Consider the following 57,671-nt stretch of genomic DNA (forward strand, 5'->3'; position numbering starts at 1 on the left):
CCCGCCGCATTCCTGTCAGTACTGTGCAGCATGCGCCCGCGCTACGCTGCACATCTATTTCACACGCCACCCGCACACTACCCACGCTTTCAAACCGCACCCTCAAGGAGAACCATGAGCGCCCCCATCTTCTACATCAGCACGGAAGAATACGACGCACTCACCCCCGGCGCCACCTGCGCGCTCGGCGGTTCCGAAGGCAAGCACGCCCTCGTCAAGCGCCTTGAGCTCGGCGAACGCATCGACCTGGGTGACGGCACCGGCCGCCGCGCACTCGGTACGGTCGCCTCCATCAATGCGGACGGCGTGAGCGTGCAAGTGCAGGAGCTGCGCGAGGAACGCAGCGTGCCCTCCATCTACCTGGTGCAGGCGCTCGCGAAGGACGGTCGTGACCTGCTCGCCATCGAAACCGCGACTGAGCTGGGCGTGTACGGTGTGCTTCCGTGGAGCGCGGACCGCTCCATCGTGCGCTGGAAGGGGGAGCGCGCCTCCAAGGCACACACCAAGTGGCAGAATACCGTCACCGCCGCGGCAAAGCAGTCGCGCCGCGCGCTCATTCCCGAAGTGTACGACCTGTACAGCACCGCCGACCTGGTGGAACTCATTGAAGAAGTTGCCGGGGAGAGTTCTGAGCAGTCCGCCGCCGTGTTCATCCTGCATGAGCAGGCGACCGAACGCCTCAGCGCCCTGGCACGCACGCTTGTGGAGGCGGAGAACCTGCCCGAAGAAATCTACCTGCTCGTCGGCCCCGAAGGCGGCATCAGCGACCGCGAAGTGCAGCTCTTCACCGATGCCGGTGCGCAGCTGGCACTACTCGGTGACGAGGTGTTGCGTTCCTCCACCGCCGGTTCTGCCGCCATGTGCACCCTGAACGTGGTGCTGGGCCGCTGGTAGAGCGTCGCTGATAGAACCCAGCCCGAGCGTGACACATCACACCCATCTATACTTGTAAATACATCACTAGCCAAGGAGCCCATATGACTACCTCCCGACCTCTCTCGACCGCGCGCACCGTATCCTTCAAGAGCGCCGCAGAAATGATCGCCGTGCTCGGCCCGCAGGACGCGCACTTGGCGATTATCGAGGACTACTTCGAGCAGATTAGCCTGCGCCCCAAGGACCTGGACGTGCTCATCACCGGCCCCTCCGAGGCCGTCAACACCGCTGCAAAGCTGCTGAACGAACTGCGCGTGCTCTCCAGCCACGACACGCAGATTACCGTGCAGGTCATTCACCGCCTCATGGGCATGCTCGGCGACGAACTGAGCAACCCGGCGCACTCGCTGTCCACCAGCATCCTCTCCACCCGCGGCACCACGATTCGCCCCAAGACCATTAACCAGAAGAAGTATGTGGACGCTATCGACGCGAACACCGTCATCTTCGGTATCGGCCCGGCGGGTACCGGTAAGACCTACCTCGCCATGGCGAAGGCTGTGCAGGCGCTGCAGACCCACGAAGTGAACCGCATTATCCTCACCCGCCCCGCCGTGGAGGCTGGCGAGCGTCTGGGCTTCCTGCCCGGCACCCTCAACGAGAAGATCGACCCGTACCTGCGCCCGCTCTACGACGCACTGCACGACATGCTCGAACCCGAAACCATCCCCAAGCTCATGGAGGCGGGCACCATTGAGGTCGCACCGCTGGCGTACATGCGCGGCCGCACCCTCAACGACGCATTCATCATCCTTGACGAGGCGCAGAACACCACCGCCGAGCAGATGAAGATGTTCCTGACCCGCCTGGGCTTCGGCTCGAAGATGGTCATTACCGGTGACATCACCCAGATTGACCTGCCCGGTGGCGCCGCCTCCGGCCTGAAGCAAGTGCGCAACATTCTGCAGGGTGTGGAGGATATTCACTTCAGCATCCTGGAATCCTCCGACGTGGTTCGCCACACCCTGGTCTCGAATATCGTCTCCGCCTACGACCAGTGGGGCGAAGACCAGAAGGCGATGGAACGCAAGCGCAACCGCAAGGTCAAGCGCGCTACCATCGAGGCCGCAGCCGAGAAGCTGCTGGACCGCGCAGGCATTAACGGCGGCTCCGAAAAGAACGCCGAGCAGAACCCCGCTAACGCACAGACCACCCCGGAAGGACGCTAAACGGTGGCAGAGATCGAATTCGACTGTGAAGAACCCGCAACCGGTGCCGACCCGGCAACCGACGCCTTCATCCGCGAATCTTTCGAAGCGGTAGACACCGAGGTGCTCACCCGCCTCGTCGAGCACGCCTTCAAACGCATGCACCTTGCCGATGACACCTACCTGTCCATCGCCATCGTGAACGAAGACGAAATGGAACGCGTGCACATCGAATGGATGGACCTGCCCGGCGCAACCGACGTGATGAGCTTCCCCATGGACGAACTGGAACCGGGAACCCCCGAAAACCCCTCCAGCGGCATGCTCGGCGACATCATCCTCTGCCCGCCCGTCGCCGCACGTCAGGGCGCAGATGCGGGCCACAGCACCCTTGACGAGCTGTGCCTGCTCACCACCCACGGCATTCTGCACTGCCTGGGCTACGACCACGGCACCGCCGAAGAGGAAGCTGAAATGTTCGGCATTCAGCGCTCCATCCTCGAAGAGTTCCTGGGCCGCCCGGCACCGGTCGAAACCCGACACTAGGGGAGCGGCGTGGACATTCTACTCACAGCCCTCCTCGCCGTTCTCGCGCTCTGCCTGACCGTGGTCGCGGCAATCGCCGAAACCGCATTCACCTACCTGCCGCACAACGAGGCTGAGGAAGCAGTGGAGGCACACCCGGACACCCTCGGTGCCCGCGTCCTGCAGCGCACCCTCGACGGTGACTCCGAGGCGTACACGCACCCGCTGCGCCTGACCCGCCTCATTGCGGCAGCCGCCGCGGTGCTCGCCACCATGACCTGCCTGCTGAACCTGGTCGAGGTGCACGCGCTCGCCGTCGTGTTGACCCTCGTGATCGTTGCGCTGGTGGGCTACCCGATTCTGCATGTGCTGGCGCGTGCTCTGGGTCGTAACCGCCCGGTCGCGTCGATTCGTGTGCTGGCTCGCCCGGTGCACTACCTGTCGGTTCTGCTGAGCCCGGCGACCGGTCTGCTCGATAAGCTCAGTGTGCGCCTGGCGCCGGAACGTTCGGCTGAGGCCCCGGTGGGCGTGTTCGATGAGGAGGAGCTGCGCGAGTTCCTGGACCGCGCCTCCGACGCTGAAACCATTGAGGATGACGAGGCGCAAATGGTGCAGTCCGTCTTTGAGATGGACGATACCCGCATCCGTTCGCTCATGGTTCCGCGTACCGACATGCTCACCGTCAGCCGTGACACCACTCTGCGTGAGGCGCTGAGCCTGTTCCTGCGTTCGGGTTATTCGCGTATGCCGGTGATTGGTGATTCGAGCGATGAGATTCTGGGCGTGCTCTACCTGAAGGACGCGATGCGCGCCTTCATCCTGCACGGTGAGGCGCCGGAGGGTACCGCCCTGCCGACCGTGGTTGAGCTGATGCGCCCGGCTCGTTTTGAGCCCGAGTCGAAGCGCGCCATGGACCTGCTGCGTGAGATGCAGCGTGAGTCCACGCACGTGGCGATCATTGTTGATGAGTACGGTGGCACCGCCGGTCTGATCACGCTTGAGGACCTGATTGAGGAGCTGGTCGGCGATATCTCTGATGAGTACGACCGTGAGAGCCCCGAGTACACGCTGAACGACGACGGTACGTTCCGTCTCTCTGCCCGTCTGGGTATTGATGAGCTGGGCGAGATTTTCGGTCGTGAACTCGAGGATGAAGATGTTGATACGGTGGGCGGTCTGCTCGCTAAGCATCTGGGCATGGTGCCGATTGTTGGTTCTGAGATTGAGATTGACGGCATTCATATTCGTGCGATTGGTTCGTCGGGCCGCCGCCACCAGGTGGATATGCTGCAGGCGTGGTATGAGCCGCCTCGTGACGAGCAGCAGGGTGCTGAAGGTTCCCCGGCCTCTTCCTCGGAGCCTAATTCCGCGGAGGTTGCTGACCTTCTCACCGTGGATACGGAGCCGCCCGCTGTGGCTGAGCCGCATGCGCATCCGGATCTTCCGGGAGATATTGCAGAGGCTGAACCTGCCACCGATCAGCACGGCAACCGCTAGATATCGAACATAGACGCCGCATTTTCCCTAACACACTTTGAGTCGGCCGCCCCGCCTCGGAAGGCGCAGGCAGATGAGGCTGGCACCCCATACACCCCGCCCGGGGTTTGACCCCGGGATTTAACAAGGAGAAACACATGGACCAGGAGTACACCCCGCTCGATTTGAGCATGCTGGACTTGAGCACCCCGCTGCCGACCTACCCGGCAGATTTCCGTTCGGGCTTCGCGTCGCTGGTGGGCCGCCCGAATGCGGGTAAGTCTACTCTGACGAACGCTATGGTCGGTCAGAAGGTGGCTATCACCTCGAACCGTCCGCAGACGACCCGCCACACGATCCGCGGTATTGTGCACAAGGACGAGTACCAGCTGATTCTGGTGGACACCCCGGGTATTCACCGCCCCCGCACTCTGCTGGGTGAGCGTCTGAACGACCTGGTGGCAAGCACCCTTTCGCAGGTGGATGTGCTGGGCTTCTGCATTCCGGCGAATGAAAAGATTGGCCCGGGTGACCGCTATATTGCCTCGCAGCTGGTGGCGTCGAGCAATAAGCCGGTGGTTGCTATTGTGACGAAGGCTGACACAGTGAGCTCTGAGGAGCTGCGTGAGCAGCTGCTGGCTGTTGAGGCGCTCGGCGAGGAGGTCATGAGCGCTGAGCGTGCGGCTCGTGCTAAGCGTGCCGCGCATCGTGCGAAGCAGAAGGGTAAGGGCCCCAAGGGTAAGGGCGGCAAGAATGATGCTGTGCCTTTCGCGAAGGGTTCGGGTCCTGCGGCTAAGCGCCATGCCGGTGAGGTTGCTGAGCCGATGCCGGTTGACGGTAAGGGCGGCTGGGCTGCGATTATCCCGGTGTCTGCTGTGAAGCATTTCCAGGTGGATGCGGTTGCTGACCTGCTGGCGCAGTACACTCCGCTGTCGCCGCCGCTGTACCCGGACGGTGAGCTGACCGATGAGCCAGAAGCAACCCTCATCGCGGAACTCGTGCGTGAAGCGGCACTGGAGGGTGCGCGTGAGGAGCTACCCCACTCGATTGCTGTGACGGTTGAGGAGATGGAGTTCCGTGAGGGCCGCCCGGCGGATAACCCGCTGCTGGATGTGCACGTGAACCTGTATGTGGAGCGTGAGTCGCAGAAGTACATCATTATCGGTAAGGGCGGCTCGAATCTGCGCAAGATTGGTACGAAGGCTCGTGAGCAGATTGAGGCGATGCTCGGTACCCGTATTTATTTGAATATTCATGTGAAGGTTGCGAAGGAGTGGCAGTCTGACGCGCGTGCGTTGAACCGCTTGGGATTCTAGTAGCTTTCCTGAGCGCATCGCCCAGAGAATTTGCGCTGCGAGGTCACCCCTGCGAGGTCACCCCGAAAGGTGGCCCTGAGAGGTTGTCTTCGGGGTGGGCGCGCATCCATAGTTTTCACCCGGTGACTTGCAGAAATATGTGCATGCCTCCGGGTGAAACTTTTCACTCTCATTCGGCGCTCATAGGGAAGAGTGTTACTCTGAGAAAGCACTTGCTCACCGGCAGAAAGAGAAAAGGTATGCCCCAGGCACCTCGTTTACGAAGCACCGGTCGTCATATGCGCACGACGGTGATGACTTCAAACCGCAATAAGTGGATTGCTCTGCTTACTGCTTGCATGCTCGTCATTGTTGTTGGCTTTGGTGGCGTGTTGGCTCTGCGTATGCGCAATAATCTGCATACTCAGGAGCTGAACATCAGCAATTACAAGGACGGCCTGGAAAACGGCGCCTTGGACATTCTCGTGATTGGCTCCGATACCCGTAAGGGTAATAACGGTGCGTACGGTGATGAGGATGACCGCAATTCTGAGGCTCGCGCGGACGTGATGATGCTGCTGCAGATCAGCAAGGACCGTAAGAATGTGAGCGTGCTGTCGTTCCCGCGTGACTTGATGGTTGATGTGCCGCAGTGTACTGATCCTGAGAGCGGTACCGTGTACCCGGCCGAGGAGAACGTTCAGATTAACGAGTCTCTGTCTCGCGGTGGCCCCGGTTGTACTGTGGCGACCATTAGCAAGCTGACCGGTGTGAATATTGACCACTTCATGTTGGTGGACTTTAACGCTGTGAAGGAGCTGTCGAAGGTTGTTGGCGGCGTTCAGGTGTGTGTGGACGCTCCGATTGATGACGAGTACAGTGGCTTGAAGCTTCCTGCCGGTACTTCTTCGGTTGAGGGTGAGCAGGCTCTTGCGTTCTTGCGTAGCCGCCACGGCTTCTCGGATGGTTCCGATATTGGTCGTATTCAGGCTCAGCAGGGCTTCTTGTCTTCGCTGCTGCGTAAGGTGAAGAGCGAGGGTACTCTGTCGAATCCGGGCCGTCTGATTAACATTGCTGAGGCGATTACTCAGAACGTGACGGTGGATAAGAACCTGGGTAATATCAGCACTCTGGTGGGTGTTGGTGCGGCTCTTGGTGGCGTGGACCTGGCGAATGTTGTGTTTGCGACGGTGCCGACTGAGCCGTGGAGCCAGGATGAGAACCGCCTGCAGATTTCTGCGGATGCTGCGAACGTGTTCCAGCGTCTGCGTGACGATAAGTCGCTGAAGGAGGAGAAGGCTCCGGAGGCGCCGGCTACTGCTGCCGCTCCGGTTCAGCTGGACCGTACGGTTCCGGTGAACGTGTACAACGCGACCGGTCTGGATGGCCGTTCGGCTACGATCGCTTCGGTGATTGAGGGCCTGGGCTACTCGAATGTTACTCCGGGTACCTCGGCTAACCCGACGAACTTCACCACGGTGTTCTACTCGACCGGTTACGAGGCGGAGGCGAAGGAAATCGCCGCAAAGCTGAACGTGACCCGAGTGGTGGCGACCGAAGAGGTTCAGGGCGTGTCGGTGACTATCGGTACTGACTTCCCGTCCGGTGAGGCGATGGAGAAGCAGGAGGCTGCGATTGCGGGTAACGCAACCGGTCAGACTGCTGATCAGAACAAGTGCCAGACTGCTTTCGCCTACTAGGTTCTAGCTAGGGCATAGCGCAGATGCGTGAATTTTGAGTGAGGGGCGTAGCGCCAGAAATGGTGGCTACGCCCCTTTACCGTTAATTCTTTCCAGATGATGGACGGCGCCCCGTGTGCTGTGCCACCGCCTCCGAGCGCTGTGATAGCGTGGAGGCATGACTATTGACGGTGAGAGCATGCGCGGGGTTACCCGCCAGGCAGTGAACCTGCTGCTTATTCGCCGGAACGGGGCACACTAGAATCTGCCGCGACCGTTCCGGCTTTTTGACGCGGCATCTCACCTTCGCATCCTTTCTGATGCACCGCCTTGACCACGGCTGCCGGGGACCGATACCCGGCACGGTACGAGCCCCACAAGTGGGGTAGAGCGAGACGGACCAACCAACAGGAATTCATCATGAAAAACCACCAGAAGCCCAGCCCCATGCCGGTACACAAGTACCGCCCTTTCCACGAGCAGATTGTTGTTGACCTGCCGGACCGCACTTGGCCGGATAAGGTCATTGAGAAGGCTCCGCGCTGGTGCGCAGTGGATCTGCGTGACGGCAACCAGGCGCTGATTGACCCCATGGACACCGACCGTAAGCTTGCGATGTTCAAGCTGCTGGTGAAGATGGGTTACAAGGAAATTGAGGTTGGTTTCCCCTCGGCGTCGCAGACTGACTTTGATTTTGTGCGCACTCTCGTTGAGGATGGCCACATTCCTTCGGACGTGACCATTCAGGTTCTGGTGCAGGCGCGTGAGCACCTGATTGCCCGCACTTTTGAGGCGATTGAGGGCGCGCCGCAGGCGATTGTACACTTCTACAACTCGACCTCCGTGCTGCAGCGTCGCGTGGTGTTCAACCAGGATCAGGAGGGCGTGCTGGATATCGCCCTGCAGGGTGCGCGTCTGTGCCGCAAGTACGAAGAGCAGATGGTCTCTGATACTAAGGTCATCTACGAGTACTCGCCCGAGTCCTTCACCGGCACTGAGCTGGAGTACGCGGCTCGCGTGGTGAACGCTGTGGCTGAGGAGCTGGAGATTGGTCAGAACGGCCGTGAGCTGATTGTGAACTTGCCCGCTACCGTTGAGATGGCTACCCCGAACGTGTACGCCGACTCGGTTGAGTGGATGCACCGCAACCTGAACCACCGTGAGCACATTGTGCTGTCGCTGCACCCGCATAATGACCGCGGTACCGGCGTGGCTGCTGCTGAGCTGGGTTACCTGGCGGGCGCTGACCGTATTGAGGGTTGCCTCTTCGGTAATGGCGAGCGCACCGGTAACGTTGACCTGGTGACGTTGGGTCTGAACATGTACACCCAGGGTATTGATCCGCAGATTGATTTCTCTGATATTGACGGTATCCGTAAGACTGTTGAGTACTGCAACCAGTTGAAGGTGCACGAGCGTTCGCCGTATGGTGGCGACCTGGTGTTCACTGCGTTCTCTGGTTCTCACCAGGACGCTATTAAGAAGGGCTTTGAGGCTCTGGAGCGTACCGCTGCTGAGGCGGGTAAGACCGTGGATGAGGTGTACTGGGAGGTTCCGTACCTGCCGATTGATCCTCGCGATTTGGGTCGTACCTATGAGGCGATTATTCGTGTGAACTCGCAGTCCGGTAAGGGCGGTATGGCGTACCTGCTGAAGCAGGATCACGGTCTGGATCTGCCGCGTCGTGCTCAGGTTGAGTTCTCGAAGATTGTTCAGGCTCGTACTGACGCTGAGGGCGGCGAGATGACCAGCGAGAAGCTGTGGAACATCTTTGCGGATGAGTACCTGCCTGCTGCTGATCCGCAGAACCGTTGGGGTAAGTACCGTATTGAGTCGATTAATATTGATTCGGCTGATACTGGTGCGACTACTCTGCGTGTTGGTCTGAACATTGATGGTCACACGTACACCCGTACTGCTTCGGGTACCGGTCCGGTGGATGCTCTGCAGAACATCCTGTCGGGCGAGGGCGTGGATATTCGCGTGATGGATTATTCGGAGCACACCATGTCGTCTTCGTCGACTGCTAACGCGGCTTGCTATGTTGAGGCTGCTGTTGGTTCTCGCGTGCTGTGGGGTATTGGCGTGGATAACTCGACGACTCGTGCGGCGTTGAAGGCGATGATTTCGGCTGTGAACCGTGCGCTGCGTGATGAGCGTCAGGCGTAGGCGATGACCGTATATGCTTTGTGCGGGGTTTGCGGGTGACCGTTAACCGCGCATGAAGCGGGGGCGGGATGCATACTGGGAGTATGTATCCCGCCCCTTAGTCGTTTAATGTGCGCAGGTATTGTGTGTACCGGCGGTTTGTGGGGCGAATAATCTGCGGAGAGGAACTCTCATGAAAAGCTACGCGATGGTGTTTAGCCCCGTTGATGCGGCGGGCACCGATTCTTCTGTTCGTGCCTGGAATTATGAGCTGCGCGGTGGTGATGATACTGCTCTGCCTGCAGGTTCCACCGAGGTGTGGGAGGCTGGCTGGGTGGGTTCGACTGGTCCCGGTATTGAGCAGGATCAGTGGCCGCGCAGTACGTTTACTGGTTTGCCAATGCAGCATATTTTTACGGTGAGGTTGCCGGGGGAGTACCTGCCGGATGCGCAGAAGTATCCGGGCGTTGTGGCGTTCTCTTTCTTCGCTGGTGATGGCCAGTTCGCTGAGGATGAGGCGACTGAGGGTGTTGCTAATGCTGCTAGTGATGACCCGTTTGAGGTGCAGTATGCGCAGGCGCGGGTGCATCCGTACCAGTTGTTGTTGCGCGATATTTTGGATGCCGAGTTTGCGGTGCTGTACCTGAGTGAGGAGGAGTTCTCATCCCGTACGGAGCCGCCGCAGGATGTGCGCCGGCCCGGTGAGCATCGTGGTGAGGAGGAGAGCTTCAGCGCCTGGGCTTTGGCGGATCGTCAGCAGCCGCTGGCTCGTAAGCCTGCTCTGGTGGGGTGGGTTCCGACGGATGACCCGAATGCCGGTAAGGTCCCCAGCGATGTGTTTGAGAATGTGGACCCGCAGACTGGTTATCTGAGTCCTTTCGATTGGGATGCTGAGGATTCGGCGTGGTTTGAGTGGGCGAAGCCGCTGATTGCGGTGGGTACTCACCTGGGTGGCACTCATTTTTATGCGCAGGCTCTGCCGGAGGGTCTGACGGCTCGTTATATTGAGTTCGATGAGTTTGATGTGCTGAATTTTGGGTGCGGTAGCGCTGTTTTTGATTTTGAGACTGGTGTTTTCGACTGGTCGTGCGGCTAGTACGCTTGCGCCGGAGAACGCGCCGCTGACGCACCTTCGACGCGCCGGAGAGCGCGCCTTTGAGGTGTTTGCGCGGCCTCCTTGAGCCGTAGATGAGCCGTGGATAAGCCCCGGATGCACCGCGGTGTACCGCCGGAACCGGCACCCTGAGCGTTTCACAGTGTGGACGGGGCGGTTTGCGGAAGTTCCACATCACCTTCGGCGAACCGCCCCGGGTGGGTGCGCCTCCTGTATCCTTGAATGCGTGGAATGGATTCAAGCAATTATTTTGGGCTTCGTTCAGGGCCTTACCGAATTTCTGCCGATTTCATCATCGGCGCATCTGAACATTGTTGGTCAGATCCTGCCGGAGAGGGCTGACCCGGGCGCCGCGTTTACCGCAATCACCCAGCTGGGTACTGAGACTGCGGTTCTGATTTTCTTCTGGCGCGATCTTGTTCGCATCCTGAAGTCCTGGTTCGGATCCTTGACCGGCCGCGTACCGCGCAACGACCCGGATGCCCGCATGGGTTGGCTGATTATTCTCGGCTCCCTGCCCATCGGCGTTCTGGGTCTGCTGCTGGAAGACTACATTGACACCCAGTTCCGTAGCCTGTGGATTGTGGCAACCATGCTGATTGTCTTCGCAGTGTTCCTGGGTCTTGCGGACCGTTTCGGCCGCGAGCAGCGTGAGCTGAAGGACCTGACTTTCCGTCACGGTCTGCTGTATGGTTGCGCGCAGGCGCTGGCGCTGATTCCGGGTGTTTCTCGTTCGGGCGGTACCATTACCGCGGGTCTGTTCATGGGTTACACCCGTGAGGCTGCGGCGCGTTACTCGTTCCTTCTGGCGATGCCCGCCGTGTTCATGTCTGGTCTGTACAAGACCTTTAAGGTGGTCACCGGCGAGGAGGCGACCGGCTACTACGGTATCCCGTCGACTATCGTGGCGACCATCGTCGCGTTCGTGGTGGGCTACCTGATGATTGGCTGGTTCCTGAAGTACGTGTCTTCGAAGTCCTACGGCATTTTCATCTGGTACCGCATTGCGCTCGGTATCCTGATTTTCGTTGGTCTGGGCACTGGCGTTCTGAACGCTACTTCTTCGGCGTTCTAAGGCTTTAGCCCTCAGCGTGATATGACATACCCGTCCGTGAGTTTCTCACGGGCGGGTATTCTTATTAGAGTAGATTTTTTGGCACCCGCATGCTCTGAGGTTGGGCGGCGGGTGTGGCGCGTCCACCGGTTGTGGGCGTTTTTACGGAAAGGAAACCCATGCGAGCTTGGGATGCCCCCGCCTCTGTGACTCTGCCCGGTCAGGCTGCGCTGCCGCGTATTTTTGATACCGCGGCTGGTGAGATTGTTCAGGTTCAGGAGGATAAAGCGGCGAGCCTGTACGTTTGCGGTATCACCCCGTACGACGCGACGCATATGGGTCACGCCTCCACCTATGTTGCTTTTGACTTGCTGCACCGCGCCTGGCTGGATGCGGGCGTGCCGGTCACCTACGTGCAGAACGTGACCGATGTGGACGACCCGCTGCTGGAGCGTGCGACCGCGACGAATGTTGATTGGCGTGAGCTGGCTGAGGATCAGACTGAGCTGTTCCGCACCGACATGAAGGCGCTGAACGTGATTCCGCCGGCGCACTATGTGGGTGTGGTGGAGTCCATTGAGTGGCTGTTCCCGCTGATTGAGGATTTGCTGCGCCGCGGCCTGGCGTACCGCGTGCCCGGTTTCACGGACGAGCAGGGTGTGGTGCATCCTGACGGTGACGTGTACCTGGATCTGAAGGCTGTGCGTGAGCTGCCCGCGAACGCTGAGGGCTACTCGTGGGCGCCGGGCGAGGTCTGCCACTTGAGCCGTGATGAGATGCTGGAGATTTTCGCTGAGCGCGGCGGCGACCCGAACCGTGCCGGTAAGCGTGACGCACTGGATCCGCTGCTGTGGCGTATTGAGCGTGAGGGCGAGCCGAGCTGGGATGCCGGCGAGCTGGGCGCGGGCCGCCCGGGCTGGCACATCGAGTGCACGATGATTGCCCGCCGTTTTGTGGATGGTTCGCTGACCGTTCAGGCTGGCGGTAACGACTTGACGTTCCCGCACCATGATTTGGGCGCGGGCCATTCGTGGGCTGTGTCTGCACGCCCGCACGCTAAGCATTACGCGCACACCGGCATGGTCGGTTTGGATGGCCACAAGATGAGCAAGTCCCGCGGTAACCTGGTGCTGGTTTCGCGTCTGCGTGCGGCCGGTGAGGATGCGAACGCGGTGCGTCTGGCGATTATGGGTCAGCATTACCGTTCGGATTGGTTCTGGACTGATGAGCTCCTGGAGCACGCGAAGGCTCGCCTGGATACGTACCGTCATGCGGTGTCGGTGGCTGAGGGCCGTGAGGGTTCCGAAGGTGTCACCGATGAGGCGGCTGTTGAGCTGCTGGCCGCTGTGCGTGAGGCGCTCGGTGAGGACCTGAACGCTCCGGCGGCGTTGGCGGCTGTGGATGCGTGGGCTGTGAAGGCTCTGGCGGACACTACCGTCGGCGGTGGCGCGCTGGTGCGTGACATCCTGGCGGCACGCCTGGGCGTGGTCCTCTAAGATGGCTGCGTCTGTCATTGAGGAGCTGTATGCTCTTCGCCCGTACGACCGTGAGGCGGTCGATGCGCTCGCCGCAGAGATGTTAGCTGAGGTTCGCACGTACGAGGCGCAGAAGGAAGCGTAGGGCTTCTGAGAGCAATATAAGCCCAACAAGGGGGTGGGTGATCCTGGAATACTCCAGGGTCACCCACCCCCTTGCGTTTAACCGGTTGTAGAACCCAATAACTGGTGTTACTCTTCAGCAACTAGTCCTGAGCGGCTAGTCTTCGGTGTCTACAAATTCCTCACGGAAAATCTGTTCACCGGCAAGAACCTCATCAAGGAGCTTCTCCTGAGCAGGTTCCAGATGCACCAGGTGCGTAAGAGTGTAGAGCAGACGCTCATACTCTTCGCTCCAGGCAAGCGGCCATTCTCGCTGAACAATGTCGTTGAGCGAGGAACTCCACTTTGTTTCCGGATCCTTGAGGCGGTACTTAGCCCACATACCTAGTACCCGATTACCACCGACGGTGTAATCAAAGACGCGCTTTTCCACGTTCTCGCAGCGAGCCTCACCGAAGGAGACGGTGCCCATTACGGGGTTGTTCTCTTCCTCAGAGAGGCTATTGACCGGGTCGGGGGAGAAGCTGGGCTTCTTCTCCGGCATCGTCCTACCCATGTCTACCGTCGGGGTAGGCAGGGTGTAGTCTGCACCTTCGGGAAGCTGGTGCAGGTATTTCATACCCGGTAGCGGCTCACCGCGCTCACCGTAGGTGTGTAGCCACACAACCTGCTTACCGAGCTGAACGGCACGTTCCCAGAGCTCCGGGTCCGCAGTGAGGGGCACGCGAATACCCGCATGCTGGAGCGGCTTGTCAAAGGTGCGCACGTAGCCGGGGTGTCCGGTGAGTGCCGCTAGGTAGTAGACGAGGTCGCCGGGGGCATTAGCTCCGAAGCGTTCGCTCAGAATCTGAGCAGCAGCTTCAGTAAGGTTTGGCGCGCCAGCCTCGGTCAACGTGGGGTGGACACGGCCTCCTTGGCTGCCCTTGAACCCATGCATATCTGGGATTAAGTAGTGAAAGTACAGTCCCGGCCCCATACCCACGTATTCATTGTGAAGCTCAGCGATAAATATCTGCTTAGCAGTACGATAACCCCACAACGCTGGTCTAGGAGTATCAGCAAGCCGAGAATCAGCAAAGACATACTGCCGGTCAAAAGCTCGGTATCCCACCGGTACAATATTCGGTGCGTCCGGAATGACTTCGCGAGCAATCTGATCGTTCAGGCTTTCACGGCTCCCCTGGAACGTATCGGTACCCGGAAGTGGCTTCTTAGCCTTTGTAGTCTTTGCATCACGTGTTTCTTTGAACCGCTCAGCACGTACTTCCAAATCGTTACCTTCGATGAGTTCCGCCCAACGTTCCTGTAGCACACTTTCAGAGGGTGCGTAAACCCAAGTTCTATTGGGCTTTACACCAGGAGAACAACTAGCGTAGAAATCCGGTAGCTCAGGGTAACTATCCCAATCATCATCCGCCTCAGGAGCGAACTTATCGCCCCAGCCGGAGCGTACCGGTTCAAACTCTGAGCTCCCCAAATCGAGAGTGGCAAGAGCCTGCATTTTCTCCGCAAAGGTACCGTGCAGGGCAACGTAGCGAATATCCGCGGGGGTTTCCTCATCGGTATCTTCTTCACGCAGGAACATCGCGATAGATACAGGGGTCTCGATAGCGAAAATAGCATTCTTCGCTGGAGGTTGCATACCTTCAGGGGTCACATTAATAATCCATCCACGGCTGGACGAACGACGAATATACTCACGCATCCCCGCGAATCCCGGACCCTTCAGATATCCAGATGCGGTAATAAAACAGACAACACCTGCACGTTTGGAGCTATCTGACTGGCTCTCAAAAGCACGGAAAGAATCTTCGAAGACCTTCCAGAAAGCCCAACGCCAAAAGTAGACGTACAGGTTCTTCAGCACATACTCATATCCACCCATACCAGGAGCATGGAAGTCTTCCATAATGGAGGAGGAGTCGTCTTTGGAACGAGGTCCTGAATTGACCCAACCGCCCATTTTCTCCGCTTTAACTTTATACGGCGGATTACCAATGCATACCTGAATAGGCACCTCACGCTTTACCCTAGTTGCCTTATTCGACAACTGAGAAAGCAGACGCAGAGTATTACCGTTCACCGGCTTCTGCTTAGCGTAGGGGTCGCTCAGAGTATCCGCCACATAGAGATTCAGACCGTCCTCCGGAACGTCAGCACCCAGCTCCTTAAGGGTCTGGTTCAGGCGAAGCTCAGCCACGGAGAAAGGACCCGACTGCAGCTCAAAGCCGTACAGGTTCTTTGCCAGACGATTCAGAGCACGAGTGCGCGCAGCAGGAGAGAGGCTTTCCGCACTTGCCACTTTATGCATAACCGACAGCGGATAGGTGCCGGTACCCATCGCCGGGTCAATCACGGACACACCCTCACTCGCCAGACCGTGCTCCTTGCCCAGGTAGGTGCGCAGAGCGTCATCCACCAGGCGCACCATCTGATTCACCACTTCAACCGGGGTGTAGTAACTACCAGTCTTCTTACGCTGCGCCGGGTTATAGACCTTCAGGAAGTGCTCGTAGAGGTGCAGATACACATCCGACTTGCCGCCAGAAATATCAGCCCAGGAAGCGGCACCCATGACACGCACAATCACGGCGAGAGCGTTATACAGGGAGCTCTTCTCATCCAGGTGCTCGGTCAGCAGACCCAGCGCATTACCCAGCAGACCGTGTTGGGAACGCAAACGACTCGCCATGGTCGAGAATGTCTCAAGACTTAGGTCGTGACCCTCTGAGAGGGCAACCACCAGCGAAAACACAACCGTCTGTGCAAAGCTATCGGCAAACTCTTCATTACTGGTACTCGGGGCGAGAGTATCGCGCCAATCCTTACGCAGACCCACCAGCGGGGGAGGAATCACAAAATCCTCTTCACCCTTCTTCTTAGCTTTCGCTTGATCCGCTTTATAGGTCTTTTCCTGCGCAGCAAGGCCCAAAAGCATCTCTTCACGTAGCAAAGCAGCAAGGGGAGCGAGAGTTTCCACCAACTGTCCAGCACTCTTAATCGGAGCGGGAACCCAACGCAAAAAGTTCAGGAAAAACGTCGCGAGAGCATCCGGTGCGCTCAGCGTGCCATGGCCGCTGAAAGAACCATGCATATGCACTGCGTCGTACCCGGTGCTCGTCAGCACCGGTTCGCCATAACGGTATAGACGCCACTCGGTGCCATTGGTGTACAAAAGGTTTGGAAGGTTCCGCAGACGCTGCCACTGCCTATACTCGTGGCTCTTCTTACTAAAAGAAGCGGGGTCAATGTTCTTACCCGGAGCCTTCAGCTCCACGTAACCGGTTAAAACACCATCGACCGTGATGGCGTAATCAGGGCGCACCAGGCCCTCAGAAATTAGCCCCCCCCCGCTGTTTTCAGCGAGGTTTCACGGACGGTCACAACCTTCATCGAATGCAAAGCGCCAAAGTCCTGCAAAAGGGTAGCAACCGGGTTCGTCAGCTGAGCCTCCGGTTCGCCTTCCCCAACGCGCAGATTCTCCCGCACCTGCCTGCCGAACTCGGCAATCAGTGAGTTGAAATCAGTCACAATACTCTTTCCTTTGCCCATAATTCGTGGGCACTAAGGTGTTTCTGCCCGCAGAGGATTTCTGCGAGCTCCCCTCAAGTCTAACCAAAAATAAGTAGCCCTCATTGCTCAACGGTCATCGCTCCATCGGTGCCCCGCATTATCACGCCCGCGGGGTAATGCGCCACAGCCGATTTGCAGACTCCGCTAAAATAGAAAAGGACTTTTTCCGTCCGCAGTTCGCCGCAAAGCGCGAACAGCACAGACTGACCCAAACCCGAGGAGAATCACCCCGTGAGCAGCGGCACCCCCACCCCCACCGGCGCAATCAACCGCCGCGGCCCCTTCCGCCCCGGCGAGCGCGTCCAAATCACTGACGAACGCGGCCGCATCACCACCATCACCCTCGCCGAAGGCGGCGAATACCACTCCCACAAGGGCTTCCTCAAGCATGACGACCTCATCGGCGCACCCGAAGGCACCGTCATCCCCAACACTCACGGCATCCTCTACCAGGCGCTGCGCCCCCTCTACAAGGACTTCGTGCTCTCCATGCCGCGCGGTGCAGCCGTCGTCTACCCCAAGGACGCCGCCCAGATCATCGTCAAGGCAGACATCTTCCCCGGCGCACGCGTCGTCGAGGCCGGCGTTGGCTCCGGTGCACTGTCCATCGCGCTGCTGCGTGCAGTCGGCGACTACGGTTGCGTGCACTCCTTCGAACGTCGTGAAGAGTTCGCAGACGTCGCCCGCGGCAACATTGAAACCATGTTCGGTGGCCCGCACCCGGCGTGGAAGCTGAGCATCGGCGACCTGCAGGACACCCTGCCGCAGGTCGAAGAGCCCGGCAGCGTCGACCGCGTCGTACTCGACATGCTCGCACCCTGGGAATGCCTGGACGCTGTAGCGGAGGCGCTCGCACCCGGCGGCGTGCTCATCTGCTACGTTGCGACCGTGACCCAGATGTCCCGCCTGGTTGAGGGCATGCGCTTGGATGGCCGCTTCACCGAACCCGAATGCGACGAAACCATTGTGCGCGGCTGGCATGTGGAGGGCCTGGCGGTCCGCCCCGACCACCGCATGGTGGCGCACACCGCGTTCCTGGTCGTGGCTCGTCGCCTCGCTGACGGTGCGGTACGCCTGGCGCCGAAGCGTCGCGCATCCAAGACTGACTTCTCTGAAGAGGATATGAACGCGTGGATTCCCATGAACGTGGGTGAGCGTGAGGTGACCGACAAAAAGATTCGCCGCGCAGCCCGCGATGCGAAGAACCTTGCCGCTCACGCCGCACGCGCGAACGAGATTGCGCTGGAACAGAACGGTACCGCGCAAAACGCCATGGAGTCTGAGCAGAACAACGGCGCAGCAGCTGAGGCGACTGAGTCTGCTGAATAATTTGAACCATCTTTGACCTGCGGGGGCACGGGCGTTGCCTGGAGCCCCCGCAGTGCACTCACCAGGCTACTCACTGTGCCCGATACCCACCCAGTACCCGCACCGAGTAGCCGCCGATTAGGACGAACAGCTAAAGGAGCTACCGTGTCCACCCACGAATCTGCAGATCAGGCAGGAACCCCCCAGTACGGCACCGCCCACAGTGCAGCCAGCGCGGCACCGCACTACTCGGCTGCTTTCGGGTCGACCTCCCTGCCCGGCAGTCAGCCCGTCAGCGCGCAGGAGTATGACGCCGTGCTGCGTCGACTCTCCGCGGCGGAGGCAACCCGCGACAATATGAGCCGACAGATTCGTGGTGCGGGGGAGAAGAACCGCAAGCTCGTTGAGGCAATCACCAGCATGCGCTACCAGGTGGAGCGTCTGCGCGCGTCCCTGTCGCAGAACGTTATGCCGCCGCTGAATTCCGCGATTGTGCTGGCGGTGCATGAGGGTCAGACCATGACCTACGAGCAGGTCGCGGACGATAAGACTCCCGCCGAGATTGACACCTACCTTGATGTTCAGATGAGCGGCCGTATGATGCGTATTCCCGTGTCCCCGCTCATTGACCTGTCCACACTGACCCCCGGCATGACCGTGCTGCTCAACGACAAGACGGAGGCGGTGCTCGCCCTAGACACCGAACCCTTCGGTGACGTGGTGACCGTGCGTGAGGTGCTGGATGAGCAGCGCGTGCTGGTTGATACGTCCTCGGGTGCTCAGCAGGTGGCGCGTGTGGCTGGTTCCCTCGACATTGAGCAGCTACGCACCGGTGACGCGGTCACGCTCGACACGCGCACCCGCATGCTGACCTCGCAGGTGCCCGCCTCCCGTTCGCAGGAGCTGGTTCTGGAAGAGATCCCGGATGTCACCTACGAGCAGATTGGTGGCCTGGGCGCGCAGATTGAGCAGATCCGCGACGCGGTGGAGCTGCCGTACCTGCACCCCGAGATTTTTGAGCGCTACCACCTGGCGCCGCCCAAGGGCATTCTGCTGTACGGTCCTCCCGGTAACGGTAAGACCATGATTGCTAAGGCTGTGGCGAACTCCCTGGCGGCTCGTGCGGCTGCGCTGAACCCGGGTTCGGCTACTCGCGGCTACTTCTTGAACATTAAGGGCCCCGAGCTACTCGATAAGTTCGTTGGTGAGACGGAGCGTCAGATTCGCGATATTTTCGTTGCCGCCCGTGAGAAGGCGGAGGCGGGGCACCCGGTCGTCGTGTTCTTTGACGAGATGGAGTCGCTGTTCCGTATGCGCGGTTCGGGTCGTTCCTCCGATATTGAGACGACCATCGTGCCGCAGCTGCTTGCCGAAATTGACGGTGTGGAGTCGCTGCAGAACGTCATCGTTATTGGCGCGACCAACCGTGAAGACCTCATTGATGCCGCGGTGATGCGCCCGGGCCGACTCGACCTGAAGATTCGCATTAACCGCCCGGACGCCCCCGGTGCGGCAGAGATTTTCGGTCTGTACCTGACCGAGGACCTGCCCCTGGACGCGGCGGAGGTGGCAGCCGCCGGTTCGACCCGCGCCGCCCTGACCGCGATGATTGCGGCGGCGGCAGGTCAGCTGTACGCGCGCACCCCCTCCACGGCGTACGCTGTGGCGACCGTGGATTCTTCCATGGTTGTTGGTTCTGGTGCGAGCGCGAATCTGTCCACGCACACGCTGTATCGTGGCGATTTCGCTTCGGGTGCGGTGATTCGCAATATTGTGGACCGCGCGAAGAAGGCCGCGATTAAGGAGCAGCTGCAGGCGCTGACCGCCGGTGCGGACGCTTCGAGCGTTGGTATTGGTACCCGCCACCTGCTGGAGGCGGTGCGCGCCGAGTTTGAGGATCAGGTGGACTTGCCGCCGCTGCCCGATATTGAGGATGCGCTCACCGTTGCCGGTGTGCGTGGCCGCCTGGTGTCGGTGGAGCCGCCGCGCTAAGCCGCGCGCCCAGCCCACACCTCGCGCTTATCCCGCATCAACCCAGCATTACCGCAGGTCCAAAGCCTTTAGATGGTATAGAACTTTTCAGGAGAACCCCATGAACTCCACCCCCAGCTACGGCGTGCACCGCATTATGGGTGCCGAAACCGAGTACGGCGTCATCGCCCCCTCCGCGCCGGGCACCAACCCGACCGTGCTGTCGGCACTGGTGGTCAACACCTACGCCAAGCTCGCCTTCCGCCGCGGCGCCGCCTTCCGCGAGGAGTTGCAGCGCCGCGCCCTGGCGGATGAGCTGACCGCCGAGCAGGCACGCCAGGCAGAGAACTACTCGACCGCCACCCCCGAGGGTCAGTGGCTGGGTGAGTCTGAGTCGCCGCTGCGTGACGCGTTCGGTCAGGTGCAGGACGCCTCCACCGCCCACTCGAGCCAGATGACGCACACCCGCACCGAGCTGACCAGCGAAGATATCGCCCTGGAGATTATGCGTGAGGCGGGTGTGCAGGCACTGGGTGAGCCCGCCGAGCCGCGTAGCGCCCTGGATGCGCTCGCCGGTGTGCACGGCCGCGGTGGTTTCCCGGAGCGTCTGGACTGGGACCGCGTGACCATGAACGCGATTCTGCCCAATGGCGCGCGCCTGTATGTGGATCATGCGCATCCGGAGTATTCGTCGCCGGAGGTTCTGACCCCCGCCGACGCGGTGCTCTATGACGCTGCCGGTGACGCGCTGGCGTACGAGTCGCTGGTGGAGCTGGGCAATCACGCGCAGGATTTGCCGCAGGTGAAGCTGTACAAGAACAACACCGACTCGAAGGGCCAGTCATACGGCGCCCACGAAAACTACCTGATCAGCCGTGATGTTCCGTTCGAGCAGGTTGCGGATGCGCTCCTGCCGTTCTTTGCGACCCGCGCGATTTTTACGGGTGCGGGCCGTGTGGGTATTGGTACGCACGGTGAGGTTCCGGGTTTTCAGATTAGTTCGCGTGCTGATTTCTTTGAGCGCACGATTGGTCTGGAGACCACGATTCGCCGTCCGATTGTGAATACGCGCGATGAGCCGCATGCGGACGAGTCGAAGTACCGCCGCCTGCACGTGATTCCGGCGGATGCGAACCTGTCGCACTATTCGAACCTGTTGAAGTTTGGTACGGCGGCGCTGGTGATGAACCTGATTGAGTCGCACAGCGAGCAGGCTCCGGTATTGCCGGGTGTGCGCCTGTCCGATCCGGTGGCGGCGATGCACGCGGTCAGCCACGATTTGTCGCTGTCGGTTCAGCTGCCGCTGGCGCCGTCTTCGGCGACTCTGCCGAACCCGGTGTCCACGAGTGGTTCGGCGAGTGCCCTGCAGATTCAGCGCGCCTACTATGAGGCCTCCCGTGCGCATGAGGAGTCGAACCCGGCGGGTGTGGATGCTGCGACCGCGCAGATTCTTGACCTGTGGGGCGAGGTTCTGGACGCCCTGGAAACCAACCCGCTCTCGCTGGCGGATCGTCTGGATTGGGTGGCGAAGTATGCGCTGGTGCGCGGTTATGTCGCTCAGGGCGTAGATTATGCGAATCCGAAGTTGAAGGCTTTGGATTTGCAGTACGCTGATATTGACCCGTCGAAGAGCCTGTATCACCGTCTGGTGTCTCGTGGCCGCATGCGCACGCTGTTCTCTGCTCAGCAGATTGAGCGTGCGACGACTGAGCCGCCGCGTGAGACGCGCGCGTTTTTGCGTGGCACGTTGATGGCGCGTTGGCCGGAGGAGATTCTGGGTATTAACTGGGATACGGTGTCCTGCCGTGGCAGGTATTCGAAGGATCTGACTCGTTTTACGATGATGGAGCCGACCCGGTACGGTGCCGCCCAGGTGGAGCCGCTACTGGACGAGGTGAACCATTCGGATGAGTTGCTGAACCGCCTGCGCTAGGGCGCGGGGCAGTGTCGGGGTTTGGGCCCGCCGCGGGGGGTTTCAGCCCCAAACCCACACGAACTCACATTCTTCTCCGGGGCGAATACCCCCATTCGGAAGAGTAAAAACCACATAACCCACAGGTAGGGTGCAGGAGAATCTGGGTACCAAAACCCTTACACCCCGCACCCGACCCCACTAAAAACTTATTTGTCCACAACCGAAAACCCTTTGAGGAGAGAACCATGAGCCGCGAACGCATCAGCGCACAACAGACCGAAACCACCGCAGCCGAGCAGGAGCAGGAACTGACCCTCGCCGCCTCCCACGTTGTCTCTGACGTGAGCGAGGTCGACGACCTGCTCGACGAAATTGACGGCCTGCTCGCTGAGAACGCTGAAGACTTCGTCACCGGCTTCGTCCAGAAGGGCGGCGAGTAACCGGCGCACCTGCGTGCCGGGTCAGCATCATGGAACACCGTATTTTCGGCATTGAAAGCGAATTCGGGCTCAGCTACGTCCCGCATGGGCTCGGTCGGCTGAGTATCGAAGAGTCCGCCGCCGCCCTTTTCAAGCCCGTCCTGGATCAGTGGCGTTCAACGAACGTCTTCCTGCCCAACGGCGGTAGGCTCTACCTTGACGTGGGTTCGCACCCCGAGTATGCCTCCGCCGAATGCGGCAGCATTGACGAACTACTCGCGCAGGAACGCGCCGGTGAGCTGCTGTTCGCTGATCTGGCGCGTACCGCCCGCAAGCGCCTGCTCGCAGGTTCGGAGGGCCGCCCCCTCGACGGTGAACTGTACCTGTTCAAGAACAACGTGGATTCGGCGGGCAACTCCTACGGCAGCCACGAGAACTACCTGATCAGCCGCAAACTGCAGTTCAACGACCTGATTGCCCAGCTCGTGCCGTTCCTGGTGACTCGCCAGATTCTGGTTGGTGCCGGTAAGACCCACCCGAATGGCGGTCCGGTGCCCGGTTCGACCGACCCGGCGTCCAGCACGGGTGTTCCGTCGTATTCGTTCTCGCAGCGTGCCGACCATATTTGGGAGGCGGCATCCACCTCAACCTCGCGCGCTCGCCCGCTCATTAACACCCGCGACGAGCCGCACGCGGACGCTTCGAAGTTCCGCCGCATGCACGTCATTAATGGTGATTCGAACATGGCGGAGCCGACGACCCTGCTGAAGATTGCCAGCACCGACCTGGTGCTGCGCATGCTGGAGGACCGCTTCCCGGTCACGAGCCTGGATATTGTGTCTGTTCCGGCAGCTCTGCGCGCTATCAGCCACGATCTGACCGGCACCGCAACCTTCGAAACCACGGACGGTAAGCACTACACGGCGTTGAGCGTTCAGCGCCACTACCTGGATGCGGCACGCCAGTACGTGCAGCAGTACGGCGCGCACCACCGTCACGTGGAATACGCCCTGGACCTGTGGCAACGCACCCTGGACGCTATCGAGTCCGGCGACTACAGCAGCATTGACACGGAGATTGACTGGGCGATTAAGAAGAAGCTTCTGGATGCGTATATTGCCCGCGCCCGCGCGGCTGGTCAGCCTGCCGATTATGCGGGCGCCCGCATCCGTCAGCTGGATTTGGCGTACCACGACATCGACCCGGAGCGTAGTGTCTTCCATGCGCTGGTTCGTCGCGGTGCTGTCAAGCGCATCTTGCCCGAGGGTGCTGCGGAGGCGGCGAAGACTCAGCCGCCGAACACTCGCGCTCTGCAGCGTTCGCGTTTCATTAATGCGGCGGTTGCGGCGGGGGAGCAGTTCACCGTGGATTGGGTGCATTTGAAGCTCAACGCCTACCCGCAGCACACGCTGGTGTGTAAGGACCCGTTTGCTACCGGTAGCGAGGAGCTGGAGGAGGTGCTGACCCTGCTGGAGGGCAAGGCGCGTCAGCATCAGGAGGCGGCATTCCCGCCGCCCTGCTAAATAGCACCCCGCTAAAAGGCTCTGATGAGGGGAAACCCGCCGGCGGTCGGGGTTGTGGGCCTTCGGGAACACCCCGGTCGCGACACAGCCTGAACACAGCTACGTGCCGTAGCATAAAACAGCTAAACCTATACCTGTAAACTGTTCTGTGGCACACGGGCACTCACACGCCCCACTCTCACAGAAAACCCCAGAGGATAACACTATGACCAAACGCTCTAAGCTCACTATTTTCGGTGCCAGCGCGGCTGCTCTCGCGCTCGCCCTGTCCGCATGTGGCGCGCAGTCCAGCGGCGGCGACCTGTCTAAGGTGCAGTACACCCTGAAGAACGCGACCGCTGAGCCTGAGGCGTCCTTCGCGACTCCCTTCGCCGCTTCTAGCCCCTCCGCGTACGTGATTGAGGAAGGCAACGGCGACTCCATCAATGATGGTGACTACGTGCTCGTTGAGGCTGCCGTGTTCAACGGCACCGACGGCAAGCTTAACGGTTCCACTTACTCCAGCGAGCCGATTCTGCTGCCGATTAACGATCAGCTGAAGCAGGCTGCACCGCAGGTGTACGAAACCCTGAAGAAGATTAAGGTTGGCGGTTCTTTCTCGTACACCACCAACGTTCTGCAGCAGCGCAGCACTGCGGGTGTGACCACCACGACCGCTTCGCCCGGCGCCGCAACCAACGTTGAGGTGTACACCGTGAAGACGAAGCTGCCCAAGTACGCAACCGGTAAGGCTGTTGAGGCTGACCCGTCGCTGCCGTCCTTCACTCTGGATGAGTCCACCGGCAAGGCTGAAATCAAGCTGCCCGATAACAAGCCGGAGGTCACCGAGCTGACCGCTAAGACCCTCATTGAGGGCGAGGGCGCCGAGGTCAAGGAAACCGATACCGTGTACGTGCGTTACATTGGCGTGCAGTACTCCGACGGTAAGGTCGTCGACGGCAACTATGACGCCGCCACCCCGATGGGCATCTCCCTGCAGGGCGTTATCAAGGGCTGGACTCAGGGTCTGAAGGGCAAGAAGGTCGGCTCTCGTGTTGAGCTGGTCATCCCGGCGGACCTGGCGTACGGTAACGACACCGGCGGTTCCAAGCCTTCCGGCTCCCTCGTGTTCGTGGTTGATATTCTGGGTGCGGAGGAGAACCCGCAGACCCTGCAGCGTGCCCAGGCGGCTTCTAGCGCAGCTGCTGCGGAGGCGTCCGCTTCGGCAACCGCAGACGCTTCTGCGACCCCGGCAGCGTCTGCTTCGGCTACCGCACAGTAGCCCGGCGCCCACATTTTTATATAGTGTTTTATACAGCGCTCGCCGCTTATCCTGTATGGGCGGCGAGCGCACCCACTATTTCGATTCATTTCGAACCAATCAAAGGAGACACCCATGTCTTTCGGTCAGCGTAACCTCGACCGCGAAAAGCCCGAAATCGATTTCCCCGAGGGCGACGCCCCCACCGAGCTGGTCATCACCGACCTGATTGAGGGCGCAGGCGCTGAGGTTGTTCCCGGCTCCCGCGTGCTCACCCACTACGTTGGTGTTGCATTCTCCACCGGTGAAGAGTTTGACGCTTCTTGGAACCGCGGCGAGCCGCTGCCGTTCCAGGTGGGCGTTGGCCAGGTTATCCGCGGCTGGGATGAGGGTCTGCTCGGCATGAAGGTCGGCGGCCGTCGTCGCCTGGAGATTCCCGCCGACATGGCGTATGGTGACCGCGGCGCTGGTTCGGTCATTAAGCCCGGCGAGTCCCTGATTTTCGTGGTGGACCTGCTGGACGTCCGCTAAGGACTAGCCAGGTTCTCGCGTTTTTCGCGCTTCTCACGTAAGACGCGCAGAGACGCGTAGCCCGGTGCTTTCTCCCGATTGTGGGAGGGGCGCCGGGCTTTTGCGTACCCGTACGCTGAGTAAGTGCCGCGGAACACACACGGTATGATGGAATCATGTCCACCGCAGCTCAGCTTTACATGACTCTTCACCGCCTCTCCACCGCCGCCGAGGCACCCGACGCCGCAACCCGAACCCAGGGCATCAGCCGCAACGAGCTACTGACCCTGCTCGGTATTAGCACTCGCGCTAACGGCTCCCTCAGCGAGGCCCAGGAACGCGCCTTTGAACGAGCCAAGCAGACCCTGCGTGATGCCGGCGCGCGCATCACCCACGTGACCACAGATCTGGGGGAGCGCTACCGCCTCGAAACCAGCAACGCCGCACAGCTACCCGCCTGGAACCCCACCGCCGAGGAGTTCCGCCTCATCAACACCATCCTGCGCGGCTGGGAAGGCACCGAACTGCAGGATGACGCCTACCGCATCCTGCGTAAGATTGCGCTCACCAGCGAGAACCTCACCGACGAGGCGCTCACCGCCGCGAAGATCCTGGACCCGAAGACCGGCAAGCGTCAGCGCGCGAAGAACCTGCACACCTACCGCGAGCCTCTTCAGCGCATTTACTTTAGCGACAACCCGCACCTGAATGAGCTGTTCACTGCCTATGCGGAGCGTAAGACGGTCACGTTCACCTATCAGACGGCTGCCGGGGCGACCCGCACGCAGGAGAAGGTCAGCGTTGCCGGTATTGGGTACCGTTACGGCACCTGGTATTTTGTCGGCTACTACACTGAGAGCTCGGAGCGTAAGGAGTACACGTTCCGTGCCAGCCGTATTCAGAAGCTCACGATGCTCTCACGTATCGATTCGACCCCCATCAACGCGACGTTCAACGCCAAGAACTGGCTTGAAGACATTAAGGGCTACGAAGAGAGCCTAATCGTTGCCGAGGTCAACGCCGATTCCACAGTCTCGGAGCCCTTCACCGTGCCCTCGTACGGCACGATTGATAGCGCCGTGGCGGCGACCAGCTACAGTTGCGTGATCGAGCCGCCCGAGGAATCGGAGGATGCCTCTACCCGTCAGCGTGACAGCTACGCCGCCCAGCAGCAGCTGTTGCGCACCCTCACCGACCTGCACAGTGGCGCGGTCGAAGACCCCGGCACCTGGGCAGATATCAACCAGCGCAACCGTAACAACTCCCTCGACGACCTTGTGGACCTGCTCCTGGGTCTGCACCGTGCCGACCGCTGGGCGAGCGCCCACGATGAGGCGCCCATGCCGTTGAACCAGCTCAACGCCCTCTACAGCGTGGACACCGAGAAGAACCGTGCCCTCGGCAAAACCATTGCCGAGATTTTCGCACAGGTAGACACCGTGCCCTTCGAGTCTGACCCCAAGGACCCGGACGCGCTCAAGCCCACCTACATTAACCTGCTACCGGACTTTGACGGCGCCACCCCGAACACGCTGCTGAACTACGCGCGCCTTACTGACACTGAGCTCGCCATTCTCGTCTTTACCCTCTCTGCCGCAGATATTCTGCACCCGGCGGATGCGCGTCTGGGCAGTATCCGTGCGGCGCTCGCCGCCGCGTACCCGAACGCGCCCGTTTATGCGCAGCACCTGTGCTTCGCCCCGGAGGAGCCTCTGCTGCAGGAGGCGACTGCCGCCTTGAGTAGCGGCAACGCCGTGACCATTGGGTACGGTACCTCTGAGCGTGCCGCTGATCGCCTGGTGGACCCGTATGCTTTGGTGTTGCACCGCGACCACATGTACCTGCATGCGTGGTGCCGTACCGCTGAGGAACGTTACTATGCCGCGCGCGGTGAGGAAGTCCCCGAGTATGTACCCGAGGCTTTTGCTCACGCAGCCACCAGCGAGACTGCCGACAGCCAGGCGGGGGAGAAGGAACCCAACTTCTGGCGTAACTTCCGCCTCACCCGCATCAACCACATTCACGAGGCGGGCGCGGGACGTACCCACCCGGTCACCGGTGACACCGTCCCGCATTGGCACGCGCAGCAGCACAGCACTCAGACCAACCCGTTCGCTGAGTTGCGGATTCACCCGACCGAGCACATTCCCAGCGGTGAACCGCTCGATACTCTCACCGCAACGTACATGCGCCGCAGCACCCACCACGTGAAGAAGGCTTCACGCACCCAGTACGTGCGCATCCACTACTACAACAACGCCCACGGTGCTGGCGATAAGAACATCCTCGACACCGTCATTGCGCACCGAGGTGCCCTCGAGCTCGTCGGTCCTGCGCACCTGCGCGCGGCGCTGCTTGAGCAGTTGCAGACCCTCAACGCGAGCAGCCGCAGGGGTGCGCCCGCAGGTGTGCCCGCAGAAAAATAGAACTTCACCCACAAGCAAAAACGCCCTAAAAACCCTTCCAAGGCGCCAAAACATTAACCTAAAACTTGTATAATGGTGCTCATGTCTTGGTGGTTCTGGATTTTGCTATGGGGCGCGCTCATCATCTGCTCGCTCCTCTATTTGGCATGGTTCACCTACAAAGCACTCACTCGCGGTTTCACACTCCTTGACGAAACCGTAACCTGGGTCGAGTCAATCGAGGGACAATTCGACGCAGCGCAAGCGAACGCGAGCCGAAAACTCCCGCGAGACACCACCCTCGGGGTATTCACACCCATCACTGAGGCATACAATAACTACGAACAAGGTAAGCAGACACGCAGGTCTGAGCGGATCAAGCGACGGGTCTCCCGACGAGATCGACTCGGCCAACCTCAAAACATCGGAGACCTGCTCTAACAGAAAGGCACACCACCATGGGCCAGATTTTCAGCCACCCCGCGACCATCATCGTCGTTATCCTCCTCATCGTCCTGCTCTTCGGCGCACCCAAGCTGCCCGGCATGGCACGCAGCCTCGGCCAGTCCATGCGCATCTTCAAGACCGAAGTTGAGGGCCTGAAGAACGACTCCAAGAAGGACCCCCGCGAGAAGGACGGCGAAGAGGTCGTCACCGCTGAGGTCGTAGACAACGGCAAGGACGGCAAGACCGAAACCAAGTAACGGTCCCGCCCCAACGCACCAAACCCGTGCCAGCCCACCGGCCGGCACGGGTTTTGCGGCACCACCCCATAAACACCCCACCAGACCCCCTCAGCCGAATCACACACGGCACCGACACCCAGAGGACACCACGTGGCAACACCCGACCAGGACGTGCGCAACCGCAAAATCAATCCTGAAGCACGCATGGAACTCAAGGAACACCTGCGCGAATTCCGCGACCGCCTCATCAAAGCGGCTATCGCAACCATCATCGCAGCCATCATCGGTACGGTCTTCCTCTACCAGCCTTTCATCGAAATGATCTCTGCGCCCCTGCAGCAGATCAACGCAGAAACCGGCCGCAACGCAAACCTGAACTACGGTAGCGTCGCATCTCCTTTCGACCAGCTGCTGAAGGTCGGTATGTACATCGGCTTGGTGATCGCCTCTCCCGTCTGGCTCTACCAGGCACTGCGATTCCTGCTGCCGGCACTGCACACCAAGGAGAAGAAGTATCTCTTCGGCTTCCTCACCGCATCTATTTTCGCGTTTGCCTGCGGTGTCGCCATTTCGTACTTCACCCTCCCCGGCGTGGTCTACGCGCTGCTGAAGTTCACCCCCGTCAACGAAAGTAACTACATTGACGCTGGCGTGTACATCTCCTTCATCCTGAAGTTCGTCGTTACGTTCTCCTGCGCCTTCATCATCCCCGTGATTCTGGTCGGCATTAACATGCTGGGCCTGATTCGCGGTAAGACCATCCTGAAGTCTTGGCGTTGGGTTGTTGTGCTCGTTGCGGTTATCGCAGCGCTGACTGCACCCGGTAGCGACATCATGATGATGTTCGTGCTCATGGCGCCGCTGCTGATTTTCTTCTTCGCAGCAATCCTCATCTGCATGATCAATGACAAGCGCCGCGACCGCAAGCTTGCCAAGCTGGCGCAGGGTTCGGATGAAGCAAGCCTGAACACCGCAACCAGCAGTGAAGACCTGGCGAAGATGGGTTACTTCGAGGAAGAGAAGACTTCCTAAATTGAATAGCTCGCTTTGAGCAACCTAGCCGAAAGGGGCGGGGTACAGAGAACCTGTACCTCGCCCCTTTCGCATGTTCCGCAAAAGCGTCTCGAGGCGCACAGACGAAGAGGCGCACGGACGAATTTTTACAACGCCTGCCGGTACATCCCGGCAGAAACTGAGCATAAATTGCGCCGAAACCGCGCAGCCGATGCGCTCGCTGTTCGCCCATACCGGATTAGTGCCCGTGCAGGATGCTTTCTGAAGGCTCGCGGCGGGTGAACCGTTACACTGGACATACTATGAGCAAGCACCACGCACAGCACACATCCGACGCACACACTTCTAACGCTTCTAACGCACAGACCCCGGCGGAGCAGACCGGCACCGACTATGCTGCCGCCTACGCCGCATCCCGAGAGCGCGCCGCATACGCGAAGACTGCCCTCGGGGCTTTTGAGGCGTCCCTTGATTTTCCGCTGGATGATTTTCAGCGTCAGGCGTGTGCCGCCGTGGAGGCGGACCGCTCCGTCCTCGTTGCCGCGCCTACGGGTGCCGGTAAGACCATTGTGGGTGAGTTCGGTATCTACCTGGCGTTGCGCCGCGGCATGAAGGCGTTCTACACGACCCCCATTAAGGCGCTGAGCAACCAGAAGTACCACGACTTTGTGCGCGCGTACGGTGAGGATTACGTGGGTCTGCTGACCGGCGATACGAGCATTAACACGGAAGCACCCGTGGTCGTGATGACCACCGAGGTGCTGCGCAACATGCTCTACGCCAACTCGACCACGCTGACCGGCCTGGGCTATGTGGTCATGGATGAGGTGCACTACCTGGCGGACCGTTTCCGTGGCGCGGTGTGGGAAGAGGCGATTATTCACCTTCCCGAGCACGTGAACGTCATTTCCCTGTCGGCTACGGTGTCAAACGTTGAGGAGTTCGGCGCGTGGCTGGATACGGTGCGCGGCGGCACGGACATTATCGTTTCCGAGCACCGCCCGGTACCCCTGTGGCAGCACATGATGGTCGGTCACCGCGTGGTGGACCTGTTCGTACCCGAAGACAACTCCGCACAGGGCAAAAACCACACCCAGGGCAAGAACCAGGAGCCGGAGGAGAAGCTCTCCCGCAAGCAGGCGAAGAAGGCACAGAAAGCTAAGCAGCGCGGCGCAACCGTAGAGGCGGGCGCCAACCCTCTGCTTGCCGGTCTGCGCCTGAACCCGCAGCTGAAGGCGCTACGCCCCGGCTTCCGTTCGAGCCCGGGCCGCGGACGCTACGGCGGCAAGCGTGAACGTTTCCGTCACCGCCGTGAAGGCTGGCTCAATGAGACGTTCAGCAGCGGCGAGCGCGGCCGCTCGGACCGTCGTGACCGTTTCAGCAATGATCGTTTCAGCAACGACCGGGACTTTGATGCGCGCGGTGAGCAGAAGCCTCTGCGTCCGCAGCGTATCACCCGCCCGGAGATGGTGCGCGCCCTCGACAAGCAGGGCCTGCTGCCCGCTATCTGCTTTATCTTCTCCCGTGCCGGTTGCGACGGCGCGGTCAGCCACTGCGTATCCGCCGATATTACGCTGACCACCCCCGAACAGCAGCAGACAATCCGCGCCTACATTGCGGAAGCAACCGCTCACCTGGACACCCGCGACCTGAACACCCTCGGCTACTACGAATGGCGTGACGGCCTGATTCGCGGTATCGCCGCGCACCACGCCGGCCTGCTACCCCTGTTCAAGGAGGTTGTAGAAACCCTCTTCGCCCAGGGCCTGATTAAGCTGGTCTTCGCCACCGAAACCCTCGCACTGGGCATCAACATGCCCGCCCGCACCGTCATCCTGGAAAAGCTGACCAAGTACAACGGCGAATCCCACGTGGACATCACCCCCGGCGAGTACACCCAGCTGACCGGACGCGCAGGCCGCCGCGGCATCGACATCGAAGGCCACGCCGTCGTCATGTGGCGCCCCGGCATGTCCCCAGAACACGTAGCAACCCTCGCCTCAACCCGCACCTACCCGCTAAACTCCTCATTCCGCCCCACCTACAACATGGCGGCAAACCTCATCGCCTCCTACGGCGCCGAACGCACCCGCAAAATCCTGGAATCCTCCTTCGCACAGTTCCAGGCAGACAAATCGGTCGTCGGCGTCGCCTCCCGCGTACGCAAAAACGAAAGCGCCCTAGAAGGCTACCGCGAAGCCATGGCATGCCACCTCGGCGACTTTACCGAATACGTACAGCTCAGCCGCCAAATCGCCGAGCTGGAAAAGAAGGCATCCAAGAGCAACGAACGCCACGCCCGCGCGCAGGCACACCACAGCATCCAACAGCTACTACCCGGCGACATCATCTACATTCCGCACGGCCGCTCCCGCGGCTACGCAGTCGTCATCACCCGCTCCGATTCGCACGCCGACCCGCGCATCGGCATCGTCACCGAGGACGCACACCAGCGCACCGCCTCAACCCGCGATTTCGAAGGCGCCGTCGAACCGGTCTCACGCATCAAAATCCCCAAGCGCCTAAGCCTCAAAACCGCCAAGGAACGCCGCGACACCGCAAGCCGCATGCGCCAGGCACTCTACGACGGCCGCGCCCCGCGTGCGCTCGCACAGCAGAACATCCCGGCTCGTCAGAACAGCATTGACGCGCAGCTGGAGGCTCTGCAGGCTCAGCTGCGTAACCACCCGTGCCACGGCTGCTCCGACCGCGCAAACCACATGCGTTGGGCTGAACGCTGGCAGAAGCTCAACTCTGAAACGGAAGGGTTGCGCCGTCAGATTGCCCGCCGCACCAACACGATCGCGCAGGTCTTCAACCGCATTGCGCGCCTGCTGGAAAGCTACGGCTACGTCGAGCGAGCCGAAGACGGCGAATTGTCGCTAACCACCGGCGGCCAGGCGCTACGCCGCATCTACGGCGAGCGCGACCTGCTGACCGCCCTGTGCCTCGACGCGCACTTCCTCGACGGACTGGAGCCCGCCGCCATCGCGGCAACCGTCGCCGCACTAACCTACCAGGGCAAGCGCGACGCCGTGGAATACCTGGCTCACTACCCGCACCCGTCCCTGCGCGCACCCATCGCGACGATTACGCAGCGCCTCGCCGACCTGAACGCAGCCGAGGAACAGTTCAAAGTCAACCCGACCCCCACATGCGACTTCGGTCTGGTCGAACCCATGTACGCCTGGGCGAACGGTGCGCACCTCGCAAAGGCAATCGAGGACACCGGCCTTGCCGCTGGCGACTTCGTACGCTGGGCTAAGCAGGTACTGGACGCACTGGACCAGATCGCCCATATCCGATCCCTGGACCCGGTCATCCGTGCCCGCTGTGAAGAAGCCATCGAGGCGGTACGCCGCGGCGTAGTCGCACTCGACGTCTAACCCGCGCCTAGCGCCACATCCCGCCCGACCAGCTCGGGCCACCACCCCCGCAACTGTGCATTATTCTGCATCATCTAAGTTCCGCCTCATCTAAGGACGAACGAACTACCACAGGCAGCGGGGGTGCTTCTATACTCAAATGAGACGCTCAGCTAAGCTACACGAGCACAATTGAAGTGCCCGCCCTCGTATGCGCCTCGGCGCGCCTCAAAGGTGAAAGGAATCTAATGTCTACCCGTATTTTCGTAGATGGTAGCGTGTACAGCCCGGTCGACCCGTACGCAACCGCAATGCTCGTCGAAGACGGCTTCGTCCGCTGGGTTGGTTCCGACTCCGGGGCGCGTTCAATTGCCGACGAATCAGCCACCATCACCGAACTCGACGGCGCCCTGCTAACCCCCGCCTTTGCGCGCGCACTAGCACCGGTAGCAGGCAAAGAAGCACCCGAAATCCTCGACTACCTGCAGGCATACCGCGCAGCCGGCTACCACACCCACACCCTACTCGCCAGCATGGAAGACGTACCCGACCTCGTCTCCGCACTCAGCTACTACAGCGCCGAACACGGTACACCCGACATCCGCCTCATCCTTAACGCCACCGGCGTAGAAACCGACGAACTCATCAGCGCCATCAAGGCACTACGCCCCCTCACCGAAGGCGAACGCGCCATCAAGGGCCTGCAGCTAGTCGGCATCTTTGTCACACCCACCGAAGCCCCCGAAGCAGCACAGGTAGCCGAAGACGCCGCCCTCCTGCTCTCCATCGACGCATCCACCAGCTTTGCCAACGCCGCCGACGCCGCGCTCGCCGTACGCGAGAGCCGCCCCTGGCTCTCCACCCGCCTCGACGCAGCAATCAGCACCCCGCAAGACCCCATCACCGACGAACACCTCACCCAGCTGGCAGAAGCACGCATCAACCTCGGCCTGAGCGTCTGCGAACCCGAAGAAGACGAAGCCGCCAACGACACCGTCCAAGCACTCCTAGCACACGCCGGGGGAGAAGCACGTGAGTCCGTCGCCTCAGTCGCACGCCGCGCAAACGCAGCCGGCACCTCCATCGCGCTGGGCTCTGATGCTCAGCTGTACGCACCCGGCGCCTGGTCCCTCATCCGCGAACTCGTCAACGACGAATACGGCATCTCCGCACGCAGCGCCTTCGCCGCCCTCACCCGCGGCGTATACCGCCTAGCCCACGAAGAAAACCCCTTCACCGGCCAGTTCGCACCCGACACCCCCGCATTCGTAGCACAGTGGCGCGTAGAAGCCCTCATGGTCCAGGCACCCGACTCCCGCGTAGCATCGTGGAGTACCGACCCTCGTGCTCGCATTCCGCTGCTTCCGGTGTTGGATGAAGATTCGCCTCTGCCCATCCTGGAATCTATTTACACTGAAAGTAACTAATTTTTAGCTTGTCAGAGGCTTTTTAAGGGGTTTCAACCCCTCAATAATTCATTGATTTGAATGTTTACCCGGTATACTGGACATCTACCGGTCAGTTTTATATACACCTGTGAGGGAGTAATATGCGCGTTCTAACTGTCATCCCGACGTATAACGAGAAGGAGAACCTACCCATCGTGGTAGAGCGTCTTCGTAAGGCAGCTCCCGAGGTGGACATTCTCGTGGTGGATGATAACAGCCCCGACGGCACCGGCCAGATTGCTGATGAGCTGTCGGCTAAGGATTCCCAGATTCACGTTCTGCACCGCACCGTTAAGGACGGCCTGGGTGGCGCGTACCTCGCTGGCTTCGATTGGGGCCTTGAGGCAGGCTACGACATTCTGATTGAGATGGATGCTGACTGCTCGCACCAGCCTGAGCAGCTTCCTTCTCTGGTTCGTGCCGTGGAGGCAGGCGCTGACCTGGCTATTGGTTCGCGTTATGTTCCCGGTGGCAAGACCAAGAACTGGCCGGCGCACCGTCAGATTCTCTCTCGCGGCGCTAACCTGTACACCCGCCTGATTCTGGGTACCTCCGTTAAGGACATTACCGCTGGTTTCCGCGCGTACCGTCGTGAGGCTCTGCAGCGTCTGAACCTGGACGGTATTGACTCTAAGGGCTACGTATTCCAGGTGGATTTGGCATGGCGTTCTGAGCAGGCCGGTCTGAATATTGTCGAGGTTCCGATTACTTTCGTTGAGCGTGAGATTGGCGCTTCGAAGATGGACGGCAACATTATCTTTGACTCCATGTCTAAGGTGACTCGCTGGGGCATGACTAACCGCATTCAGAAGCTGAAGAAGGCTCTGGGCAAGTAAGACTTCTTGCTCAGACGCTTCTCGCACCTGAGATTTATACGAAAGGACCGGGGGCGGATACATAATGTATCCGCCCCCGGTCCTTTCACTTTCTGTAGCGCTCTATCCTGGCTCACGTGCCAACGGGAAGCCCCTACCAAAACAAGAAGCCCGCCTCAGAGCACGGGTGGCTCTTAGCGGGCTTCTACAGCGTTTCTACGGCATGTCTACGGTGCTTTTAGAGCGCGTAGTGCTTGCGGTAGTATTCCAGGCGGTCTTCCAGGGTCTTTTCCAGCTCTTCGATGCTACGGCGTTCCATGAGCATGTCCCAGTGGGTACGTGCGGGCTTCTCTTCTTCGGCGTCTGCGGTAGAGTCGCCGTTGACGAGGTATGCTTCCTTGCCGGACTTTGCGGTCCATACCGAGGGGATTTCTGCCTCTGCCGCGAAGGTCACGAAAACGCGGTCACCGTCAGCGGTACGGTATTCGACGCGCTGGCGGGGCGCGGGCTGTACGTTCGATTCGGTTTCCATCGACTGGGAACCCAGGCGCATACCGCGCAGGCTACGATCGCTCATTTTTCCTCCAGTGTCGTCGGGTGCGCCTTGTGGCGCTTTAGGCATAACGTTGGGCGGGGGAGAGCTATTCCCTCGAACGTTTACAAAACATCCATTATATCGGTAATAGTCTCCACCCGCCCAGCGTGGTGGTGTTTATTCGGCGTGATTTTTGGTGATTCACGCCTTTTTATGCGTTAGATTTCGCGTTTAGCCGTTGATGCCGTAGCTTCCGGGTGCCTGCGGTGCGCTCTTGGGTGCCTCCGCTGCGGGCTTCTTCGGAGCATCTGCCAGGTTGGATGCGGGCAGGGTGCCGAATGCGTTGCCCAGGCCGCGCAGTGCATCGCCGAGTTCGGTCGGGATGAACCAGAGTTTGTTGGCGTCGCCTTCGGCGAGCTTGGGCAGGGTCTGCAGGTACTGGTAGGTGAGCAGCTGCTGGCTGGGGTTGGATTCGTGGATTGCTGCGAAGACCTTCTGCACGGCTTCTGCTTCACCGTTTGCGCGCAGGATTGCGGACTGTGCGTCACCTTCTGCACGAAGGATCTGTGCCTGCTTTTCACCCTCTGCACGCAGGATGGCTGCGCGGGATTCACCTTCTGCGGTCAGAATGTCGGACTGCTTCTGGCCTTCTGCGGTGAGGATTGCGGCACGGCGGTCACGCTCTGCACGCATCTGCTTCTCCATGGAGTCTTGGATGGATACCGGGGGCTGGATTTCCTTGATGTCCACGCGGGAGACGCGCAGGCCCCAGCGGCCGGTGGTGGAGTCGAGTACGCCTCGCAGTTCAGCGTTGATCTGGTCGCGGGAGGTGAGGGTCTGCTCCAGGTTCAGGCCACCGACGACGTTACGCAGGGTTGCGCTGGTCAGCTCGTCCACGGCGCGAATGTAGTTGGTGATTTCGTAGGTTGCCGAGCGCGGGTCGGTGACCTGGAAGTACACGACGGTGTCGATACCGACCACGAGGTTATCTTCGGTGATCACGGACTGCGAGGGGAAGGAAACGACCTGTTCACGCAGGTCAATCAGGGGCAGCACGCGGTCAACCACGGGGATGACGATGTGCAGGCCGGGGTTGAGAACGGCGTGGAACTTACCCAGTCGTTCAACGATGCCGGCTCGTCCCTGCGGGATGACGCGCACGGTCTTTGCGAGCATCGTCAGCACGAAGAGGATGAGTAGGACCGTCAAAATAAGGCTGATAGGCATTGTTTCTCCTTATCGGTGAGTTATATGGTGTGTTCTAGGGCTTGGCATTTGGAGCCGGTATTCAGATGGGTCTTAGTTTGTTGGTCTTAGTCGTGGGGGAGAGGCTCTACGATTGCGGTAGCACCCTCAATGGCTCGTACCCTCGCGTGTGATCCTGCTACGAGCGTTCCGGAGGCGGTGCGCGCCGTCCAGGTGTCACCAGCTAGCACCACCAAACCGGTTTCACTAGTCACATCTTGAGTGACGCGCACCTCAGTACCAACGAGTGCTTCAGCATTAGTGACAGCTCCGGTGGCTGATTTATTGAGCTTTTTCAGCAGCGGCGGGCGCAGACCAAGAACCAGAATCAGGCAGATCACCACGAAAATAACGGTTCGAATCAGCATGTTATCCACAAAGGGCGATATTGCTGCGGTGATGCCTGCGCTAATCGCCAGCATGAGAAAGAACAGGTCGAGGCTGAGCATTTCTATGACGGCGAAAACGAGGGCGAGTGCAACCCAGAGTGTCCAGGGTGTCTCAAAGAGCCAATCCACGAGTTTTCTCCTTTGGTGTACATCAACCGGCGTGGTTGACGTTGAATCTGCACACGAGGCGACAGCACCTTCGTGATGCGGGGTATATCCATTATTTCAGGTGGATTGAGTGCTGGCGACAGTTCTGGCGACCGGGTGAGGTTAATACATGAACTGTTAAGACTTTATTTAGATACGGGGAATCTTGGGTTCACTCCAGACCTCCCTAAAAAGCCGATAATATACATTATGTAAAGTAGACCTATTTTTCACTACCCCACCGACGGTTCACCGGTGCTTTCGATACTCTGGCTGGCACGGGTCGGTCGAGCCTGCGCTCCTCGTGGTGCGACTACGCTGTCCTCGTCCGCTGTTCTACGTTCCGGGCACCTCGGCTTTCTCGACGCTCAGCTACACGCTCGAACTCTCTACGCCGCTCACATCTCCTCGTCGTTCCGTTAAGCGACAGGCACCCGAGACCCCGCACCCTTCGGTGCACTCTGTTCGTCTCGGGTGCCTGCTATCTATCGATTTCTAGAGGATTTCTAGAGCTTTCGACCCCCAGAGCTCCTAGCCCTTCTCAGCTCGGCTTCTGAAATCAGCCCCGAGGCTCTCGCCTCTGGCTACTGATTCCCTAGCCCTCCGCGTGCTTTTCGCTGAACTCTACCCAGGCGTTGAGCACTCGCTCCGCTGCACCGGATGCAATGGACTCGCGCGCATCGGCCAGGGCCTGAGTGAAGCGCGTCTCAAAGCTCTCACCGTTGGTCGGGCGGTAGGCCACCAGGCCTGCGGCCGCGTTGATGAGCACGGCGTCGTGAATAGCGCGCAGCGGGCTCTTCGGGGACTCCCCCTCCCCCGCCAAAATGGCGCGGAACACACCCGCGTTGTACTCGGCGTCGCCGCCTCGCAGCTGCTCCAGCGGTGCGTTCTGCAGGCCGTACTCGGTCGGGTCAAAACGGTACTCGGTCAGTTTGCCGTCTACAGCCTCCCACAGGCGGCTCGTGGTGGCGATGGTCAGCTCGTCCAGGCCGTCGTCTCCGCGGAAAATCAGGGCGTGATCGCCGCGCTCGGCGAAGACGTGAGCCATCTTCTCAGCCATGACCGGGTTTGCCACGCCAATTGCCGAGGACTTCACGCGGGCCGGGTTGGTCATGGGGCCCAGGTAGTTGAACGCGGTCGGAATACCCAGCAGGCGGCGGGTCGGGCCCACGTGGCGCATGGCCGGGTGGAAGGTCATGGCAAACAGGAACGTGATGCCGGTCTCGCGAGCGCACTCGGCGACGGCGGGAATGGGCATGTCGAGGCGGATTCCGAGGGCTTCGAGGACGTCTGCGGAGCCGGATTTGGAGGTGGAGGCGCGGTTGCCGTGCTTGACGACGGTTGCACCGGCTCCTGCGATGACGAGGGCGGCCATGGTGGAGATGTTGACGGTGTTTTGCTGGTCGCCGCCGGTGCCGACGATGTCTACGGCGTGGGGGTCGATGTCGACGGTCTCGGCTTTGGCGATCATGCCGGCTGCGAGCGCGCCGAGTTCTTCGGGGGTTTCGCCCTTGGAGTGGAGGGCGGTGAGGAAGGATGCGAGGATTGGCTGTTCGGTTTGGCCGGTCATGATTTGGTCCATGGCCCAGGCGACTTCGGTGTCGCTGAGGTTCTGGTGCTTAATCAGTTGGTTGAGGATGTATTTCCAGGTGATTTCGTGCGTAGTCATGTTTTAAGTGTAAAACCCCCGTCGCGTATCTGCACGGTTGGGTGCAGTATGCGAGACGGGGGTTTACTAGGCGTGATGTACCTTGGTGGTGCTTAGCGCCGGGGTGTCTTCGGTTTAGTGGAAGGAGTCACCGCATGCGCAGGAGCCTGCTGCGTTGGGGTTGTCGATGGAGAAGCCCTGCTTTTCGATGGTGTCTTCGAAGTCGATGGTGGAGCCGTCGAGGTAGGGTGCGCTCATCTTGTCGACAATGACTTCTACGCCGTCGAAGTCGCGGACTGCGTCGCCGTCGAGGACGCGCTCGTCGAAGTAGAGCTGGTAGATGAGGCCGGAGCAGCCGCCGGGCTGGACGGCGATGCGCAGGCGCAGGTCGGTGCGGCCTTCCTGTTCGAGGAGGGTGCGGACCTTGGTCTGTGCTACTTCGGTGAGGTTGACGCCGTGGGTCGGCAGTTCGATGGTGGTTGCACTCATTGGTGTTGTCCTTTTGTTTTGTTGGTTGCCCGTGTGCGTCGCGTGTGCGTCGCGTGTGGGTGTTTTAGCCTTCACGATACGCCCCTGAGTGTTTGATGCACAACCTAGGGTGTGCATAGTTCGCCGGGGGCGTGAGTGTTGGCGTGGAGGCTTGACAAGTAATTCTGCTTCTAGGATACCGAAAAAGTGGGGGTTGGGGTTTGTGACCCTTCTCCCCCACTTTTTGTGGATGTTCCTAGCGAGCGCGTTTAGCGAGCGCCGAGTGCGCTGAGCAGTAGCGCCTCCGCGAGGATTGCGTTCTTGAAGTCCGGAATGTAGAGGGACTCGTTGGCGCTGTGTGCGCGGGTATCGGGGTCTTCTACGCCGGTGACGAGGATCTGTGCCTGCGGGAAGACGTCCTTCAGGTCGGAGATGAACGGGATGGAGCCGCCCATGCCGGTCTGTACGGGTTCGACGTCCCAGGCGGCGCGCATTGCGTCGAGGGCGGTCTGTGCGCCGTCTGCGTCGACTTCGGTGGCGAAGGGCATGCCGGAGTCGACGGCGGTGTAGTTCGCCTGGGCGCCGTGGGGTGCGTGTGCCTTGATGTGTTCGGCGAGTGCGCGGTGTGCGTTTTCGGGGTTGTCGCCGGGTGCTAGGCGGGTGCTGATGCGTGCGCGGGATACGACGGCGAGGGTGTTGGAGGAGGTTGCGATGGAGGGGATGTCCATGCCGATGACGGAGATTGCCGGCTGGGTCCACAGGCGGGAGGCAACGCTACCGGTGCCTGCCAGGGGTACGGTGTCGAGGATACCGGAGTCGTTGCGGAAGTCTGCTTCGGCGTATTCGAGTTCGGGTTCGGGTGCGCGGTGCAGGCCTTCGACGGCTACGGCGCCGGTGGCGTCGTGCAGGGTGGCAATGAGCTGTGCCATGAGGGTGTGGGCGTCGAGCATGGGGCCGCCGAACATGCCGGAGTGGATGGCGTGGCTGCCGACGCGCACCTCGATGTCGCCGGATGCGACGCCGCGCAGGCTGGTGGTCAGTGCGGGTACGCCGGCGCGCCAGTTGGCGGAGTCTGCGACCACGATGTAGTCGGCGGACAGTTCCTCACGGTAGGTGTTGAGGAAGGAGACGAAGGAGGGCGAGCCTGCCTCTTCTTCGCCTTCGATGAAGAGCTTCACACCGAGCTTGAAGTCCTCGCCGAGAGTTTCGTTGAGGGCTGCGAGCGCGGCGAGGTGCACGAGGATGCCTGCTTTGTCGTCTGCTGCGCCGCGGCCGTAGAGGCGGTCGCCCTTGCGGGTTGCGACGAAGGGGTCGGTGTCCCACAGGTCGAGGTCGCCGGCGGGCTGCACGTCGTGGTGGGCGTAGAGCAGGATGGTCGGGTAGCCTTCTGCGGCGGGGCGGGAGGCGATGACGGCGGGCATGCCCTGCTTTTCGGTGCCGTCTGCGGTGGTGTAGGTGGCGCGTTCGATGCGTACGTTGTCGAAGCCTGCCCTGGTTGCGAGCGCGGCGACTGCCTCGGCGCTGCGGTCTACCTGGGTGAGGTCGTGCGATTCCCAGGCGATGGAGGGAATGGCGACGAGCTCGGTGAGGGTCTGCAGGGTTGCTTCGAAGTTTTTGGTGACGGCGTCGCTGAGGGCGCTGTGGTGGGTGAATTCAGTAGTCATGTTTCTACCTTACCCCCACCTTGACCCTGCCTTGCCCCTAACCGCCGGGTGGTTGGGGTTGTTTCAGTTGCTGGTGTGGGCTTGTGGGGGCGGGTTTGGTGTGTGCCGTTCGGGTATGATGGGAGGGTGTTTGGTCGTAAGAAAGAGAAGGCTGAAGCGGAAGCTGTTCAGCCGCAGGTTGTAGAGGAGCCTCAGGCTCCGGTTAATCCGAAGTTCACCCCGAAGAAGGGCCGTCCTACTCCTTCGCGTAAGGAGCAGCAGGCGGCTCGTCGTCAGCCTCTGGTTGTTAATGACCGTAAGGAGGCGAAGGCTCGTGAACGTGAGGCGATGGCGAAGGCTCGTGAGCGTCAGAATGATGCGTTGATGGGTGGCGATCAGCGTTACCTGCCCGCCGTGGATCGTGGTGCGCAGCGCCGTTATATCCGTGACTACATTGATGCCCGCCGCAATATTGGTGACGTCATGTTGTGGGTCATGCTGGTGGTCTTGATTATCTCTCTGTTCATCCCTGGTTTCCTCGGTACTGCTGAAGCTGCGGAGGGTTTCCAGCGTATTAGCTCGTACATTCTTTGGGCTCTGATACTTCTGTGGATTGGTGATTCCTGGATTATGTGGCGTGGCCTGAAGAAAAAGCTGATTGCGAAGTTCGGCGAGATGGAGCCTCGCTCCGGCATGTACACGTTTAACCGTGTGACGGTTCCTCGTCGTATGCGCCGCCCGGTTCCGATGGTGAAGTACGGCGAGTACCCGCGCTAAGTCGTTAGTGCCTTATAGGTGCTTGGGGAGAGGTCCTGAAGGTTCAGGCCTCTCCCCTATTTTTATGTTCTTACGCGAGGACGTATAACCGTGGCTAGACGCCGGTACGGTTAGGCTTCGATTCGGGAGTAGAGGATCTGCCATCTGCCGTCACGGTGTTCGAGGGCGAATGTGTAGATTTCTTCTTCCTTGTCGCTGCTCCAGGTTTCTTGGCGGCCGTCGGGTTCCACTTCGGTGTGTTTGTCCCATTCGTGGCTGGTTTTCAGGTAGTAGGTTCGGCCGTCGTCGCTCCAGGGTATGCCTTCGGGTTCGAAGTGTTCGATGCCGTCGATGACCCATCCGCCGCGCTGGTAGAGCGCTTCTATTTCGCGATAAATTTTGAGTTCTCCGTCGTTTGATGAGGAGAGGAATTCGCGGGCTTTGCTGTAGTCGCCGGTTTGGACGCCGTAGTTGATCCACTGGTTCCAGGCGTCCATGGTTTTGAGGATGCCGTCGGGGGTCTTTGCGCGGTATCCGTTTTCGGGGGCGTTGGGTTTGGGGACGTTCTGGGCGGGGCCTTTGGCGTCTGCTTTGCGGTATTCGCCGTTACCGGCATTGTTGCCGGTGCTGTTGCTTGAGCTGCTGTTGGTGGTAGGCGTGCCGGAGGCGGTGGATCCGTCTCCTGCAGTTGTGATGTCGTGCGGCACGCAGGCGGCGAGCAGGGTGCTGAGGCTGATGAGGGTGCCTCCGGTCAGCATTGAGCGGCGGTTCAGCGTGTTGGGGTTCATGGTTGCTCCTCCACGTGTTCGTAGTTCATGATCTCCCACTTAACACCATTATGCTTCAGCTCAAATTTAAAAGTGTTCTTAGTCTTGTCCTTATTTTCCCAACGGCGCCAGCTACCGTCGGACTCAACATAAGTCTCGTAATCCCACTCGCGGTACACCTTCCAGAAGTAGGTTTCACCATCTTCTGACCATGGGGCGCCTTCAGTTAGGAAATGGTCGACACCGCCGATGACCCATCCACCGCTTTTGTAAAGATCCTCAATGTCTGCGTAGGCGTTGAGCTCATTCTCGAAGGTTGGAGATACGAATTGGCGTGCCATGGTGAAATCACCAGTTTGAGTACCGTAGTTAGCCCATTGAGTCCAGGCATCCAGTGTCTTGCGCATGCCTTCGGGGGACTTTTCGTTGTAGCCGTCTCCAGGCACGTTGGGTTTAGGTACATTCTGGGCGTTACCGTGCTTGTCAGCTTTGCGGTATTCGCCGTCAGGTGCCTTCGAACCCCCGGAATAGCCTCGGACAGTAGACGGGGTTGCGGAGGAAGAATCGGTAGCCACCGCAGATGCGGAGGGGGTTTCAGTCAGCGCAGCGGTAGAGGTTGCCGAGGCACTCGCCTCATTATTTGCCTGCTGGCCACACGCCACAAGCAAAGCGGATGCACCAAAGAAAGTAACGCCACTCAACAATGCGCGGCGGCTCAACACATCAGAATCCTTCAAAAATTTCTTCACGATTAATCATCCACACCTTCGTAGCCCACAATTTCCCACTTTGTTCCGTTATGTTTAAATTCATATTTAAACGTATCGTCGCTTTTATCATCATTATTCCATCCACGCCAGCTACCATCATATTCAACATATATCTCGCGATTCCATTCTCGGTATGCCTTCCAGAAATATGTCTCTCCATCTTCGGACCAAGGCGGTTCATTAGCAACCATGTTTTCTATTCCATCAATTACCCAACCTCCACGTCGATAAAGTTCTTCAATATAATCGTATTCTTTTAGTTCACGTTCAAAAGTCGGTGATATAAACTGACGAGCCATTGAATAGTCACCGGTCTGTACGCCATAATTACCCCATTTAATCCATGCATCCATCGTCTTACGGATACCTTCTACAGACTTCTCGCGGTAACCCTCTTCAGGAGCGTTAGGCTTGGGCACATTCTGGGCGTTACCGTACTTATCAGCAGGGCGGTACTCCCCATCAGGCGCTTTAGATCCGCCCGAATAGCCGCGGACGGTAGACGGGGTTACGGAGGGAGAATCGGTAGCTACCGCTGACGCCGAGGCGGTTTCAGTCGGGGCAGCGGTCGAAGAAGCTGAAGCACTTGCCTCGTTACTTGCCTGCTGTCCGCATGCCGCAAGCAGAGCGGATGCACCAAAGAAAGTAACGCCACTCAACAATGCGCGGCGGTTAAGAACAAAAGAAGACACAGAAATTCCTATCCTAAGAAATGCAAAACTTTAGAACTTTGAAATGCGCTAATTCTCAGCACACTAACCATCTACCTGCACACAGTCAACAATCCTCCAGGAAGAATCAAAGTACTTAAACTCAAACTTCCAGGTATCGTTATCCTTCTGGATATTGACATCTCTGTGCCACTCGCCAGTAGGCTCCACAAGAGTTATATAATTCCACTCGCGATATGCCTTCCAAAAATAGGTTTCCCCATCTTCCGTCCATGGCTTTGTATGAGCGGTGTAGTTATCTATGCCATCAATAATCCAACCACCGCGCTTATACAAATCCTCAAAGCTCTTATACCCTTCCAGTTCCTCCGTAAAGTCGCTGGAAATATACTTTCGGGATTCCGTAAAATCGCCTACCTGAATTCCATAATTAGTCCATTTAACCCAAGCGTCCATTGTCTTACGGATACCCTCAATGGACTTTTCGTTATAGCCCTCTTCAGGGGCGTTAGGCTTCGGCACGTTCTGAGCAGGGCCGTAGCCATCGGCCTTACGGTACTCACCGTCGGGTGCCTTCGAACCACCCGAATAACCACGAACAGTAGAAGGGGTGGCGCTCGCAGAGGGAGACTCAGAAGCCACTGCAGATGCCGAAGCCGACTCGCTCGGCGCGGCAGATGCGGTGGCTGCTGCCTCGTTAGAAGCCTGCTGGCCACACGCCGCAAGCAGGGCGCCAAGGCCCACAAGTGCGCCGCTACCCAACAGGGTACGGCGATGAATTTGGGTACGGTAAAGGAAGGTACGAGGCTCCATGACGGTGCGCTCCTATCGTCGGTGATGGTGTGTATGCACTTGCCAGGCTGGTAGAAAATGGTCGTTGCTTGACCGCCGGAAGAACCCAGCCGCGCAGCGCACCCAGCAGGCGCAACAATGCACCACGGGACGCTACATATAAAACCCTACCGCATATTTACAGTCGTTTGCTTTGCAATGAGTGTAATAGCAACGAATCGCCACCATTCGAACAAATCAATGCTTTATACGTCAAATAACTATGCGTGCCCAGAAGCCACATGTGTTTCGAAAAGCCACCAAAGAAGTAGCTTTTCGAAACACATGTGGCTTTTCGGCGGAATAGAGGGGCGGAATAGTGGGCATACAAAAGGGGGCACCGCCTCCACCCCCTACGGGTAGAGAACGGTGCCCCCTTTCAGCATGCAGAGTCAACACGCCAAGTCAGCGCGCCGGGAAGCATAACGCTCCCGCCTGCAAACCTTCTAGCGGCGAGCGCGGCGCAACTTCACCAGGCCACGGTTAATGTGTGCCGCCCAGAGCGGACCCTCATACAGGAACGCAGTGTAGCCCTGCACCAGGTCAGCGCCAGCGTCCAGGCGCTCCTGCACATCCTCAGCGGTGGTCACGCCGCCAACGGAGATGATGGCCAGGTCGTCGCCGATTTCGCGCTTGAGCAGGCGCAGCACCTCGAGGGAGCGGGGCTTCAGCGGCGCACCGGAGAGGCCGCCAGCACCGATTTCCTTGACCTTGGTCATGTCGCTGGTCAGGCCCAGGCCGTCGCGGGCAATGGTGGTGTTGGTGGCGATGATGCCGTCCAGCTTCAGCTCCTTAGCCAGGGCTGCCACCTCGATAACGTCCTCATCAACCAGGTCCGGCGCGATCTTCACGGTCAGCGGTACGTGGCGGTTGGGGCATACGCGGTCTGCCTCTTCACGCACGGCGGTGAGTAGCGGGCGCAGGGATTCGATGGCCTGCAGGGTGCGCAGACCCGGAGTGTTCGGGGAGGAGACGTTGACGACCAGGTAGTCTGCCTGCGGTGCCAGGGTGCGGGTAGAGATCAGGTAGTCCTCGATAGCGTTCTCGAGCTCAACGACCTTGGTCTTGCCGATGTTCACGCCGATAACCGGGCGTACAGCGCCGCGGTATTCAGTTTCGAGGTCTGCACGGGCGGCGGCAACGCGCGGGCCTGCCGCTGCGGCACCGTCGTTGTTGAAGCCCATGCGGTTGATGACCGCCTTATCTTCCACGAGGCGGAAGAGGCGCGGTTGCGGGTTGCCGGGCTGCGCCTGACCGGTGATGGTGCCGATCTCGACGTGGCCGAAGCCGATACCAGCCAGCGCGGCAATGCCTTTACCGCCCTTGTCGAAGCCTGCAGCCAGGCCGAACGGCGAGGGGAAAGTAATGCCCATGACGGTGGTTGCCAGTTCGGGGGCGGGCTGGAAGTACTTGCGCAGCGCGCGGGTGATGCCGACGTTGCGCAGGGTCTGAACGCCCCAGAATCCGACGTGGTGTGCCTTCTCGGGGTCCATGCCCTTGAAGAAGATGTTGAAGAAGGTCGGGTAGATGCGCATTTGTTCTCCCTAGTGTTGGAGGGTGTGGGTGGTTTATGGGGCTATGAGCCGGGACTGTATGCCGGGCCGTTACTTGTCGTTGGCGACGGCGTCGACAGCGCCACCGTAGCGGCGGTCGCGGCGCGCATACTCTTCGACAGCTTCCCAGAGGGTGCGGCGGTCAACGTCGGGCCAGAGCACGTTCATGAAAATCATCTCGGCGTAGGCGCTCTGCCAGAGCAGGAAGTTCGAGATGCGCTGCTCACCGGAGGAACGCAGGAACAGGTCAACGTCGGGCAGGTCGGGCTCGTCCAGGTACTTCTGGATGGTCTTTTCGGTAATGTTGCCGGGCTTGATCTTGCCCGCCACAGCGTCCGCTGCGATAGCTGCCGCCGCGTCAGCGATTTCTGCGCGGCCGCCGTAGTTCACGCACATGGTGAGGGTGCAGACGGTGTTATCGATGGTTTCGCGCTCGCAGTGTTCGAGCTCTTCGATGACGTTCTTCCACAGCTTGGGTCGGCGGCCAGCCCAGCGGATGCGCACACCCCAGGTCTTGAGGGTCGCCAGCTGACGCTGCAGCACCTCGGTGGAGAAACGCATGATGAACGCGACTTCGCTGGGTGAGCGCTTCCAGTTTTCGGTGGAGAACGCGTAGGCGGTCACGTACGGGATGCCCATTTCGATAGCGCCCGCAACAACGTCCAGCAGTGCCGCCTCGCCGGCGCGGTGGCCCTCGGTGCGGGGCAGGCCGCGTTCGTTCGCCCAGCGTCCATTACCATCCATGACGACGGCGACGTGCTGCGGAATGAACTTCTTCGGGATCGGCGGCGGGGTTGCCCCGGTGGGGTGTGCGGGCGGGGGTACGGGCTGGGTGCGTGCCATGTGTGCCTTTCTTCCCTGGCGGGTTCTCCCCCGGGGTCGTTTGCCTAGATATGCACCAGGTATAAACCTGGCGTGCTGTTAGCTATTTTACCGTGACATAGCGCGCATGGGTGGGTGCTTTAGGGGTTATTTTGCGTCCTGGTTGGCCCATGTTTGACGCTCCGGCGTGCATCTTTTACGATGCAGGAATTTCTGCTTCGAGGGCGCTCGCCGTTTTCAGGGGGTGTTCGAGCAGGTTCTGGGTGGTTTTCAGGTAGAGTCCCAGAATTTTGGAGGCGACCGGCACCGGTGCTGCGTCAATAGTCGCCCAGGCGCGCGGATCCGCCGATGCGGTAGCGAGCGCATAGCCGAGCTCTTCGGCACGCAGGCCGGTCAGGGGTGTGTCGGTGGCGGGTGCGCATTGGGGGCAGAGGACCGTGTGGTGTCCGTAGGTGTGGGCGGTGTGGAAGGCAATGTACCTGCCGCTTCCGCTTGTAGCGCCGGGGGTGCTACTGTCTGCCCCGTTATCGCCCCGGCTATCGGCGTTCACGAGCGGGTTGCCGCATCGGGTGCAATTCTCACCGATGAGCGGCCAGCCAGCGGCGTTCATGCTGCGCGCCAGGTAGCGGGTCAGGATTCTCTGCGGCACGTGCTGCCCGTGCGCGAGCGCGGCAAGCGCCCCGTGGGTGAGGGTGTAAATATCGGCGGTGCTATCGGTGTCTTTGGTGAGTGCTTCCGCCAGTTCGGCGATGGTGGAGGCACACGTGTACGCATCGTAGTTCGCCATAATCGGTGCGGTGTAGGCGTGCAGGGTTGCCGCCTGGGTGATGGTGTGCAGGTTGGTTCTGCCGCGGCTGAAGGACAGATCGGTGTGCATGAACGGTTCGAGTCGCCCACCGAACTTGGAGGTGGGTTTGCGTACGGCTTTGGCGACGGCGTGGGTGATTCCGCCGTCGCGGGTGAGCATGATGATGATGCGGTCGGTTTCGCCGAGTTTTTGGGTGCGGAGGATGAGGGCGGCGTCGCGCCAGGTGCGGGGTTCGCTCACGGGTGTCTCCGTTCTCGGTACATGCTCGGTAGGTGCGTGGTGGATGCTCAGTAGATGCTGAGGGCAAGATCTACGCGGGTGTTGCGGGTACGGTTCGACCCCTGCCTCGTTACCCCGCGTAGGGGGTACCGGTCAGGGGTCGGTCCGTAACGTATGGGCGAGGCGCTATTTAGTCCTCGTACTCGATATCGTCGTCGTCTTCATCTTCTTCGTCGTCGACCAGTTCGTCGAAGTCGTCATCGTCTTCGTCACCGTAGACGCTCAAGGGGGTGACCTCGTTGTGCGCCTCGAAGAGGGCATCTTCGTAGGCTTCGAAGGCGTTGGCGATTTCTACGTACGCCTCATCGACGGCGGGGTCGTGTTCGCCGGTTCGGTTTACGACGGCGGTCAGGTGCGCCTCCAGCGCGTCAAGGAGGCGGGTGAGTTCGGTGCGAGGATCAATGCTCATGCCATTATTCTACTACCTACGCGCCTATGGTGTGCGCCGGGCGGTCATACGGCGGTTTAAACGCGGAACTATGAACGGGCGCGGCAGGTCAATCGGCAGATAAATTCGGTGCCGTGCAGAGAACGCCAAAGCCAGAGCGGTAAGCCCAGGTTGGTCAAGTCAGGCTGGGCAAGCCAAGCTGATAAAGCCAGGTTGGTCACGCGAAGCAGCGCGCGGCACATCAAGCACCGCATAGAAGACCTTACAGACACAGCGAACCCGCCGTCCCCAGCTCCCCCACTCCTCAAGAGGCGGGTGCCGGGTGCGGCGGGTTCTTCTGTCGGTTAGCTCAGCTTGACGCTGCACCTACTGAATGTTTGCTTCTTACGGGTTGAGCCCGAGAGAATGAGAAGCCGGGGTTTTAGAAGCCCAGGGATGCTGCGGATGCGCGGATTGCCTCAGCGGATGCCTTCAGCTGTGCCAGCTCAGCCTCGTTCATGGGAACCTCGAGCACGCGCTGGATGCCCTCGCGGTTGACGATGGTGGGCAGGGACAGTGCAACGTCCTTGAAGCCGTACAGCTCGCCTGCAATGGTGGTGGAGACGGGCAGCACTGCGTTCTGGCCGCCGAGGAATGCCTCAGCGATACGTGCGCCGGAGATACCGATTGCGTAGTTGGTGGAACCCTTGCCCTCGATGACCTTGTATGCTGCGCGCATAGCTTCGGTTGCCAGTTCTGCACGGACCTCTTCGGTGAAGACGGGCTTGCCGTCCTGCTCCCACTCGGTCAGGGGAACCATACCGATGTTTGCTGCGGACCAGACGGGGAACTCGGAGTCGCCGTGCTCGCCAACAACGTTTGCGTGAACGCTCTTGATGGAGACGCCAGCCTTGTTAGCAATCAGCCAACGCAGGCGGGAGGAGTCCAGAACGGTACCGGAGGACAGCACGCGGTTTGCGGGCAGGCCGGTAATCTTCTGGGCCACAACGGTGAGAACGTCACAGGGGTTGGTGACGAGCATGATAATCGCGTTGGGTGCTACGGACAGAATGTTCGGCAGCAGCTTCTCGAGGATTGCGACGTTTGCGCCTGCCAGTTCGAGGCGGGGCTGACCCGGCTTCTGGCGAGCACCAGCGGTGATGATGACCATGTCGCAGTCGCGCAACAGCTCGATGTCGTCGCCACCGGTTACGGTTGCTTCGTGTGCGAACATTGCACCGTGTGCGATGTCCAGTGCTTCAGCGTGTGCGCGCTTGCCGTCGATGTCGTACAGGACGATTTCGTCTGCGGAGCCGCGGACCATAGCTGCGTATGCGGTTGCGCTACCGACGCCGCCTGCACCGATGACGCCGAGCTTGGTGGGGTTGTTGACACCGTTCATTGCTGTATGCCCTCTTTTCGTGAGAGTTATCCGTGTGGTGCGAGAGGATTCTCGCGTGGTCTATAAGGAAGCGGGTGTGTGCCTCGGGGTTGAATTTCCTTAGGGCGGGCGTCCTTCCCCGGTGAGCTTGCTTCGTTATGTTCTATTATGCCGCAGATTTTGCGTTTTGTGTTGGGTTATTTTGCTTTTTTCGATGGGTGCTGGTGACTTTATGGGCTATGAGGGGTGTTTTTCACTCACAAAACCAAATAATGACGTTCTGACCTTTTGAGCAAGCTCACATGCCGCTAAAGTAGCCCTCCACATCTACCGCACCACCGGAAGTCTCAAAATCGGCACGGACCGCCTGAGCTAATTCGTCATCAACCAGGAAGTCCAAAGCCACAGAAGCCAGCCCGAATGCCGCATCCAGGGCAGCATCAACCGCCGCCGGAGTATCCGCACAGTGCGCGAACTCCACCGTGTGCATACCGGTACCCTCAGGCGCAATCTGAATGAGCGGGTGAATACCGGGCACGCGCAGGCTCACGTTACCGAAATCGGTCGAAGCCGCCAGCGTGTCGCTGACCGTGCCGGGCGAGTACGGGTGGCGACCCACCGATCGCTGAGCCGAAACCCAACGCTTGAGCAACGGGCGGTTCGTGCGCACTGGCATGGTCATCGGCGAAGAATCCCACGTCACCTCCGCACTCACACCAGCCATAAGCGCCGCACCCTGCAGCACCTCCTCAACCCGTCGCGACAGCGCACGCAGAGTCGGCGCATGCTTAGAACGGATATTAATGTGCAAGCTCGCGGAAGCAGGGATCAGGTTCGGGGCGTCCCCACCGTGGTCAATAATCGCGTGAATACGGTCAGAACCGGGAATCTGCTGACGCAACAAACCCAAACCCTGATACGCCAGATTCGCCGCGTCCAGGGCGTTACGACCCATAAACGGGTGCGAGGAAGCATGCGCGCTCACGCCCGTGTAGGTCACGCGACATTCACGGCGACCCAACCACGCCTGATCAGCCACATCGATAAAGTAGGGGTGCACCATAATGGCGGCATCCACCTGCTCGAACGCGCCGGCACGCGCCATCAGCTCCTTACCGGCATCGGACTCTTCGGCAGGAGTGCCGTAATAGAGGACCCTACCGCTAAACGCCTCGGGGCCGGTGGCGAGCGCATCCGCCAGGGCAAGGAAAGCGCCCAGGCCGGATACCGCAATGACGTTGTGACCGCAGCCGTGACCGATGCCCGGCAGCGCGTCATATTCGGAGAGAATCGCGATGGTGCGGTGCTTGGCGGGGTCGTAGTCGGCGCTGGCGAGCTCCACCTTAAAGGCAGTATCCAGCCCGAAGGCGGGGTACTCGACGCTAAGGTTCGGGTGGGCTTCGCGGACGGCGTCAACGAGCGTGCGGGAGGCAAAATACTCCTCGTAGGCAGTCTCAGGATGCGCGTGAATCGCCTTGAGAATTGCGGTCAGAGAATCCGCGCGAGTGGCGATAGATTCGGCGAGGTCGCGGCGAATATGCGCCAGTCCGCTGTCTTCGTCGAGGTGGTGGCCGTAACCCATTCCGTGACCGTGGTGCTTTCCGTGACCCTTTCCATGACCGGGACGTTCGCCGTGGCCATGTTTCTGCTCCGGATGCGCGTGCCCGTGCTTGCGGCGGTGCTCAGCGGCACGCTTACGCTGCTCGGTTTCGAGGGCGAGGATTTCGGAGTACTCGCTACCGCGCACGCAATCAGCGTCGGGTGCGTCGTAGTGGCGGGTTGTTGCGGCGGGTCGGTTCGGTGCCGTTCGACCGGAACTGTCAGAAGTAGGCTGGGTGTGGGCGGCGGTGCCCTGTGCGTTCGCGTCAGTCATGCTTCTACGCTACCGTCTGCGCTCGCCGGGCGCTAGATGCTCGGGCGTGATGGAGTCGAAAACACCCAAAAAGAAATATCTGTCACATAAAAGAAATTTTGTATATATCCTAGGAATCTTTGATTTATAGGAGTAGCGTTAAGCACATGGGAGCGACAATCCAGCCGCACCCGTCACCATCCGGCGCTAGCGATGCGAATGCCGGCAGGACAGTTCACAACCGGTCCAAACCATGTCGTTTGGGCCTCTGTCAACGCTGTGACAGACCCATGGATGCGAACCGTACCGGCAAAGCACACACCGCAGTGAGCGCCATAACCACGCTAAGGAGCTCCATCCCATGAAGGCAGCACGCTTCTACGACCGTAACGACATCCGCATTGAAGACATCCCCGCACCCGAAGCAGCTGCGGGCGAGGTTCTGATTAAGGTCGCCTGGTGCGGCATTTGCGGTACCGACCTGCACGAATACCTGGACGGCCCCATCTTCTGCCCCCCGCACGGTCATCCCCACCCCATCTCTGGTGAGGACTCCCCCGTCACCCTCGGTCACGAATTTTCCGGTGTTGTTGAGGCACTGGGCGAAGGCGTAGACGACCTGCAGGTTGGCGACCACGTTGTCGTCGAGCCCTACATCATTCGTGATGACGTCTACACCGGCCCCGACTCCAAGGACTACCACCTGTCCAAGGACATGAACTTCATCGGCCTGGCAGGTCGCGGTGGCGGTCTGTCCGAGAAGGTTGCCGTCAAGCGCCGCTGGGTTCACAAGATCCCCAACAACATTCCCCTGGACGAGGCTGCACTGATTGAGCCCCTGAGCGTTGGCTACCACGCTGTTGAGCGTGCAGGCGAGTTCGAAGAGGGCGCATTCGCACTGGTGACCGGTGCTGGCCCCATCGGTCTGCTGACCTCCGCAGTTCTGAAGGCTAAGGGCGCTAAGGTTATTATCTCCGAGCTGTCCCCGCTGCGTCGCCAGAAGGCTCTGGACTCCGGTGTTGCTGACTACGCTTTCTCCCCCGCAGAGGTTGACGTTCTGGCTGAGATTCACAAGCTGACCGACGGCCGTGGCGCTGACATCGCCTTCGAGTGCACCTCCGTTCAGCCCGCACTGGACCTGATTCTGGATGCTCTCAAGCCCACCGGTAAGGTCGTTATCGTCTCCATTTGGGGTAAGCCCGCCTCCCTGGATGTTCAGAAGGTTGTGCTCAAGGAGCTCGATATCCGCGGCACCATCGCATACGTGAACTCCCACCCGGAGACCATCAAGCTCGTTGAGTCCGGCAAGATTGACCTCAAGCCCTTCATCACCGGCAAGATTGCTGTGGAAGACCTGATTGACAAGGGCTTCGACACCCTGATCAACCACAACGAGACCGCTGTGAAGATTCTGGTCACCACCGACCCGGAGCGTCTGGCTGAGTAATTCAGTTTCAGCTGATGCAGCTGTTCTTCTAGCTTCCTTAGCGTAGCTAGTGTGGGGTGAGGTTCCTTTCGAGGAGCCTCACCCCACTACTTTTTTGTGCGTTTTTTACCGGGCATATTTTACCGGGCATACAAAAATCCCCGGTTCCGAAGAACCGGGGATTATCTGTGCGCGAGGGGGGACTTGAACCCCCACCCTCTAATACGAGGACTAGCACCTCAAGCTAGCGCGTCTGCCTATTCCGCCACCCGCGCAGGTGACTTTCGAACGTTTTCCTTTCGGTGCCGTTCGAAGCAACACGTAATACTATACGGGCTTTCTGGGCACTCCGCAAATCGAAAGAGCATGTTCTGCGTCACACATTCGAGGTTGGTTAGTTCCCCACACCCCGGGTGATCTTCTCGCACCTTGAGTAATATGACCGGCACGCCCACTCAACTGCCATATTTTCGGTCATAACGACTAGAATAAAAAGCATGAATAATGAGAACCTCTCCCGCGAAGAAGCCGCAGAACGTTCGGCTCTCATCAGTGTCGACACCTACGACGTGCATGTCGACCTGACTAACGCCAAGGACCCCGAATTCGAGTCCTACCCCACCGTCACCACCGTCCGATTCTCCTGCAACACCCCCGGTGCAGAAACCTTCATCGACTACATCCACCACAGCGTCGACTCCGTTAAGCTCAACGGCACCGAACTGACCCTGGCTGATGTCGTCAACGGCGCACGCATCACCCTGTCCAACCTGCAGGCAGAAAACGTACTCACCATCCACGGTCGCTCCTACTACTCCCGCTCCGGCGAAGGTATGCACCGCTACTTCGACCCCTCCGACGGTCGCGTCTACCTGTACACCCAGTACGAGCCCTCCGACTGCCGCCGAGTCTTCCCGAACTTCGAGCAGCCCGACCTGAAGGCAGTCTTCAACTTCCGCATCACCGCGCCCAAGGACTGGGTCGTCAGCTCCAACGGCGTACTCGAAAGCCAGGTCGTAGACCCCACCGACGACTCCATCACCAAGCGAGTCTTCTCCCCCACCGCCAAGATCTCCACCTACATCACCGCAATCGTTGCCGGCGAATACTTCACCGCAACCACCACCTACAAGCCCAAGAGCAAGGTCAACAGCGGTGACATCCCCCTGGTCGCATACTGCCGCCAGTCCCTCAAGCCGCACTTCGACTACGACCACATCTTCATGGTCACCAAAAACGGCCTGGACTTCTTCCAGGACCTCTTCGACTACCCCTACCCGTACCCCAAGTACGAGCAGGCATTCGTGCCCGAATACAACATCGGCGCAATGGAGAACCCCGGCCTGGTTACCTTCACCGAAGACTACATCTTCGTCTCCGGCGCAACCGAGGACGACCTCGAAGGCCGCACCAACACCATCTGTCACGAAATGGCACACATGTGGTTCGGCGACCTCGTCACCATGAAGTGGTGGGACGACCTGTGGCTCAAGGAATCCTTCGCAGACTTCATGGGCACCCTCGGCGCTAAGGAAGCCAACAACTTCAACGACGCATGGGTCACCTTCGCGAACAATCGCAAGGCATGGGCATACATGCAGGACCAGCTGCCCACCACCCACCCCATCGTCGCTGACATCCCCCACCTGGAAGCAGCATCGCAGAACTTCGACGGCATCACCTACGCAAAGGGCGCATCCGTGCTCAAGCAGCTGGTCGCCTACGTCGGCTTCGACACCTTCATCGAGGCAGCACGCGTGTACTTCAAGCGCTTCGAGTGGGGCAACACCTCCCTGAACGACTTCCTGCAGGTACTCAACGAGGTGTCCGGCCGCGACATGCAGGCATGGGCTAACGCATGGCTGCAGACCTCCGGTGTGTCCGCACTGGGCACCAAGCGCGTCTACGGCGAAGACGGCCAGCTCACCGACCTGATCCTCACTCAGGAACTGCCCGCACAGCAGCCCGCAGGTCTGGGCCGCCCCCACGTTGCAAAGCTGGAAACCTTCGCGCTGACCGACGGCAAGCTCGTCTCCACCGGCCTGCTCTCCCTCGAGTACCCGGCAGAGCCCGTCTCCGAGCACCGCGTGGAGCTCACCGACGAGCAGAAGAAGCTCGTTGGCGAAGCTGACCTGCTCATGCTTAACGCAGAAGACCACACCTACGCCAAGGTTGCTCTGACCGACGAAGACGGCCTGCAGGCAGCTATCGAAGGTGTCTCCACCCTCGAATCCGCGCTCTCCCGCGGCCTCATCTGGGGCTCCCTCTGGGAGAACGTGCGCGATGCACGCCTGCCCGTCACCACCTACGTCGACGCAGTCGTACGCAACGTCTCCAAGGAACCGAGCGCATCCCTGCTGGGCACCATGGTCAACAACGCACAGGTCGCTATCGCAACCTTCTCCGCACCCACCGGCCGCGAGCGCCTCTACGACGCTCTCTACGACGCATTCGCAGCCGCACTGGCGCAGGCTAAGCCCGGCTCCGACGAACAGCTGATTCTGCTGCGCGCCCTGATTTCGGTCTCCACCAACGCGACCAAGGGTGAAGAGCTCTGCCGCGATATTGCCCGCGGTGCTTTCGAAGACACCACCGGCGATATTGCTGACGCAACCGGCATTCCTTACGACCAGAACCTGGGTTGGAGTGCACTGGGTGCGCTCGCAAGCCGCGACCTGGTGACCGTTGAGGATCTGGACCGTGCGGCGAAGTACAGCCCCTCCTCGATCTCTTCGAATGGTTACGCGTACGCGATTGCTGCCCTGCCCTCTGCTGAGCGTAAGGCTGCCGCGTACAAGACCATCATGGAAGACGAGTCGCTGTCGAACGACGCTCTGGCCTCGACCATTAACGGTTTTGCTCGTGGCCCGGTTGAGCTGCGTGAGTCCTACTACGACTCCTACTTTGAGGCTCTGTTGCCTCTCTGGGCGTCTCGTTCGATTGGTATGGCGACCCGCATTGTACGTGGCCTGTACCCGAAGGCTCCGTACAACACCGGCTCCACCGAGGGTCTGGGTGTTGAGGGCAACCCCTCCGTGGCGCTGGCTCAGCGTTGGCTGGAGGCGAACCCCGAGGCTCCTTCGGCTCTGCGTCGTCTGGTTCTGGAGGCTCAGGACCACGGCCACCGTTCGATTGTGGCTCAGAAGTTCAACGCTTCCCTGCAGAACTAAGCTGCATGGTTTGAGTAGCTGAGGCGGGGTGTGGACCGGTGCCTAGACTAGGTTCCGATCTCCCCCGCCAGGTTCTCAAACTGATTGATGTAGACCGCCGCTTGGCACTTACCCGGTTGTGAACCGGGTGGTGTCGAGCGGTGGTCTTTTTCGCGGCTTTCTCAGCCGAAATTTTTGTTTCGGGAGGCTCCACGCGGAGGGTTCGCGGCCCTTTAGTGCGGCGACGTGAGCCATCGTTACCGGGGCTGATTCCCCCAAACGCAAAACTATATGCACCCGGTGCTAAAAGACAGATAAATGTCACCCGTTTTTGTGAGCTGTCCGCTCTGAAAGCATGAGAGAATAGACTAGGTATCCGCTCGCTTAGACATATCAGAAGGAGTTTTCAGTGGTCGATTACGCACTCGGTGACCGCGGTAGCGTTGACATCGTCACCGATGATTACTACGAAGCAGAAACCCTCCAAATTTTCGAGGAACTGCACATCGACCGTGAACGGATCTGGTACGGTGAAGCGCGCCTGGTTCCCGAACCGGATAACCCCTACGAGCCCAATAGCATCGCCGTCTACATTGACGAATTCAAGGTAGGCCGCATGAGCGTGGAGGACTCCGCCGCGTACTGGGATTCCATTACCCGCGTGGTCGCCTCCGGCTACGAACCTATCGCGCATCTGCAGCTCTCCGCTGTTGCCGTACGCGCTGAAGGCGGCAGCATGCACGTGAAGAGCACCGGTGTGCTCTCCCTGTCCGCACCCGGTTCTCTCTTCCCCCTCAACGACGCACCGACCCGCGCAACCCTGCTGCCCCAGGGCCCGTCCATGAAGGTGCTCGACGAGAAGGAACACTCCGAATACCTGCACAGCATCCTGCCGCCCAGCGGTGAAGGCCGCGTGATCCTGACCCTGGAAGCGAACCAGCTCAAGACCTCCGACGGCCGCGTTGTTGACAGCGTGGAGGTGCGCCACGACCGTAAGCT

Annotated in this window: 46 protein-coding genes and 1 tRNA gene (1 of these 47 cut by a window edge); 28 read left to right on the top strand and 19 right to left on the bottom strand. The window is 60.0% G+C overall.

All coding sequences use genetic code 11. The features are described 5' to 3' along the window. Window positions 1-114 precede the first annotated feature (114 nt). From HMPREF2527_RS03090 to HMPREF2527_RS09950, 11 genes are all read left to right on the top strand, one after another. The gene (locus HMPREF2527_RS03090) at window positions 115-894 is read left to right on the top strand and encodes a 16S rRNA (uracil(1498)-N(3))-methyltransferase (RefSeq protein ID WP_070506266.1); all 780 of its coding nucleotides are present in this window, start codon (window positions 115-117) and stop codon (window positions 892-894) included. 83 nt (window positions 895-977) lie between these two features. Then, a complete protein-coding gene (locus HMPREF2527_RS03095; protein WP_070506267.1) occupies window positions 978-2,105 on the top strand; it encodes a PhoH family protein in 1,128 nt (375 codons plus the stop codon). Between the two features lie 3 nt (window positions 2,106-2,108). Then, on the top strand, window positions 2,109-2,630 hold the full coding sequence (gene ybeY / locus HMPREF2527_RS03100) for an rRNA maturation RNase YbeY (protein ID WP_005505992.1): 522 nt from the start codon (window positions 2,109-2,111) through the stop codon (window positions 2,628-2,630). A 9-nt stretch (window positions 2,631-2,639) separates the two neighbouring features. Next, window positions 2,640-4,106 (top strand): hemolysin family protein, encoded by a 1,467-nt coding sequence (locus HMPREF2527_RS03105; RefSeq protein WP_070506268.1) that lies wholly within the window; start codon window positions 2,640-2,642, stop codon window positions 4,104-4,106. A gap of 137 nt (window positions 4,107-4,243) precedes the next feature. Continuing rightward, window positions 4,244-5,401, top strand: coding sequence for a GTPase Era (locus HMPREF2527_RS03110; protein WP_246824755.1), 1,158 nt, complete (start codon window positions 4,244-4,246; stop codon window positions 5,399-5,401). Window positions 5,402-5,640: 239 nt separating this feature from the next. Then, on the top strand, window positions 5,641-7,080 hold the full coding sequence (locus tag HMPREF2527_RS03115) for an LCP family protein (protein WP_070506270.1): 1,440 nt from the start codon (window positions 5,641-5,643) through the stop codon (window positions 7,078-7,080). A 399-nt stretch (window positions 7,081-7,479) separates the two neighbouring features. Further along, window positions 7,480-9,228: a 2-isopropylmalate synthase gene (gene leuA / locus HMPREF2527_RS03120; protein ID WP_070506271.1), complete on the top strand. Its 1,749-nt coding sequence runs from the start codon at window positions 7,480-7,482 to the stop codon at window positions 9,226-9,228. A gap of 172 nt (window positions 9,229-9,400) precedes the next feature. Next, window positions 9,401-10,303, top strand: a complete 903-nt coding sequence (locus tag HMPREF2527_RS03125; RefSeq protein ID WP_070506273.1) for a hypothetical protein — start codon at window positions 9,401-9,403, stop codon at window positions 10,301-10,303. A 244-nt stretch (window positions 10,304-10,547) separates the two neighbouring features. After that, entirely contained in the window at window positions 10,548-11,396 is an 849-nt protein-coding gene (locus tag HMPREF2527_RS03130; RefSeq protein WP_070506274.1) for an undecaprenyl-diphosphate phosphatase, read from the top strand. Window positions 11,397-11,554: 158 nt separating this feature from the next. Then, the gene (gene mshC, locus HMPREF2527_RS03135) at window positions 11,555-12,871 is read left to right on the top strand and encodes a cysteine--1-D-myo-inosityl 2-amino-2-deoxy-alpha-D-glucopyranoside ligase (RefSeq protein WP_070506275.1); all 1,317 of its coding nucleotides are present in this window, start codon (window positions 11,555-11,557) and stop codon (window positions 12,869-12,871) included. Window position 12,872: 1 nt separating this feature from the next. Then, window positions 12,873-12,995, top strand: coding sequence for a hypothetical protein (locus HMPREF2527_RS09950; protein ID WP_012903526.1), 123 nt, complete (start codon window positions 12,873-12,875; stop codon window positions 12,993-12,995). Window positions 12,996-13,130: 135 nt separating this feature from the next. Here HMPREF2527_RS09950 and HMPREF2527_RS03140 read toward each other — a convergent pair whose 3' ends face one another. Both HMPREF2527_RS03140 and HMPREF2527_RS03145 read right to left on the bottom strand, forming a co-directional pair. After that, window positions 13,131-16,298 carry a type ISP restriction/modification enzyme gene (locus HMPREF2527_RS03140; protein WP_141744436.1) on the bottom strand — a complete coding sequence of 1,056 codons (3,168 nt, stop codon included), beginning with the start codon at window positions 16,296-16,298 and terminating at the stop codon, window positions 13,131-13,133. 14 nt (window positions 16,299-16,312) lie between these two features. Next, window positions 16,313-16,504 carry a hypothetical protein gene (locus HMPREF2527_RS03145; RefSeq protein ID WP_070506278.1) on the bottom strand — a complete coding sequence of 64 codons (192 nt, stop codon included), beginning with the start codon at window positions 16,502-16,504 and terminating at the stop codon, window positions 16,313-16,315. A 273-nt stretch (window positions 16,505-16,777) separates the two neighbouring features. On the opposite strand from HMPREF2527_RS03145, the gene HMPREF2527_RS03150 reads away from it, so the two are divergent. The 13 genes from HMPREF2527_RS03150 (at window position 16,778) to HMPREF2527_RS03215 (ending at window position 35,186) form a co-directional block, all read left to right on the top strand. Beyond that, a complete protein-coding gene (locus HMPREF2527_RS03150) occupies window positions 16,778-17,875 on the top strand; it encodes a tRNA (adenine-N1)-methyltransferase (RefSeq protein ID WP_070506280.1) in 1,098 nt (365 codons plus the stop codon). A gap of 144 nt (window positions 17,876-18,019) precedes the next feature. Further along, entirely contained in the window at window positions 18,020-19,846 is a 1,827-nt protein-coding gene (arc, locus tag HMPREF2527_RS03155; protein WP_070506281.1) for a proteasome ATPase, read from the top strand. Window positions 19,847-19,946: 100 nt separating this feature from the next. Continuing rightward, window positions 19,947-21,758, top strand: coding sequence for a depupylase/deamidase Dop (gene dop, locus HMPREF2527_RS03160; protein WP_070506282.1), 1,812 nt, complete (start codon window positions 19,947-19,949; stop codon window positions 21,756-21,758). Window positions 21,759-21,985: 227 nt separating this feature from the next. Beyond that, window positions 21,986-22,180: a ubiquitin-like protein Pup gene (locus HMPREF2527_RS03165; protein WP_005506016.1), complete on the top strand. Its 195-nt coding sequence runs from the start codon at window positions 21,986-21,988 to the stop codon at window positions 22,178-22,180. A 29-nt stretch (window positions 22,181-22,209) separates the two neighbouring features. After that, complete coding sequence (pafA, locus tag HMPREF2527_RS03170; protein ID WP_070506284.1) at window positions 22,210-23,682, top strand: Pup--protein ligase; 1,473 nt, start codon at window positions 22,210-22,212, stop codon at window positions 23,680-23,682. A gap of 205 nt (window positions 23,683-23,887) precedes the next feature. Then, window positions 23,888-24,943 carry an FKBP-type peptidyl-prolyl cis-trans isomerase gene (locus tag HMPREF2527_RS03175; protein ID WP_070506285.1) on the top strand — a complete coding sequence of 352 codons (1,056 nt, stop codon included), beginning with the start codon at window positions 23,888-23,890 and terminating at the stop codon, window positions 24,941-24,943. Between the two features lie 114 nt (window positions 24,944-25,057). Next, window positions 25,058-25,453, top strand: a complete 396-nt coding sequence (locus tag HMPREF2527_RS03180; protein ID WP_005508667.1) for an FKBP-type peptidyl-prolyl cis-trans isomerase — start codon at window positions 25,058-25,060, stop codon at window positions 25,451-25,453. A gap of 155 nt (window positions 25,454-25,608) precedes the next feature. Continuing rightward, the gene (locus HMPREF2527_RS03185) at window positions 25,609-27,858 is read left to right on the top strand and encodes a WYL domain-containing transcriptional regulator (RefSeq protein WP_070506287.1); all 2,250 of its coding nucleotides are present in this window, start codon (window positions 25,609-25,611) and stop codon (window positions 27,856-27,858) included. Between the two features lie 437 nt (window positions 27,859-28,295). Beyond that, window positions 28,296-28,541, top strand: coding sequence for a Sec-independent protein translocase subunit TatA (tatA, locus tag HMPREF2527_RS03195; protein WP_005506024.1), 246 nt, complete (start codon window positions 28,296-28,298; stop codon window positions 28,539-28,541). Between the two features lie 132 nt (window positions 28,542-28,673). Continuing rightward, on the top strand, window positions 28,674-29,555 hold the full coding sequence (gene tatC / locus HMPREF2527_RS03200; protein ID WP_070506288.1) for a twin-arginine translocase subunit TatC: 882 nt from the start codon (window positions 28,674-28,676) through the stop codon (window positions 29,553-29,555). 284 nt (window positions 29,556-29,839) lie between these two features. Then, window positions 29,840-32,923 carry a DEAD/DEAH box helicase gene (locus HMPREF2527_RS03205; protein ID WP_070506289.1) on the top strand — a complete coding sequence of 1,028 codons (3,084 nt, stop codon included), beginning with the start codon at window positions 29,840-29,842 and terminating at the stop codon, window positions 32,921-32,923. A gap of 227 nt (window positions 32,924-33,150) precedes the next feature. Beyond that, window positions 33,151-34,329 carry an amidohydrolase gene (locus HMPREF2527_RS03210; protein ID WP_070506291.1) on the top strand — a complete coding sequence of 393 codons (1,179 nt, stop codon included), beginning with the start codon at window positions 33,151-33,153 and terminating at the stop codon, window positions 34,327-34,329. A 122-nt stretch (window positions 34,330-34,451) separates the two neighbouring features. Beyond that, a complete protein-coding gene (locus HMPREF2527_RS03215; RefSeq protein WP_070506292.1) occupies window positions 34,452-35,186 on the top strand; it encodes a polyprenol monophosphomannose synthase in 735 nt (244 codons plus the stop codon). Between the two features lie 217 nt (window positions 35,187-35,403). On the opposite strand, the gene HMPREF2527_RS03220 is transcribed toward HMPREF2527_RS03215, so the two are convergent. From HMPREF2527_RS03220 to HMPREF2527_RS03245, 6 genes are all read right to left on the bottom strand, one after another. Beyond that, complete coding sequence (locus HMPREF2527_RS03220; RefSeq protein ID WP_005506034.1) at window positions 35,404-35,742, bottom strand: RNA polymerase-binding protein RbpA; 339 nt, start codon at window positions 35,740-35,742, stop codon at window positions 35,404-35,406. 189 nt (window positions 35,743-35,931) lie between these two features. Beyond that, window positions 35,932-36,927, bottom strand: coding sequence for an SPFH domain-containing protein (locus HMPREF2527_RS03225; RefSeq protein WP_049347635.1), 996 nt, complete (start codon window positions 36,925-36,927; stop codon window positions 35,932-35,934). 86 nt (window positions 36,928-37,013) lie between these two features. After that, the gene (locus HMPREF2527_RS03230) at window positions 37,014-37,463 is read right to left on the bottom strand and encodes an NfeD family protein (RefSeq protein WP_070506293.1); all 450 of its coding nucleotides are present in this window, start codon (window positions 37,461-37,463) and stop codon (window positions 37,014-37,016) included. Between the two features lie 613 nt (window positions 37,464-38,076). Then, window positions 38,077-39,150: an anthranilate phosphoribosyltransferase gene (gene trpD, locus HMPREF2527_RS03235; protein ID WP_070506294.1), complete on the bottom strand. Its 1,074-nt coding sequence runs from the start codon at window positions 39,148-39,150 to the stop codon at window positions 38,077-38,079. A gap of 114 nt (window positions 39,151-39,264) precedes the next feature. After that, window positions 39,265-39,618: a HesB/IscA family protein gene (locus tag HMPREF2527_RS03240; protein ID WP_044150446.1), complete on the bottom strand. Its 354-nt coding sequence runs from the start codon at window positions 39,616-39,618 to the stop codon at window positions 39,265-39,267. Between the two features lie 248 nt (window positions 39,619-39,866). After that, window positions 39,867-41,261 (bottom strand): M20/M25/M40 family metallo-hydrolase, encoded by a 1,395-nt coding sequence (locus HMPREF2527_RS03245; RefSeq protein ID WP_070506296.1) that lies wholly within the window; start codon window positions 41,259-41,261, stop codon window positions 39,867-39,869. A 126-nt stretch (window positions 41,262-41,387) separates the two neighbouring features. Here HMPREF2527_RS03245 and HMPREF2527_RS03250 point away from each other — a divergent pair, with 126 nt between their 5' ends. Further along, window positions 41,388-42,017: a DUF3043 domain-containing protein gene (locus HMPREF2527_RS03250; protein ID WP_070506297.1), complete on the top strand. Its 630-nt coding sequence runs from the start codon at window positions 41,388-41,390 to the stop codon at window positions 42,015-42,017. 110 nt (window positions 42,018-42,127) lie between these two features. Here HMPREF2527_RS03250 and HMPREF2527_RS03255 read toward each other — a convergent pair whose 3' ends face one another. The 10 genes from HMPREF2527_RS03255 to HMPREF2527_RS03295 all read right to left on the bottom strand — a co-directional run bounded on the left by HMPREF2527_RS03255 (window position 42,128) and on the right by HMPREF2527_RS03295 (window position 52,118). Next, window positions 42,128-42,784 (bottom strand): DUF6318 family protein, encoded by a 657-nt coding sequence (locus HMPREF2527_RS03255; RefSeq protein WP_070506299.1) that lies wholly within the window; start codon window positions 42,782-42,784, stop codon window positions 42,128-42,130. After that, a complete protein-coding gene (locus HMPREF2527_RS03260; RefSeq protein WP_246824756.1) occupies window positions 42,781-43,512 on the bottom strand; it encodes a DUF6318 family protein in 732 nt (243 codons plus the stop codon). Before HMPREF2527_RS03260 ends, HMPREF2527_RS03255 begins: the two co-directional genes overlap by 4 nt. A 2-nt stretch (window positions 43,513-43,514) precedes the next feature. Continuing rightward, window positions 43,515-44,225: a DUF6318 family protein gene (locus HMPREF2527_RS09565; RefSeq protein ID WP_083294450.1), complete on the bottom strand. Its 711-nt coding sequence runs from the start codon at window positions 44,223-44,225 to the stop codon at window positions 43,515-43,517. A gap of 63 nt (window positions 44,226-44,288) precedes the next feature. Continuing rightward, window positions 44,289-45,017 carry a DUF6318 family protein gene (locus tag HMPREF2527_RS03265; RefSeq protein WP_070506301.1) on the bottom strand — a complete coding sequence of 243 codons (729 nt, stop codon included), beginning with the start codon at window positions 45,015-45,017 and terminating at the stop codon, window positions 44,289-44,291. A gap of 464 nt (window positions 45,018-45,481) precedes the next feature. After that, window positions 45,482-46,570, bottom strand: a complete 1,089-nt coding sequence (locus HMPREF2527_RS03270) for a quinone-dependent dihydroorotate dehydrogenase (protein ID WP_070506303.1) — start codon at window positions 46,568-46,570, stop codon at window positions 45,482-45,484. 69 nt (window positions 46,571-46,639) lie between these two features. Beyond that, entirely contained in the window at window positions 46,640-47,431 is a 792-nt protein-coding gene (locus HMPREF2527_RS03275; RefSeq protein WP_049341241.1) for an isoprenyl transferase, read from the bottom strand. Between the two features lie 175 nt (window positions 47,432-47,606). After that, window positions 47,607-48,458 (bottom strand): DNA repair protein RecO, encoded by an 852-nt coding sequence (gene recO / locus HMPREF2527_RS03280; RefSeq protein ID WP_070506305.1) that lies wholly within the window; start codon window positions 48,456-48,458, stop codon window positions 47,607-47,609. A gap of 169 nt (window positions 48,459-48,627) precedes the next feature. Then, a complete protein-coding gene (locus HMPREF2527_RS03285) occupies window positions 48,628-48,906 on the bottom strand; it encodes a hypothetical protein (RefSeq protein ID WP_070506306.1) in 279 nt (92 codons plus the stop codon). 400 nt (window positions 48,907-49,306) lie between these two features. Beyond that, window positions 49,307-50,266, bottom strand: coding sequence for an L-lactate dehydrogenase (locus tag HMPREF2527_RS03290; protein WP_012903553.1), 960 nt, complete (start codon window positions 50,264-50,266; stop codon window positions 49,307-49,309). A gap of 277 nt (window positions 50,267-50,543) precedes the next feature. Further along, on the bottom strand, window positions 50,544-52,118 hold the full coding sequence (locus HMPREF2527_RS03295; protein WP_070506307.1) for an amidohydrolase: 1,575 nt from the start codon (window positions 52,116-52,118) through the stop codon (window positions 50,544-50,546). 340 nt (window positions 52,119-52,458) lie between these two features. On the opposite strand from HMPREF2527_RS03295, the gene HMPREF2527_RS03300 reads away from it, so the two are divergent. Then, complete coding sequence (locus HMPREF2527_RS03300) at window positions 52,459-53,544, top strand: 2,3-butanediol dehydrogenase (protein ID WP_070506309.1); 1,086 nt, start codon at window positions 52,459-52,461, stop codon at window positions 53,542-53,544. A 168-nt stretch (window positions 53,545-53,712) separates the two neighbouring features. Here the strand turns inward: HMPREF2527_RS03300 and HMPREF2527_RS03305 are convergent. After that, window positions 53,713-53,798, bottom strand: a tRNA-Leu gene (locus HMPREF2527_RS03305). Window positions 53,799-54,020: 222 nt separating this feature from the next. Here HMPREF2527_RS03305 and pepN point away from each other — a divergent pair. Together pepN and HMPREF2527_RS03315 are read left to right on the top strand one after the other, a co-directional pair. Next, window positions 54,021-56,693, top strand: coding sequence for an aminopeptidase N (gene pepN, locus HMPREF2527_RS03310; RefSeq protein WP_070506310.1), 2,673 nt, complete (start codon window positions 54,021-54,023; stop codon window positions 56,691-56,693). Between the two features lie 388 nt (window positions 56,694-57,081). Beyond that, window positions 57,082-57,671: the 5' portion of an HIRAN domain-containing protein gene (locus tag HMPREF2527_RS03315; RefSeq protein WP_012903558.1), read on the top strand. It continues 664 nt past the right edge of the window; the window shows 590 of its 1,254 coding nt (coding positions 1-590); the start codon lies at window positions 57,082-57,084; its stop codon lies beyond the right edge, outside the window.

Source organism: Rothia sp. HMSC071B01, from assembly GCF_001808945.1.
Taxonomy (GTDB): Bacteria; Actinomycetota; Actinomycetes; order Actinomycetales; family Micrococcaceae; genus Rothia.

Coding starts and splice junctions, on each gene's coding strand:
- HMPREF2527_RS03165 (WP_005506016.1), top strand. CDS start 21,986: ATGAGCCGCGAACGCATCAGCGCACAACAGACCGAAACCACCGCAGCC.
- HMPREF2527_RS03175 (WP_070506285.1), top strand. CDS start 23,888: ATGACCAAACGCTCTAAGCTCACTATTTTCGGTGCCAGCGCGGCTGCT.
- HMPREF2527_RS03095 (WP_070506267.1), top strand. CDS start 978: ATGACTACCTCCCGACCTCTCTCGACCGCGCGCACCGTATCCTTCAAG.
- pepN (WP_070506310.1), top strand. CDS start 54,021: ATGAATAATGAGAACCTCTCCCGCGAAGAAGCCGCAGAACGTTCGGCT.
- trpD (WP_070506294.1), bottom strand. CDS start 39,150: ATGACTACGCACGAAATCACCTGGAAATACATCCTCAACCAACTGATT.
- HMPREF2527_RS03290 (WP_012903553.1), bottom strand. CDS start 50,266: ATGAACGGTGTCAACAACCCCACCAAGCTCGGCGTCATCGGTGCAGGC.
- HMPREF2527_RS03180 (WP_005508667.1), top strand. CDS start 25,058: ATGTCTTTCGGTCAGCGTAACCTCGACCGCGAAAAGCCCGAAATCGAT.
- leuA (WP_070506271.1), top strand. CDS start 7,480: ATGAAAAACCACCAGAAGCCCAGCCCCATGCCGGTACACAAGTACCGC.
- HMPREF2527_RS03300 (WP_070506309.1), top strand. CDS start 52,459: ATGAAGGCAGCACGCTTCTACGACCGTAACGACATCCGCATTGAAGAC.
- HMPREF2527_RS03295 (WP_070506307.1), bottom strand. CDS start 52,118: ATGACTGACGCGAACGCACAGGGCACCGCCGCCCACACCCAGCCTACT.
- HMPREF2527_RS03185 (WP_070506287.1), top strand. CDS start 25,609: ATGTCCACCGCAGCTCAGCTTTACATGACTCTTCACCGCCTCTCCACC.
- HMPREF2527_RS03090 (WP_070506266.1), top strand. CDS start 115: ATGAGCGCCCCCATCTTCTACATCAGCACGGAAGAATACGACGCACTC.
- HMPREF2527_RS03265 (WP_070506301.1), bottom strand. CDS start 45,017: ATGGAGCCTCGTACCTTCCTTTACCGTACCCAAATTCATCGCCGTACC.
- HMPREF2527_RS03255 (WP_070506299.1), bottom strand. CDS start 42,784: ATGAACCCCAACACGCTGAACCGCCGCTCAATGCTGACCGGAGGCACC.
- HMPREF2527_RS03205 (WP_070506289.1), top strand. CDS start 29,840: ATGAGCAAGCACCACGCACAGCACACATCCGACGCACACACTTCTAAC.
- HMPREF2527_RS03225 (WP_049347635.1), bottom strand. CDS start 36,927: ATGCCTATCAGCCTTATTTTGACGGTCCTACTCATCCTCTTCGTGCTG.
- HMPREF2527_RS03220 (WP_005506034.1), bottom strand. CDS start 35,742: ATGAGCGATCGTAGCCTGCGCGGTATGCGCCTGGGTTCCCAGTCGATG.
- HMPREF2527_RS03245 (WP_070506296.1), bottom strand. CDS start 41,261: ATGACTACTGAATTCACCCACCACAGCGCCCTCAGCGACGCCGTCACC.
- pafA (WP_070506284.1), top strand. CDS start 22,210: ATGGAACACCGTATTTTCGGCATTGAAAGCGAATTCGGGCTCAGCTAC.
- HMPREF2527_RS03285 (WP_070506306.1), bottom strand. CDS start 48,906: ATGAGCATTGATCCTCGCACCGAACTCACCCGCCTCCTTGACGCGCTG.
- dop (WP_070506282.1), top strand. CDS start 19,947: ATGAACTCCACCCCCAGCTACGGCGTGCACCGCATTATGGGTGCCGAA.
- mshC (WP_070506275.1), top strand. CDS start 11,555: ATGCGAGCTTGGGATGCCCCCGCCTCTGTGACTCTGCCCGGTCAGGCT.
- HMPREF2527_RS03215 (WP_070506292.1), top strand. CDS start 34,452: ATGCGCGTTCTAACTGTCATCCCGACGTATAACGAGAAGGAGAACCTA.
- HMPREF2527_RS03115 (WP_070506270.1), top strand. CDS start 5,641: ATGCCCCAGGCACCTCGTTTACGAAGCACCGGTCGTCATATGCGCACG.
- HMPREF2527_RS03270 (WP_070506303.1), bottom strand. CDS start 46,570: ATGCGCATCTACCCGACCTTCTTCAACATCTTCTTCAAGGGCATGGAC.
- tatA (WP_005506024.1), top strand. CDS start 28,296: ATGGGCCAGATTTTCAGCCACCCCGCGACCATCATCGTCGTTATCCTC.
- HMPREF2527_RS03240 (WP_044150446.1), bottom strand. CDS start 39,618: ATGAGTGCAACCACCATCGAACTGCCGACCCACGGCGTCAACCTCACC.
- HMPREF2527_RS03210 (WP_070506291.1), top strand. CDS start 33,151: ATGTCTACCCGTATTTTCGTAGATGGTAGCGTGTACAGCCCGGTCGAC.
- HMPREF2527_RS03125 (WP_070506273.1), top strand. CDS start 9,401: ATGAAAAGCTACGCGATGGTGTTTAGCCCCGTTGATGCGGCGGGCACC.
- HMPREF2527_RS09950 (WP_012903526.1), top strand. CDS start 12,873: ATGGCTGCGTCTGTCATTGAGGAGCTGTATGCTCTTCGCCCGTACGAC.
- HMPREF2527_RS03275 (WP_049341241.1), bottom strand. CDS start 47,431: ATGGCACGCACCCAGCCCGTACCCCCGCCCGCACACCCCACCGGGGCA.
- HMPREF2527_RS03110 (WP_246824755.1), top strand. CDS start 4,244: ATGGACCAGGAGTACACCCCGCTCGATTTGAGCATGCTGGACTTGAGC.